Source organism: Actinomycetospora atypica (assembly GCF_042653685.1).
Taxonomy (GTDB): Bacteria; Actinomycetota; Actinomycetes; order Mycobacteriales; family Pseudonocardiaceae; genus Actinomycetospora; species Actinomycetospora atypica.
The window spans coordinates 1-41,797 of record NZ_JBHSIV010000040.1 but is presented as its reverse complement, the minus strand read 5'-3'; the positions used below and the strand labels follow the sequence as shown (position 1 = coordinate 41,797).

Genomic DNA, 41,797 nt, shown 5'->3' with positions numbered 1-41,797 from the left:
GGCGTTGGCCGTCGCGAGCGACACCGCGGCCGGGTCGGCCCGCAGGACGACGTCGGGGTCGAGCACGGCGAGCAGCGCGCCGAAGTCGCCGTCGCGGGAGGCGGCGAGGAACGCCGCCACCACCTCGCGCCGCCGGGCGAGGTCGTCGGCCCCGTCCGCGGCCGCGCCCCCGCGGACCCGTCGCCGCGCCCGGCTCGCGAGCTGGCGGGTGGCGGGGACGGAGCGCTCGACGATCGGGGCGATCTCGTCGAAGGGCAGCCCGAACACGTCGTGCAGGACGAAGGCCAGGCGCTCGGCCGGGGCGAGGGCGTCGAGCACCAGCAGCAGCGCCGGTCCCACCGCGTCGGCGGAGACGGCGAGCTCCTCGACGTCCGCGTCGTCGTGCAGCTCGTCGGAGGCCGGGTCCTCGGGGTGCGTGCGGCGGGTGCGGAGCAGGTTGAGCGCGAGCCGGGCGACGACCGTGGTCAGCCACGCGGGCAGGTCGACGATGGCGTCCGGGTCGTCCTGGCGGGCCAGGCGCAGCCACGCCTCCTGCACGACGTCCTCCGCCCCGTCCGGCCCGACGAGGCGCCGGGCGACGGCGAGCAGGTGGGGGCGGTGCCCGGTGAAACGGGCGGCGAGCGATCCGGTCGGGTCCATCGGTCACGTTCCTCCGCGCGTCGGTGTCACCACCCTGACCGACCGGCCCGGCGGAACGTGACCGGGCCGGCGGTCCGACCCCGAGGAGTCCTCATGACCACCACCGTCACGCCGCGAACTCCCGAGGCGCGCATGCCCAACCCCGCCGGGCTGGTCCCGGGCGCGGGCGAGGCGGTCGGCGCGCTGGCCGCGGCGGCCCACGCGGGCGGGCTCCCGCCGAGCCTGCTCGACCTCGTCCACCTGCGGGTGTCGCTGATCAACGGCTGCTCGTCGTGCGTCCTGGGCGGCACGCGGTCGGCCCGGGCGGCCGGGGAGACCGAGGACCGGCTCGCCACGGTCGGCGCCTGGCGGGAGGCCCCGTTCTTCACCGACGCCGAGCGCGCGGCCCTCGAGCTGGCCGAGCTGGTCACCCGGCTCGCTGACCGCGGCGACGCGGTCCCCGACGCGGCGTGGGACGAGGCGAGGAGCCACTTCGACGAGCGCGGGCTCGCCGCCCTGCTCCTCTGGATCGCCACCTCGAACCTGTTCAACCGGCTCAACGCGCCGGTCCGCCAGGTCGCGGGCACGGGGTGGGCGTAGCCCCTGTGAGCACTAATCCGCCCCTGGACACGGTGCGGGGCGCGGGAACGCGGCGCCAACCCCGCGCTGCCCTCGGTCTTGAACCGGGCGAGCTTGACGTAGAACACCGACCGGGACACCCCGGCCTCCCGGCACACCCGGGCGACGTTGACCTTCTCCCCGGCCGCGGCCCGCGCGACCGCGGCCACCAGCGCTGGATCCATCTCGAACCCTGTCCCGCCCACACCCGGACAGGCTGCTCACCACCGTGACCAGCCCACCCGCAGGGGCGTACTCAGTGTCCGCGATGTGCTGAGACATCAACTGTCCGGGAAGTCCTGAGCACAGACACCGCCCCTGGACACGGATTAGTGCTCACGTGCCTCCGGCACCTCAGGGCAACGGCGTCAGCAGCCGGTGGGGGGCGCGCAGGGCGACGCTGACCGGGTCGTCGCGCCGGGCCTCGTCGGGACCCTCGAGGGGCCGGACGACGAGGTCGAACGGCGCCGGCACCGTGCCGCACGTGGGGCAGGACCCGTCGGTCGCGGTGTCGGTGCCGCAGGCGGCGTGGGCGAAGCGGCGGACCGTGCCGCCCGCGTCGCGCTGCGCCGCCTCCCCGAAGGCCGCGAGCGCCCGGAGCGCCGGCCACAGCGGGTACGCCGCCTCGCACACGCGGTAGGACCCGTCGTCCTGGCGGAGCAGGCCGGCGGCGACCAGCCGGGCGAGGCGGTCGGCGAGCACGGCCCGCGGGACGTCGAGCCGGGCGACGAGGTCGGCGAAGCGGTGCACGCCGAAGAAGCAGTCGCGCAGCACGAGCATCGTCCAGCGGTCGCCGACCACCTCCAGCGCCCGGGCGATCGCGCAGTCCTGCTGCGGATAACCCTGGCCGAGAGGCATGCCCGACAGGATAGTTCAATGACCGAACCAGGCCGTGCTAGCGTCCCGGACCGTGCGGTCCCCTACGCGATCCGTGTCCCCCGGCGCCACCCTCACCGTCGCGGCCGCCGCGACCTTCCTCGCGCTCGTCGCCTTCACCACGCCGCTCGCGACGCTGCCCGCGACCTCCGCGGCGCTGGGCACCGGCCCCGAGGGCCAGGCCTGGATCCTCAGCTCGATGAGCATCGGGCTCGGCGTCGCGCTGCTGCCCTCCGGCGCGGTCGCCGACGACCTCGGCCGGCGCCGGGCGCTCGTGCTCGGGTGCGTGGTGCTCGCCCTGTCCTCGGTGGTGTGCGCCCTCGCACCGAGCACCGCGGTGCTGGTGGGCGCCCGGATCGCCGCCGGGATCGGGGCGGCCGCCCTCGTCGCGGCGAGCCTCGGGCTGATCGGCCACACGTTCCCCGCGGGCACCCCGGAGGCGCGCACCGCGAGCGGCGTCTGGGGCGCGGCGCTGGGCGGCGGGATCGCCGTCGGGCCGCTGCTCGCCACGGGCGCGGAACGGCTCGCCGGCTGGGCGGCGTCGTACTGGCTCGAGGCGGTCCTCGCGGCCGCGCTCGCGGTGGCGGCGGCGCTGCTGCTCGACGAGTCGAGGGCCGAGACGCCCCGCCCGCTCGACGTGCCGGGCGTGGTGCTCCTCGCCGCCGGGGTGGGCGTGCTGCTGACCGGGCTCGTCGAGGCCCGCAGCGGACCCTTCCGGACGATGCCCGTGACCCTCGTCGTCGGGGGCCTCGTCCTGCTGGCCGTGTGGCTGGTCGTGGAGCACCGGCGCGAGCACCCGATGGTCGACCCGGAGCTGTTCCGCTCCCCGCGGTTCCTCGCCGTCACGCTCGCCGCCCTGGCCACGGGCCTCGGGATCATCGCGGTCTCGTCGTTCATGCTGAGCGTCACCCAGCGCGCCCTGGGCGTCGCGGCGGTGCTCGCGGCCGTGATGCTCCTGGCCTGGTCGGGGACGAGCGTCGTCACGTCCCTGCTGGCCCGTCGGCTCCCGGCGTCGGTCAGCGGCCGGATACAGCTGGGCGTGGGCCTCGTCGTCATCGCCGGCGGGGAGGCGCTCCTGCTCGGCGCCGCCCCCGGCGACTCGGCGTGGACGTTCGTCCCGGGCCTGCTGGTGGCCGGCATCGCCAGCGGGGTGGTCAACGCCGCGCTCGGCCGCGAGGCCATCGCGAGCGTCCCGCCGGGGCGCGGTGCTATGGGCAGCGGCGCCAACAACACGGCGCGCTACGTCGGGTCGGCGATCGGGACGACGGTCGTCGCGGTGGTCGCGACCCGACCCGGCCTGCCGGCCGGCCCGGTCGGTCAGCTGGCCGGGTTCGACGACGCGGTGCTCGTCGGGGTCGCGTTCACCCTCGTCGGCGCCCTCGCGGTGTTCGCCTGCCGCCCTCGCACCCGACCGGCCGAGAAGGCAGACTCGGGGCATGGACAAGGCAGCGCTCGCCGAGACCCAGGGCCCCCTCAAGCAGCAGTACCGTGACGACCCCGAGTCGGCCGTCGTCGTCCTGAAGGCCGACGGCGACCTCGACGGCTCGGGCATCGCCTGCCGTGTGCAGACCGCGCAGGCGATGGTCGAGGCCGGGCTGCACCCGGCCACCGGCGGCACCGGGGAGCTCCTCTGCTCCGGCGACATGCTGCTCGAGGCCCTCGTCGCCTGCTCCGGGGTGACCCTGCGGGCGGTCGCGACGTCGATGGGCGTCGACGTCCGGGGCGGGACGATCCACGCCGAGGGCGACCTCGACTTCCGCGGCACCCTCGGGGTCGCGAAGGACGCCCCGGTCGGCTTCCGCGCGATCCGGCTCTCGTTCGACCTCGACACCGACGCGGACGCCGACACCCTCGCGACGCTGCACAAGCTCACCGAGCGGTACTGCGTCGTCTACCAGACGCTCGTCCGCTCGCCCGAGGTCACGCTGAACCTCGACACCCGCGAGACCGCGCAGGCCTGACCCGCGCCCCGACGGAGCGAACGGCACTCTCGCGCACATAGAAGCAGCGAGAGTGCCGTTCGCTTCGGCACCAGAGCCGTCCCGACGAGGCCCGCGGGCGTCAGTCGGTGTGGTAGGGGTCGTAGTGGATCTGCAGGAACGGGGTGCCGGCGTCGAGCATCGCCGAGACCGTCGAGCGCACCATGGGCGGTGAGCCCGCGACCACCACCTGGCGGTCGGCCCACGCGCCGTAGCGCGCGACGACCTCGGCGAGGGTGCCGGTCTCGGCGCCGTAGCGGCGACCGTCCTCCTCGACGACGGGGACCACCGTGAGCCAGGGGTTGTCCTGGGCCATGCGGCGCAGGGTGTCGATGTCGTAGAGCGAGCTCCACGTGCGGCCGCCGACGAACAGCGCGACCTTGCGGTCGGACCCGTCGACCATCAGCTGCTCGATGAGCGAGCGGGCCGGGGCGAGGCCCGTGCCACCCGCGACCATCAGCAAGTCGGCGCGCGAGCGCGGGTCGAGCGTCATCTGGCCCATGGGCGGGCCGATGCGCCAGACGTCGCCGACGCGGGCGTGCGACACGATCGCCCGGCTGACCCAGCCGCCCGGGACCGTGTGGACGTGGAACTCCATCACGCAGTCGGGCCCCGGCGCGTTGGCCGGCGTCAGCGAGCGCCACATGCGCGGGCGCTGGGGGGTCTCGACCGAGACGTACTGCCCGGCCAGGTAGGGCACCGGCTGGCTGGTCTGCACCCGCACGATCGCGAGGTCGGGGGCCACGCGGCGGTGCTCCATCACGCGGGCCATCCACACGGCGGGGCCGCGCTCGGCGTCCGCGGCGTCGCGCATCGCCTGGGAGACGACGCCGTAGGCGCCCACCCAGGCCTGCTCGACCTCGGGGGTCCAGAGCCGCGGGCCCGCGATCTCGCCGAGGGCGCCGAGCAGCGCCTGGCCGACGCGGTCGTAGTGCTCGCCGATGACGCCGAACTTGCGGTGGTCGCGGCCGAGCTGGCGCAGGAACACCGTCAGCTCGTCGGGCCGGTCGACCATCTGCACGACGTGGATGAGCGCGCGGAGCAGCCGGGTCCGCTGCAGCTCCATCGTCACCGGGAAGAGCTCGCGGGTCTCCGGCGCGATGCGGAAGAGCCACCCGTAGAAGAGCTGGGTGAGCTCGTCGGTGCGCGAGCTGACCGCCTCGAAGCTGGTGCGGATGATCGCCACCATGTCCGCGGCGTCGTTCGACGAGCCGGCGTCCCGCGGGGCGGGGAGGCCGGCGTCGGGCACGTGGTGCGAGCCCAGGGGGGAGGACATCGAGCTGGTGCGGGCGGGCTCGTAGGGCTCGGGGGCGGAGTGCCCGCCGGCGAAGCCGGTGCCCTGGTAGCCGCCGCCGGCGTAGTCGGTCCCGGCGTAGCCGCCGGTGGCGTGGCTCGCGGTGTCGTAGCCGCCGGAGTAGCCCCCGGAGGGCAAACCGCCGGAGGAGTAGCCCCCGGGGGAGTAGCCGCCCGCGCCGGGACCGCCGGTCTCGTAGCCACCGGTCTCGTACCCGCCCGGCTCGTAGCCGCCGGTCTCGTAGCCGCCCGGCTCGTACCCACCGGAGCGGTGGCCGCCGCCGAGGAGGCCCGGGTCCTGGCGGGACGCGGGCACACCGGCCGGCGGGAAGGCGGTCGTTCGCGACGACGGCGGGGGCGGGGGGACCGCGCCGCGGCCCAGCGGATGGCTCATGGAGGTCCCGTCGTCGCGGCGGTCGTCGGCGATGTCGAACACGGCGTCGTCGGGGTCGTAGGACCCGGAGCCGAAGGGGGCACGGCCCGGCGTCGCCGGGCCCGGGGGGTCGAGAGGTCCGGCGCCGGACGACCCGTAGGGGCCACCCGCCGGACCGCGGTCGAGTGCTGCTGCGCCCCACCCGGTGCGGTCACCGGTCGTCCAGGCGTCGTGGTGAGGACCCTCAGGTCCGGCGGAACCGTGACGCCCCGCGTCCGGACCGTTGTTCCTCGCTGCCGTCACGCCGGTCGACTCCTCATCTCGCGATGACTCGCTCGCCCCCCGCCGGGCCACCCTAGCGGTGGGCACTAGGACGCGACGCTACTCCGCGTTCGTGCCCGGTCGTCCTGGGTGGCGGGATGTGCGGTCAGCGTACGACCACGACCGGTGAGTGGTGATGACGCGGGCCACCATCGGGCGACGAGTCGATCGGCGTGTCATCCGTCGTCGGAACCCGACCGCTCAGTCGTCGGACGGCTCGGGGGTCTCCTCCCCGACGAGGGTCGACGGCTCGAGGTCGGGATCGGCGGTGGTCGGCAGGGTCGAACGCTCCGCGACCGGACGGGCCCTCGCGGTGGAGGTGGGGCGGTCGTCGTCGGTGTCCGGCGCGGTGGAGCGCGGGGTGGCCGACCGCGTGACCGTGGGGCGCCCGGTGGTGGTGCGCGGCGTCGAGGTCGTCCTCGGGGGCCGGGCGGTGCGGGTGGTGGTCGTGGCCCGGGGGGTCGTCGTCGAGGTCGGGGCCCGCCCCGACGAGGGACGGGCGGCGATCCCGGCCCGGACGCGGTCGTCGGGCCGGATGAGGTCCTCGCCCGCCACCGCGGGGTCGAGGTCGGCCGCGGTGGGCTCGACGGTCTCGTCGCTCGTCGTCGGGACCAGGGGGGAGGCGGGGTCGGCGAGAGCGGGGGAGGGGCTGGCGGGCAGCTGGCCCTCGGTCCCGGTGGGGGTGAGGCCGAGGGCGAGGCCCACGCCGCCGACGGACAGGGCGCCGAAGGCGGCCACCGCGGCGGGGACGGCGAGCGAGCGCCGGCGGCGGGTCCGCCGGGCCCGGGGCGCGGCCTCGTCGAGCAGGGCCGCCATCTCGTCGGCGCGCTCGCGCAGCTCGGCCGGGCGCACGCGACGGTCCCGCCGGGCGGTGCCCGCGCTGCTCCTGCGTCGGCTCACGCCACGTCCTCCCGCCGTCGGATCGTCACGCTCGGTCGGCGGGACGATTACTGCCGGTCGCCGGTGAGGGTGCCAGAGGGGACGGGGTCGGCGGGGGTCCACCCGTCACGGACCGCACGGACGAGTGACGCTCCGTGAGAGCGTGCCTCCCTCTCCCCAGTGGCGGGGGACCCCCTACAGTGGTCGACCGTTACTGGTCACGGCGAGGTGTCGACGTACCCGGGGTGGATCACGATTGCGCCGAACAGTCGATCGTGACACCCCGAAGAGCTGAAGATTTGGGTCCGAACGGCTAGATCCGCTCGTGGGTCCGGCGGGTGAGGATGGAAGAGCGGGCGCGCGGGGGTCCGGCTCGGGTCGTCGGCGGCATCGCCGGGCGGTCGTCATCGACAGCAGGACCTGTGAGCACACGGAGGTGGCATGGCGCGCGGGATGGCCACGATGGCCGTCGTCGGGACCACGGCCGAGGACGCGGCCGCAGGTCCGGCGACGCCGGTGAACGGGACCCCGGCGGTCGCCGCCCCACCCGCGACGGGAGCCGACGTCACCGTCCCCGAGTCGCGCGGACGTGCCGATGCGGGGGTCCCGACGACGCCGCTGGTCGCCCCGGTCGCCGGAGCGCCGGTGGACGCGGTCGCCGCGCCGACCCTCGCCGCCCCGACCGTGGCCACCGCCGCCGAGCGGCCCCGGCCGCGGCCTCAGCCGGTGGCCGAGCCCGCTCCGGCGGCGCCCGTCGTCGCGCCGGTCGACCCGGCCGAGGCCGAGGAGTTCCTGCGCCTCTTCCACACCGAGGCCGAGGAGCCCGGGGCCACGGCCGTGAAGGGGGTCGCCGCGCGCGCGGCCTCGTTCGAGGAGCGCCTGGCCGAGGTGCGCGACGAGATCGCCCGCACCGGGACCTACGTCCACACCTCCGCCGAGCTCACCTTCGGCGCCCGCGTGGCGTGGCGTCAGTCCGCGCGCTGCATCGGGCGGCTCTACTGGCGCAGCCTGCACCTGCGCGACCGCCGCCACGTCGTCGCGCCCGACGAGGTCGCCGCCGAGTGCGTGGGCCACGTCGACGAGGCCACGCGCCGCGGCCGCATCCGCTCGACGATCACCGTCTTCGCGCCCGACACCCCCACCTCGCCGGGCCCGCGCGTGTGGAACGAGCAGCTGATCCGCTACGCCGGCTACCGCACCGGCGGCCGGGTGCTCGGCGACCCGCGCTACGTCGGGTTCACCGACCACGCCCGCACCCTCGGCTGGGTGCCGCCGTCGCCGATGGGCCGCTTCGACGTGCTGCCCCTCGTGGTCTCCGGCGGCGGCTCCTTCGCCGCCCAGGGGCCGCAGATCTACGAGATCCCGCCGGAGAAGGTCCTCGAGGTCGACCTCGAGCACCCCGACCACCGCTGGTTCGCCGACCTCGGGCTGCGCTGGCACGCCCTGCCGGTCATCAGCAACATGCGCCTCGACATCGGCGGGGTGTCCTACCCGGCCGCGCCGTTCAACGGCTGGTACATGGCCACCGAGATCGGGGCCCGCAACCTCGCCGACGCCGAGCGCTACGACATGCTCGCCGAGGTCGCCGGGAAGATGGGCCTCGACACCTCGAACGACCGCACGATGTGGCGCGACCGGGCCGCGGTGGAGCTCACCCTCGCCGTGCAGCACTCCTTCGACGTCGCCGGCGTGTCCATGGCCGACCACCACGGCGAGTCGGCGCGCTTCCTGCGCCACCTCGAGCGCGAGGAGCAGTCCGGGCGCAAGTGCCCGGTCGACTGGAGCTGGATCGTCCCCCCGATCTCGGGCGGCCTCACCCCGGTGTTCCACCGCTACTACGACGAGCCGACCGACACCGGCCCGATGTTCCGGATGGACCCGGTCCAGGCGGCGCGGGGCCAGGGCTGTCCCATGTGAGTACTCGTGAGCACTTTCCGGGGCCATAGCCCCGGAAAGTGCTCACGGGCGGAGCACCAGCCAGCCCCCGTGGTCGTCGGACACCCGGTACGGCACGCCCGCCCGCTCGCCGAGCCCGACGAGGTCGTCGGCGGTGAAGCGGCGCAGGTGCCCGTACACCGGGTCGGGCACCTCCTCGTAGGGCACCGCCACCACCACGCGCCGGCGGGCCACGCGCACCGCCTCGTCGACGACCGCGGCGGACTCGCTCGCCGGCAGGTGCTCGAGCAGGTGGATCGCGGTGACGGTGTCGACCGCGTCGTCGGCCAGCGGGACGGCGCGGGCGTCGCAGGCGAGGGTGCGCAGCCGGTCGCGGGCCGCGGGGACCGCCCCGCCCCGGGCCACGGCCGCGAGCAGGGTCATGGTGCCCACCGTGTGGTCGGTCGCGACCACGTCGAGCCCGCGCTCGGTCATGAGCAGCGGCAGGAACCCGAAGCAGGAGCCGAGGTCGGCGACGGTGCTGCCGACGACCTCGTCGAGCGCCCGGGCGTGCACCGGGGCGAAGCCGGCGAGCGACGCCTCGGGCGGCCCGGCGACGGGCGCGGAGCCCGGGTGGCGCAGCACCGCGAGCGAGTTGGCGTAGAAGGTCGACCACGCCGTCAGCGGGTCGCCCACGGTGGAGCGCACGATCCCGGTCACCACCCGCTCGAACAGCGGCGCCGAGTCGACCACGGCGCCCAGCTCGGCGGCGACCACCGTCGAGACGTCGTCGTCGAGCTCGTCGGGCCGGAAGCGGTGCAGCACGAGCAGCCGGCCGCCGGGGCGGTGCACCTCGAAGTGGTCGGTGACGAGGTCGGGGGTGCGGGCCTCCACCAGCCGGACGGGGACGGCCGCCCGGTCGCGGTGGCAGACCACGACCGGGCCGTTCTCCCACCGGCCGGGGTGCGCCGGGGCGAGGGGGTCGATGCGCGCGGTGCCGGCGGCCGGCGGGGTCAGCGTCATGGCGTCGTCGTCACCTCAACGCCCGATCATCTCCGCGGCCATGTCGTGGCTGACCTCCGAGAGCCCGGTGAGGTCCCGCACGACGCGGATGCGGTCGACGAACTCCGCGTACCGCGGCAGGTCGCAGGCGCCCAGGCCCCAGGAGTAGCGGGGCTCCGGGGTCAGCCAGATCGTCTCCCGGGCCCGGCGTGAGATCTCGGCGAACGCCTCGATGTTCGGGTCGTTGCCGTTGCCCCGCCCGTCGCCCAGGACGATCACCGTGGAGCGCCGGTTGACCGCCGAGGCGTGGTCCTCGAGGAAGGTCCCGAAGGCCTCGCCGTAGTTCGAGTTCGCGTCGACGTCGAGCATGTCGCCGCCGAAGATCAGCCCGAGCGCGTCCTCGACCGTGTGGTCGGAGAAGAGGTCGGTGACCTCGACCAGCTCGCCGACGAACGCGAACGAGCGCACCTGCCCGAACATGTCCTGCAGCCCGTGGACCAGGTGCAGGGTGAACCGGGCGGTGGCGCGGACCGACAGCGACACGTCGGCGAGGATCACCAGCCGCGGCTTGTCCTCGGTGCGGCTCACGGTCACCGGGGTGAACGGGATGCCGTCGAAGCGCATGTTGCGCCGCATCGTCCGACCGGCGTCGATGCGGCCGCGCGGGGACTGCCGACGGCGGTGGGTCAGCGCGCCGTGGAGGGTCTTCGCGAGCCGGCGCAGCGAGTCCTCGAGCTGCTGGCGCTCGTGCTCCTGGGCGCGGTCGACCTCGGCTCGCCGGGCGTCCTCGTCGGCGTGCCCGCCGTCGATGACCCGCTGCTCGATCTCCATGAGCCGCTCGAGGTGGGCCTTGATGGCCGCCGGGAGGTTCTCGAGCATCCCGGCGAGCCGGCGGCGCAGCGCCATCGCGTCGGTCTCGTCGCCCTCGGTGTCGATGCCGTCCTCGACGCCCTGCAGCCACCCGAGCAGGGCCTCCTGCTGGGCGACGTTGAGGTCGGCGTCGACCTTCGTGCCCGACGCCGTCGCGATGTCACCGGGGAGTCCGCCGCCGTGCAGCCGGTCGGTCTCGATCTGGACCTTCTCGCCGGTGTTCGTCTGGTCGGTGGCGCCGTCCTTGGAGAAGACGATCTCGTCGGTCATCGCCGCGAGGTCGATCTTGTTGGCCTCCTGGTGCAGGTTGTACTGCTGGGCCATGTCGTCGGGATCGAAGTACTGCTTGATGTCGACCGGCTTGCCGTGGTCGTGGCCCTGCTCCGGGGTCTCCGACGGCTCCTCGGAGATCGTGAAGTTCTCCAGGGTCCCGTCGTCGGTGAGGTCCTCGTGGCCGTGCCCGTGACCGTGGCCGGTCTCCGACTTCCCGATCTTCACCAGCGCGAAGAACGCGTCGAAGATCTCGTCGAACGTCGCCTGGTCGCGGATGTCCTTGACCAGCGAGACCTGCAGCGCGGCCTTGAGCGTCGGGCGGTCGGCGAGCACGCCGGGCTCGCGGGCGCAGCGCATCGCGTCGAGGACCTCCGAGGTGGAGACCCGGACCTGGCGGATGCGCAGGAGCCGCACGAAGCGGTGGATCGTGGCCTCCATCGAGGCCTCCTTCCTGCTGGGCCGGACCCGGCCGGAGCGAACGGCACGTTCGCTGCTTCTCGGCGAGCGAGAGTGCCGTTCGCCCCGGCGTGGAGGTCCTAGAGGGCGCGCTTCTTGCCGAGTCCGAACGAGCGGCTGCCCTGCGAGGGGCTCACCGGCCGGGGCTTGACCCCGAGCTCCTCGGCGCGGCGCGCGGCCTCCTGGGCGTCCCGCCCGGGGGCGCCGTAGGTGCCGGCGTGCCGGCCCTCCCGGTCCTTCGCCGCGCGGATCGCCCGGCCGTCCGGGCCGTCGTCGGGATCGTCGAGGACGGCCGGCGCCGGGCCGGCCGAGCGGCCGTTGCTCGGGGCGTCGTTGCCGGAGGGGGTGTGGCTGTGGTCGCCGTCGTGGCCGTGCCCGTGGCCATGGCCGTGCCCGTGGGCGTCGTCGATCGTCGCGTTGGGGTCGACGAGGCCGGGCAGCGCGTTGAGCGCCTTGGTCACGTCCTTGTCGTACTTCACGACGACGCTGACGGTGTCGGCGAGGACCTGCGCGTTCAGTTCGTCGATCCCGAGCACCGCGAGCGTGCGTGCCCAGTCGATCGTCTCCGAGATCGACGGCGCCTTGCGCAGCTCGAGCTCGCGCAGCCCGCGGACGACCTCGACGAGCTCCCGCGCCGTGGCCTCGGGCAGTCCCGTGTCCTTGGAGCGGACGATCTCGAGCTCGCGCTCGGCCGTGGGGTAGTCGAGGAACAGGTGCAGGCAGCGCCGCTTGAGGGCGGCCGCCAGGTCGCGGGTGTTGTTGCTCGTCAGGATCACGTAGGGCTTGTCGTCCGCGACGAACGTGCCCACCTCGGGGACCGAGATCTGGAACTCGCCGAGGGTCTCGAGCAGCACCGCCTCGAGGGCCTCGTCCGCGCGGTCGACCTCGTCGATCAGCAGGACCACCGGCTCCTCGGAGCGGATCGCCTGCAGCAGCGGGCGCGCCGCGAGGAAGCGCTCGGAGAAGAACACCGAGTCCTGGGCGCCGATGCGGTCGACGGCGGTGGGGATGTCGGGGGCGTCCTCGACGACCTGCCCGATCTTCTCCCGCAGGATCTGGGTGTAGAGCAGCTGCTTGCCGTAGTCCCACTCGTAGAGGGCCTTGGTCTCGTCCTGGCCCTCGTAGCACTGCAGGCGCAGGAACCGCCGGCCGGTCGCGGCCGCGAGCATCTTCGCCAGCTCGGTCTTGCCGACCCCGGCGGGTCCCTCGAGCAGGAGCGGCTTCTCCAGCCGCGTGAGCAGGAAGACGGTGGTGGCCAGGCGCCGGTCGGCGATGTAGCCCTGGGCCGAGAGCGCCTCGACGACGTCGTCGACGGAGGAGAAGGGGCCGCTCGAATCGGTCGCGGGCTGCTCGGACGTGCTGGTCACGCGGTGGTCCTTCCGGCGGTCGTGCGGTACGGGGGTGACGCGCCGGTGCCCGGCGGGACCCTGAGAGTCCCACCGGGCACCGGGTACTGCTCAGCTGAGCAGGTCGTCCAGGTCGCCGTTGAGGCAGTGGTCGACCACGGGGCGCACCGTGGTGAAGGTGCACTCCTTCGGGTTGCCCGGGGTGCAGGCGTCGCCGAGGACGTGGTTGGTGATGCGGTCCACGTCGGCGTCGTTGCCCGTGATGGTCTTCTCGTTCTCGTAGAACTTCGTCGGGCCCTGGCCCAGACGGTTCTTCGAGTACGAGTCCTGGGTGACGTCGGTGAACTTCTCCGGGATGCCCACGTCGCGGAGCAGGCGGATGGAGGCGGCGAGCGCGGCCTCCGCGGCCTGGACGTCGGTCATGTGCGTGGTGTCCACGCCCATGGCCGTCGCGATCTTCGCGAAGCGCTTGTAGGCGACCGGCATGTTGAACGCCCACACGCGGGGGAGCGCGATGGCGTTGTTCAGGCCGTGGTGGGTGTCGTAGAAGGCCGACACCGCGTGCGAGATCGAGTGGATGATCCCGAGGCCACCGGAGTTGAACGCCTGGGCGGCGATGTACTGCGCGTACATCATGCCCTCGCGGCCCGGGAGGTCCTGGCCGTTCCACACCGCGGCCCGGAGGTTCTCCGCGGTGAGCTCGATGGCGCGCAGGGCGTTGCCGAGGCTCGGCTCGAAGTTCAGGCGCGAGACGTAGGGCTCACTGGCGTGCGCGAGGACGTCGAAGCCGCACTGGGCGGTGAAGTCGATCGGGCAGTCGAAGTAGAGCACCGGGTCGTCGATGGCCAGCGTGGCCACCGAGTTGTCGTCGAACGCGACGTACTTGTGGGGGTTGTTGGGGTCCGTCGTCGTGTCGGTGATGACGTAGGCCCAGGAGGTCTCGGAGCCGGTGCCGGCCGTCGTCGAGACCGCGATGTGCGGCGGGTTCTTCGGGTTCTCGGACTGGTTGAAGCCCTCGAACTCGTTGACGTTGCGGCCGTCGTGCGCCACCGAGATACGGGCGCCCTTGCAGGCGTCGTGGCTCGAGCCGCCGCCGATGGAGACGAAGCTGTCACAGGTGTTCTCCTGGTACAGCTTCACCGCGTCCATGACGTTGTAGTCCTTGGGGTTCGACTCGACCTGGTCGTAGATGACCGTCTCGATGCCGTGCCACTTCATGGACTCGCTGATCTTGTGCACGATGTCGGTGCCGCGCAGGCCCGAGGTCATGATCAGCGTCTTCTTGAAGCCCATCTTGAGGGCCTCGGGACCGATGAGCTCGTGCGAGCCGGGCCCGAGCAGTGCCCGCGGGAAGGGGTGGAACTCCTTGATCGGGAACGGCTTGAGCAGCTCGTCGACCTGCATGTGGATCCTCTCGTCGTCGGGCGGACCCGCGTGGGAGCGGAGTCTGTCGTCCGGCGCGGACGCTAGGCGTGTGCCAGGTCACGGGTAAGTGCTGGACCGTGATCCCGTTCACGGAGCGGGGCGATCACCTGAACCTTCGGAGGGTTTCGGGTGCTGCCCTTCGTGCGGCGCTCGTCCTCCCGTGCAGGTGCCACAGGTTGGCGACAGCGGGGAGGGTTCGTCCGGACCTCGTCGGGAACTCGCCGGGATGGACACCACCGACCTCTCCGGACGCACCGCGGTGGTCACCGGCGCGAGTCGCGGCCTGGGTCGGGAGATCGCGGCCGGCCTCGTCGCGGCGGGCGCCGACGTGGTGGGGATCGCGCGGCCCGGGTCGGCGGTGCCCGAGGGCGTACGGGCCCTCCCGCTCGACCTCGCCGACGTCGACGGGATCGCCGCCGCGGTGGCCGACGTCGGCGACGTGGACGTCCTGGTCAACGCGGCGGCGGTGATGAGCGCACGGCGCTCGAAGACGCTGGAGATCTCGCTGGCCGACTGGCGCGACGTCCGGGCCGTCGACCTCGACGCGCCGTTCGCGCTGGTGCAGGCGTTCGTGCCGGGCATGGCCGCGCGGCGCTTCGGCCGGGTGGTCAACGTGTCGGCGTGCCTGGGGCGGATGAGCGGACCGGGGACCGCCGGGGGCCTCGCGCCCTACCGGGTGGCGAAGGCCGGCCTGAACGCGCTCACCCGCAACCTGGCCCACGAGCTCGGGATGGGCCGCAAGGGCGTGCTCGTCGACGCCACCTGCCCGGGGCACTGCCGCACCGACATGGGCGGCCCCGACGCGCCGCGCTCGATCGAGGAGGGCGCGGACACGGCCCTGTGGCTCGCCGGGCGCTCGGCGACGCTGAACGACCCGCCGCTGACCGGGCGGCTGTGGGAGGACCGCACCGAGGTGCCGTGGTGAGCACCTGTGAGCAGTAATCCGTGCCGGGGCACGGATTACTGCTCACCGGCCCGAAGGGCACCTCTGGCCAGGTCGAGCGCCCGCTCCGGCGGCACCCCGAGCTCCCGCATCCGCGCGGCGAACGCCCGGGCCGCCTCCCGGGCCTCGTCGGGACGGTCCTCGGACTCCACCACGAACGTCCCCAGCCGACCGCGGGTCTCCACCACGCCCGCCGCCTCGAGCTCGCGGTAGGCCCGCGCGACGGTGTTCGCGGCGAGCCCGAGGTCGACGGCCAGACGGCGCACGGCCGGCAGGCGGGTGTGCGCGGGCAGCTGCCCCGAGCGGACGAGCGCGGTCACCGACGCCCGGACCTGCTCGTAGGGCGCGACGGCCGACGACGCGTCGACGTCGATGAGGGAGGTCGGGTCCACCGACGGGGGAGTCATGGGGCGATCATCCGAAGCCGCGCCCGAGGTCGTCGAACGCCTCCTCCACCAGCGCGCCGAGCGTGCCCGCGTCGGCGCCCGGGGTGCTCAGCCACACCGTGAACACGCCGCGCATGGCGGCGACGACCACGCGGGCGAACACCTGCGGACGCAGCCCCGCGACCGGGCACCGCCAGCGGCGGGCGGCGTCGGCGGCGACGGTGCGCTCCCACGCCTCGTAGCGGACGGCGGCCCGCGCGGCCACCTCCGGCACCGTCTCGATCAGCGCGAGGCGGCGCAGCAGCACCGGGACGTCGGCGGGTGCGTAGGCGTTGACCTCGAGGAATGCCCGTCGCGCGGCGGTCACCGGGTCGACGTCCTCGGGCACCGCGGCGAGCGCGGAGACCAGGCCGGCCAGGGCGTCGTCGAGCTGCCCGAGGACGACGTCGAGCTTCGTCGGGAAGTACCGGAAGAACGTGCGGCGCCCGACGCCGCCGGCCGCGGCGAGGTCGTCGACCGTGACCGCGTCGAAGCCCCGCACGGTGAACAGCTCCAGCGCGACCGCCTCGAGACGGCGGGCCCGCAGGGTGCGAGTGGCAGACGTCACGACGAGGAGTGTCCCCCATCGAGGGACGCACCTCCTCGCGCGTAGCAAACGAGACGGCGGTCACGCCCTGCCCGATCGGTCGGCGTCGGCCCGTCCTCGCGGTCGTGGGAATGGCACCGAGTGCCACGTAGCGTCCTCCTCGCCCGAGGTCGCCCAACCCAGGAGGTTCGCCATGGCGGAGCCGAAGACCGACCAGGAGACCCCGCTCGTCGAGGAGACCCTCGTCGAGGAGGTCTCGATCGACGGCATGTGCGGCGTCTACTGATGACCGCGGCACCGATCGAGGACGCTGCGGCGTCCTCGGTCGGCGCCTTCGATCCCGCCCGCCCCCACCGGCTCTCGGAGTCGGTCTCGGTGCGGCCGGAGTCGTTCGGCGCCCTCGTCTACGACTTCCACACCCGGCGTCTGTCCTTCCTGAAGACCCGGCCGCTCGTCCACGTCGTCCAGGCCCTCGGCGACCACGACGACGTCCACGGCGCGCTCGCCGCCGCCGGCATCGACGACGCGGACCGCGACCAGTACCTGCGGGCCCTCGCCGGGCTGGCGCAGTCGGGCACGATCAAGCCCCGGTAGGGAGCCACCACATGAAGCTCGTCGAGCACTTCACCCACGGCCTGAACTCCCCGATCTGCCTGACCTGGGAGCTCACCTACGCGTGCAACCTGTCCTGCGTCCACTGCCTGTCCAGCTCCGGGCGGCGCGACCCGAACGAGCTGTCGACGGACGAGGCCAAGGCCGTTATCGACGAGCTCCAGCGCATGCAGGTCTTCTACGTCAACATCGGCGGCGGTGAGCCGACCGTGCGCAGCGACTTCTGGGAGCTGCTGGACTACGCGATCGCCCACGACGTCGGCGTCAAGTTCTCCACCAACGGCGTCAAGCTCGACAAGGCCCGGGCGGAGCAGCTGGCGAAGACCGACTACGTCGACGTCCAGATCTCCCTCGACGGCGCGACGGCGGAGGTCAACGACCACGTCCGCGGGCCGGGGTCCTACGACACCGCGATCCGCGCCATGGAGAACCTCCACGAGGCCGGCTTCGGCGCGTTCAAGATCAGCGTCGTCATGACGCGGCAGAACGTCGACCAGCTCGACGCGTTCAAGGAGATCGCCGACCGCTACGGCGCCCAGCTGCGCATCACGCGGCTGCGGCCGAGCGGGCGCGGCGCCGACACGTGGGACGAGCTGCACCCCACCCAGGCGCAGCAGAAGCAGCTCTACGACTGGCTGGTCGCGCACGGCGAGGACGTCCTGACCGGCGACTCGTTCTTCCACCTCTCGGCCTACGGCCAGGAGCTGCCGGGCCTCAACCTCTGCGGCGCCGGGCGCGTGGTGTGCCTGATCGACCCGGTCGGCGACGTCTACGCCTGCCCGTTCGCGATCCACGACCAGTTCCTCGCCGGCAACGTCCGCTCCGAGGGCGGGTTCCAGACCGTCTGGCAGGACTCCGAGCTGTTCGCCGAGCTGCGCGGGCCGCAGTCGGGTGGGGCGTGCACCAAGTGCTCGCACTACGACGCCTGCCAGGGCGGCTGCATGGCGGCGAAGTTCTTCACCGGCCTGCCGCTCGACGGACCCGACCCGGAGTGCGTCCTCGGCAACGGCGAGGTGGCGCTGGCGAAGCTGGAGATGGACACGGTCATCCCCAAGCCCTCGCTCGACCACTCGCACAAGAAGAGCCCGCGGTCGAAGAGCGAGCCGGTGCCGCTGACCCTCTCGGTCCGCCGGCCCGACAAGGCGTGCGACCCCGACCCCCTCGCCGAGGAGGGTCGCCGGCTCCCGGCCGGCATCAGGGTGAACTAGCAGGCTCCCCCGGTGCCGTGGCCCCGATCCGGGGCGCCGGGGTGATTCGACGACGGCCCGGTCCCCCTCTCCCGAGGGGGACCGGGCTCTCGTGCGTACGGGGGAGGACGAGGTGCTGACGGACCCGACCGTGCTCGGCGGCCGCACGCTGCCGTCGCGGGTGCTGTTCGGGCCGCACGTGACGAACCTGGCGACGTCGCGGTCGTTCGGGCCCGGCGACGTCGAGCACCTCCGCGCCCGGGCCGCGGGCGGCGCGGGGATCGTCGTCACCGAGATCGCGTCGGTGACCCCCGGCGACCGTCCCCACGAGTACGCGCCGCTGGCCCCGACCTGCGTCGACGGCTGGGCCGCGATCGCCGCGGCGTGCGCGCCGCACGGCACGCTCGTGCTCGCCGGGCTCGGCCACGCCGGCTCGCAGTCGACCTCCCGCGAGCTCCTGCGGGCCCCGTCGGCCGTCCCCGACCCGGCGACCCGCACCGTCCCGCGTCCGCTGTCCGTCGCGGAGATCGGCGGGCTGGTCGGGGCCTTCGCGACGAGCGCCCGCGCGGCCGTCGACGCCGGGTGCGGCGGCGTCGAGGTGAACGCGGGGCAGCACTCGCTCCTGCGCCAGTTCTGCTCGGGTCTCACCAACCACCGCGGCGACGCGTACGGCGAGGACCGCGCGCTGCTGCTCGTCGAGGTGCTCACCGCCGTCCGCGCCGCGGTGCCCGAGGCGTGGGTGGGGCTGCGGCTCACGGTCGACGAGCTCGCGCCCTGGGCGGGGATCACGCTGCCCGAGGCCCTGACGACGGTGGAGCGCGTCGCCGACCTGGTCGACCACGTCGTCCCGGTCCGCGGGTCGGCGATGTCGGTGGGTGCGACGAGGCCCGACGGCCACACCGCGCCGGGGTTCCTGGCCGCGGAGTGCGCCAACGTGCGGGCGGCGGTCGACGGGCGGGCGGCGGTGGTGCTCGCGGGCAGCGTGGTCGACCCCCGGCAGGCCGAGCGCGCCCTGACCGACGGGACCGCCGACCTCGTCGAGATGACCCGCGCGCAGCTGGCCGACCCGGGCCTCGTCGGGAAGGTCCGGGCCGGGCGCGCGCCGCGGCCGTGCGTGCTGACCAACCAGGAGTGCCGGGCCCGGGACGTCCGCAACCCGCGGGTGGGCTGCACCGTGGAGCCGGACGTGGGGGAGCCGGACGTGGGGGAGCCGGACGTGGGGGAGCCGGACGTGGGGGAGCCGGCCGTGGCGGCGGCGGTTGTGACGTCCAGTGTCAGCATGGCCGCAGTGCGGACACCGGAGGTGACCGTCCTCGGGGCGGGACCGGCCGGGCTGGAGGCCGCGCGGACCCTCGCACTCGGCGGCCGCGCGGTGCGCCTCGTCGAGCGCGCCGCCGAGCCCGGCGGGCTCCTGCGGGCGATCGCGACGCTCCCCGGGCGCGAGCGCTTCGCCCTCCTCGCCGACCACCTCGTCGACGAGGTCCTGCGCCTCGGCGTGTCCGTGCAGCTCGGAGCCCTTCCCGACGATGCCCCGGGTCCCGTCCTCGTCGCCACCGGCGGCCGCGACGCCGACCGCGCCGGCCTGCCGATCGCCGCCGTCGTGCAGGGGCTCGCCCTTCCCGAGGGACCGGTCGTGATCGACGACCCGCTCGGTGACGGGGCCGCGGTCGCGCTCGCCGAGCACCTGGCGCCGCACCGCCCCGTCGCCCTCGTGACCGGCGACCCGGTCGCGGGCAAGCTGCTCGCCCGCACCGGCGACCTCGTCGACGCGAACGTCCGGCTGCAGCGGGCGGGGGTCGAGCGCGTGCTCGAGCACCGCGTCGTGGCGGTGCACGCCGACCACGTGGTGGCGCAGGACGTCGTCACCGGGGTGCGCCGGACAGTCGCGGGCACGCTCGTCGACGCCGGGCCGCGGCTCCCCGGGTCGGCGACGGGGACGCGCCTCGGGGACGCCCTGGCCCCGCGGACGGTCGCGGACGCGATCCGCGAGGGCCGCCGCGCGGCGCGGGAGCTGCTGCGTGCTGGGTGACCCGGTCCGAATCGGCACGAGGACCGTCCGGAACCGGATCGTCTTCCCCGCGCACCTGACCAACGCCGCGGACGCGGGGCTCCCGAGCGCGCAGCACGCCGCCTACTACGCCGCGCGGGCCGCCGGGGGCGCCGGGCTCGTGATCGTCGAGGAGCAGTCGGCCGACCCCGACGACCGCCCCTACGAGAAGGCGGTCCGCGGCACCGACCCGGCCGTCGTCGGGCGCTACCGGGCGATCACCGACGCCGTGCACGCGCACGGCGCACTCGTCCTGGCCCAGATCGGGCACAACGGGGCGCAGTCGTCGTCGCTGTACTCCCGGCGCCCGGTCGAGGCGCCCACCGCGGTCCCCGACCCGATGTTCCGCGAGGTCCCCGTCGCGCTCGACGAGACCGGCATCGCGCGGATCGTCGCGGGGTTCGCGCTCGTCGCCCGGCACTGCGTCGCCGGCGGGTTCGACGGGGTGGAGATCCAGGGCTCGCAGGCCTCGCTGGTGCGCCAGTTCCTCTCCCCGCTGACGAACGACGGCCGCGACGGCGTCGCCTTCCTGCGCCGGGTGCTCGCGGCGGTGCGCGCCGAGGTCGGCGACGGCATCGTCGGGGTCCGGCTGCAGGGCGACGAGGGCCTGCCCGGCGGGCTGACCGCCGCCGACGCGGCGCGGGTGGCCGCGGAGATCGTCGACGACGTCGACGTGCTCAACACCGCGGTGGGCGTCGCGACGGCGACCCTGCCGCTGATCGAGCCGCCGATGGGTGTCCCGGCGGGCTACGCCGAGGGTGTGCCGGACGCGGTGCGGGCGGCCGTGAGCGGACGGGTCCCGGTGATCGGGGTCGGGCGCTACACCACCCCCGACCAGGCTCGACACGCCGTGAGCTCCGGCGCGTGCGACCTCGTCGGGGTGGTGCGCGGGCAGATCGCCGACCCCGGGTTCGCCGCGAAGGCGCTCGCCGGGGAGCGGGTGCGGCGCTGCATCGGCTGCAACCAGGAGTGCATCGCGGCGGTCGGGCTGAACCGCCGGCTCGGCTGCGTGGTGAACCCGGACGCCGGGCGGGAAGTGCTGCTCCCGGTGCCGCTGATCGTCCGACGCCGGACGGTCCTCGTGATCGGCGGCGGACCGGCCGGGTTGGCCGCCGCGGCGGAGGCGGCCGAGCGCGGGCACGAGGTGCACCTGGTGGAGCGCTCCGACCGGCTCGGCGGGCAGCTCGCCCACGCCGCGGCGGCCCCCGAGCGCCGCGAGCTCGCGCACCTCGTCGCCGACCTGGCCCACCGGTGCAAGCAGGCGGGCGTGCAGGTGTGGCTCCGCCACGTGAGCACTTTCCGGGCCTATGGCCCCGGAAAGTGCTCACAGGCTTCGCACACGATCGTCGCCACCGGCGCCCGCCCCGCTCCGCCCGCCGGCACCGTCGACGTCACCGACGTGCTCACCGGCGCGGCCACGCCGACCGGGCGGGTGCTCGTCGTCGACGAGGACGGCGGGCCCGCGGCGCCGAGCGTGGCCGAGCTGCTCGCGCAGCGCGGGGCCCGGGTCACGCTGATGACCTCCGGGATGGTCGCCGCGGAGGGGCTCGGGCCGCTGCTCGAGCGCGAGCGGTGGCGCCGCCGCGCGGCCGCGCTCGGCATAGTCCTGCGGACCGACCGGGTGCTGCTCGACGGGCAGGTCCTGCACCACCCGACGGGCACGCTCGAACCCCTCGACGCCGACGTCGTGGTGCACGCCGGACCCCGGGTGCCGGCCGAGATCGACGTACCGGGCGTCCGGGTCGGCGACGTCCTCGCCCCGCGCGACGCCGCGGCCGCGATCCGGGAGGGCACGGACGCGGCCCGGGCGATCTGACAGGGTCGGCGACCGTGCAGATCAGCAGCGCCCGCTCCGCAGACTGCGACGGGATCGATCTGCTGCTCGTGCCCGTCGGGGCGATCGAGCAGCACGGCCCGCACCTGCCGCTCGGCACCGACACCACCGTCGCGACGACCGTCGCCGGGCGCCTCGGGCTGCCCGTGACCCCGCCGATCGCGTTCGGCGCCTCCGGTGAGCACGAGGGCTTCCCGGGCACGGTCTCGATCGGCACCGAGACTCTGGCCGCGGTGCTGGTGGAGACCGGCCGGTCGGCCTGCCGCTGGGCCCGGCGGCTCTGCTTCGTCAACGGCCACGGCGGCAACGTCCCCGCCCTGGTCAGCGCGGTGACGCTGCTCCGTCACGAGGGACGCGACGTCGCCTGGCACTCCTGCGGGCTGCCGGGCGCCGACCTGCACGCGGGACGGCACGAGACGTCGCTGATGCTCGCGCTCGCGCCCGACGACGTGCGGCCCGACCTCGCCGAGCCCGGCAACACCGCCCCGCTGGCCGAGCTGATGCCGGCCATCCGGGCCGGGTCGGTGCGCGACGTCAGCCCCAACGGCGTGCTCGGCGACCCCGCGGGCGCGAGTGCCGGCGAGGGCGCCGAGACGGTCGCGGTGCTGGCGGCGGCCCTGCGCGACGCGATCGCCGACTGGACCGTCACCGGGCACGGGCGGCTGGGCTGACCGGCTCGAGCGCCCGGCGGAACTCCGCGACGTCGACGAACGCCTCGAACCGCACGACGAGCCCGTCGCGCACGCGGAACACGTGGACCTCGGACGCGTCGAAGGTCCGGCCCGTCGCGTGCGCCCGGCCCCGCGACCGCCCGACCTGCACCACCGCGTCGCCCGCGGCGAACAGGTCGACGACCTCGACCTCCGGGTCGACGTGGCCGAGCAGGGCACCGAGGAACGCCTGCACCCCCGCCGGGCCCTCGTAGGTCCCGGCCCAGGGGAGCTCGCCCGCCTGGTACACCCGCACCTCGGGGTGCAGCACCGCCCCGATCGCCGCCGTGTCGCGCGCCGCGAACCCCGCGTAGAGGCGCCGCACCACCGCCAGGTCGTCCCTGCTGGACATCCGTGTCCTCCGTCCCGAAAACTGCCCGTGTGTCTCAGGCAGCGTCGGCGGTGCCGCTCCTCGGGAGCGAGCCCGCGGCGGGTTCCGGGGAGGAAGTGCCCCGCGCGTTCGGGAAACCCGGGCGCCCGGCCGACGACGTCGTGCTGCGCCGCCGGGAGATCTTCGAGGCGGTCGCCCCGCTGATCCCCGACGACGGCGCCCGGCGCCTGACGATGGCCCGCGCCGCCCGGGCCGCGGGCCTGTCGGTCGGCGGGCTCTACCACCGCTTCGACTCCAAGCGCGCGCTGCTGCTCTACGGCCTCGCCCCGGAGAACCTCGGGCGCGCCTGCGCCGACTTCACCGCGACCTGGGGCCACCTCGCCGAGTCCGACCCGGTCCAGCTCGTGTCCCGCGCCCTCGACGGGTTCTCCGGGGCCGTCGACCGCTGGGTCCGCCCGTCGGTCGACGCCGCCGGCCAGCTCGGTGTCGACGTCCTGCAGGGCGCGCTGAGCGAGGCGATGACCACGGAGCTCGTCGGGATGGTGCGGTCGGTGCGGCGGATGCGCCCGGACCTTCCCGACGACCGCGCGGCCGCGCTCGAGCGCTCGCTGCGGCGCGTGTGCACCGCCCACGTGCTCGATCCCACCGCCCGCGACGGAGAGCTGCGCGAGCAGCTGCGGGTGACGGTCGTCGGGGCGCTCTACTCGTAGAAGTAGGGCCCGCGGGTCTTGACCGTGCCCATGCCGGCCTTCCCCGTCACGACGATCGTCGGGCGGCCGGGTGCCGCGGGGGCGCTGTGGCGGTTCTTCACGCTGCCCCAGCTGCTGGAGACGCCGTCGGTGTCGACCGACCAGTCGTCGGGGACGATCAGCACCAGCGAGCCCATGCTGCCGTGGACCTCGATGTGCACGCGGTCGTGCGGGCAGACGGCCTCGCGGAAGTCGAGCTTCACGTCCGACATCGACGTCACCGCGACGATCCGCGGCGGCACCTCCCAGACCCCCACCCGCTTCTCGGTGGCCATCGACGCGTTCAGCGTCAGCGGCGGGACCTCGGACGCCGGGACGACCTCGGCGGTCGAGGACGTGGAGGTCCAGGGCAGCCGGACCCCGGGCAGGTCGACGACGACGGTCTCGAGCTCGCCGTAGGTGCGCGAGGCGTAGACCGTCGCGAGGCGCTCGTCGACCTCGGAGAGGTCGAGGCGGCCCTCCCCGTGGGCCTCGTGCAGGACCCGGGCGACGGCCTCGCGGTCGGCGTCACCCGCCCGCATGTCCTTCAGGGGTGGCTGCTCGGCGGCCATGTCACCACCCTAGCGGCGCCCCGGGCGATCGTCCGGAACCGTCGATCGCTCCGGCGCGCACCTAGACTCCCGCCTCGCCATGACGACCCCACGGTTGCCCGACGGCTGGACCGTCCGCCCCGACCCCCGCACGTGGCGCGTCGACGGCGGGGCGACGTGGATCGGGGGCTCCCCGCCGCGGGTGCTGCGGCTCTCCGCGGCCGCGCGCCGCCACCTCGTCGGGCCCGAGCTCGTCGTTGCCGACGCGACCACCGCGGCCCTCGCCCGGCTGCTCTCCGACGCCGGGGTGGCGCACCCCGTGCCCTCCCCGGTCGACGCGCCCGGACCGGCCGACGTCACCGTCGTCGTGCCGGTGAAGGACCGCACCGACGAGCTCGACCGCCTGCTCGCGGCCGTGCGCGCGACCGCGCCGGGCGTGGGGATCGTCGTGGTCGACGACGGCTCGGCCGACCCCGCCGCCACGGAAGCGGTCGTCGAACGCCACGGGGGGCGGGTCGTCCGGCACCGGACGAGCCGGGGGCCGTCGGCCGGGCGCAACACCGGTGCCCGGGCCGGCGCGGCGCCCGTGATCGCGTTCCTCGACTCCGACGTCGTGCCGGAGCAGGGGTGGCTGGAGACGCTGCTGGGGCACCTCGGCGACCCGGCGGTCGGGGTGGTCGCCCCGCGGATCGCGGCGTGGTCGCACGGCGGGCCGGAGAACGCTGTGACGCGCTACGAGCGGCGGCGCTCCTCGCTCGACCTGGGAGAACGGCCGGCCCCGGTGACGGCCCGCTCGCGGGTGGCCTACGTGCCCAGCGCGGCGCTCGTCGTGCGGCGCGAGGCGTTCGGCGACGGGTTCCGCGAGGACATGCCGGTGGCCGAGGACGTCGACCTCGTCTGGCGGATCGCCGCGGCCGGCTGGCGGCTGCGCTACGAGCCGGCCGCGCGCGTGGCCCACGAGCACCGGGCGGCGGTCCGGGCGTGGCTGGGCCGCAAGGCGTTCTACGGCACGGGCGCGGCGCCCCTGGCCCGGCAGCACCCGCGACGCGTGCCCCCGGTCGCGCTCGCGCCGTGGACGGCGGGCGCGGTGACGCTGCTCGGGGTCCAGCGGCGGTGGTCGACGGCCGCGGCGGGCGTGGTGACCCTGGTCGCGACGGCCCGGCTGGCGCGGGGGCTGCGGAAGCCGGGGGAGCCGTGGGCGGTGTGGCGTCAGCGATGGCACATCGCTGACATCCAGCGTCAGCGACGTGCCATCGCTGACACCCTGACGGGGCCCGCGCCGCTCGCCGCCGTCCTCGCGCCCTGGGGACTCGGCGGCGCCCTGTGGCAGGCCGCGGGTGCGCTGACCCGGCACTGGTGGCCCGCGGCCGCACTCGGTGCGATCGTGAGCCGGCGGGTGCGCCGCGCCCTGCTCCTCGCCGCCGTCGCCGAGGGGCTGGCCGACTGGCTCCGGTTCCGCGACCCCGGGGCCGGCCCGCTCGACGCGCTCGCGCACCTCGCCGCCCACCGCGCCGACGACGTCGCCTACGGGGCCGGCCTGTGGTGGGGCGCGTGGCGGCACCGCACCCTCGCGCCGCTGCTGCCGGACCTCTCCGGGAAGGGACCCGATGCCTGACGTCCTCGCCGTCGCCGTGGGGCGCCCCGTCGAGATCGACGGGCCACGCGACCGGCGCACGCTCACCGCCAGCGCGAAGCACGTCGTCGAGGGCCCGGTCGCGGTGCACCCGGAGAACCTCGAGGGCGACCGGCAGGCCGACCTCGAGAACCACGGCGGGCCCGACAAGGCCGTCTACGCCTACGCCGACGAGGACGTCTCCTGGTGGGCCGCCGAGCTCGGCCGTGCCGTCGACCGGCAGACGTTCGGGCAGAACCTGACGACCGCGGGGGTCGACCTGCGGGACGCGGTGGTGGGGGAGCGGTGGCGGATCGGCACCGCGGAGTTCGAGGTGTCCCAGCCGCGCATCCCGTGCTTCAAGCTCGGCCTGCACTCCGGCGACCCGACGATGCCCCGCCGCTTCGTCGCCGCGGTGCGCCCGGGGGCGTACCTGCGGGTGGTGCGCACCGGGCACGTCACGGCCGGCGACGCGCTCGAGGTGCTCGAGCGGCCCGGGCACGGGGTCACCCTCGCCGAGGTGTTCACGATCTTCCACCACGAGCGGCACCGGGCGGCGACGTTGCTCGGGGTGCCGCAGCTGGCGCCGATGTACCACCGGTGGGCCCGCGAGCGGGTCGGCCGCGCCGAGCGTGGCGCCTGACTGACGTCCGGTGTCAGCGATGTGCCATCGCTGGCACCCCGGCGGAGCCGCCGTGAGATCGGGATGTGGACACACCTCTCCGATCGGGCAGGTACGTCCGCTGCCCGGACCGCCGGACTTCAGCCGGTGAATGTTTGCCGACGAGTCACTTCGGGCGCCGACACGGCGCACCTGCGGAGCAGGGACGGCCCGGGAGCCCGCATCGTCGGAATGATCCGCCCAACGGACGGCGGTAGCGGTCGGAGGGGCGGCGTGCCACCCCCGGCCGGGCGTTGCGTCTAAGCGATCACGGGGGTGTGATGTGGCGGCTGACACGCTGACGGGCGTGACGGCGGCGTCGTGCGCGGCCGGATCGTTCTCGGCCGCTCCGGCGGACACCACCACCACCACCACGACGTGCTCGCTCCCGGATCTCCCGCGCCAGCGGGCGGGGGCTTGTGTGAGGAGTGAATCCATGGCACGCATCCGGACCACCGTCGACGGCCTCACCTACGAGGACGACGTCGAGCCCCGCATGCTGCTCGTGCAGTACCTGAGGGAACGCCTGGGCAAGACCGGCACGGTGATCGGCTGCGACACCAGCAACTGCGGTGCCTGCACCGTGCACCTCGACGGTCTCTCGGTGAAGTCCTGCTCCGTGCTGGCCGTCCAGGCCAACGGCAGCGAGGTCCTCACCATCGAGGGCCTCGAGCGTGACGGCCAGCTGCACCCGGTGCAGCAGGCGTTCCACGACAACCACGCCCTGCAGTGCGGCTACTGCACGCCGGGCATGATCATGCAGTCGATCGACCTGCTCGGGGACAACCCCGACCCCAGCGAGCACGAGGTCCGCGAGGGCATCGAGGGCAACCTCTGCCGCTGCACCGGCTACCAGAACATCGTGGCCGCGATCCAGGACGCGGCGCAGAAGATGAAGCCGGGCGCCGGCGCGTCGCAGACCGCCACGTCGTCGGTCGCCGGGGGAGGTGCCTGATGACCACCACCGAGAACCCCGCGACCGCGGCCCCGGAGATCGGGCGCGACCGCCGCCGCAAGGAGGACCGCCGCCTGATCACCGGGCGGACCCGCTGGGTGGACAACCAGTCCCTCACCGGTCTCCTGCACGTCTCCGTGGTGCGCAGCCCGTTCGCGCACGCCGAGGTCGGCAGCATCGACACGAGCGCCGCCAAGCAGGTCCCGGGCGTCGTCGCGGTCTACACCGCCGCCGACCTGGGTGCCGACGCCGTGCAGCTGCCCTGCGCGTGGCCGATCACCAAGGACATGAAGTCCCCGCAGCGCCCGGCCCTGGCCGGCTCGCGGGTGAACTTCGCCGGCGAGGGCGTCGCCGTCGTCGTCGCGCGCACCGCGGCGATCGCCAAGGACGCGGCCGAGCTCGTCGAGGTCGACTACACCGAGCTCGAGCCGGTGCTGGACATGGAGGAGGCCCTCAAGGAGGGCGCCACCCTCGTCCACCCGGAGCTCGGCACCAACGAGAACGCCCAGTGGGTGTTCGACTCGGGCGAGGCCGGCTCGGGCGGGTCGGCCACCGAGGCGATCTCGAAGGCCGAGTCCGACTCGGACCAGATCGTCGTGAAGCGCCGCTTCCGCCAGCAGCGCCTCGTGCCGGTCTTCATGGAGCCGCGCTCCACGGTGGTCGACCCGTCCGGCGAGCAGCTGGTCATGTGGTCCTCCACCCAGGTGCCGCACATCCTCAAGACGATGCTGGCGCTGACCCTCGGGCTCCCCGAGCACAAGCTCCGCGTCATCGCCCCCGACGTGGGCGGCGGCTTCGGCGGCAAGATCGCCGTGGCGCCGGAGGAGGTCATGACGCTGCTGGTGGCCCAGAAGCTGGGCAAGCCGGTGAAGTGGACCGAGACCCGCTCGGAGTCCCTGCTCACCGCGCACCACGGCCGGGACCAGATCCAGGACCTGACCGTCAGCGTGACCAAGGACGGGAAGATCACCGGCCTGGACGTCAAGCTCCTGGCCGACATGGGCGCCTACCTCGGGCTCGTCGGCCCGGGTGTCCCGATCCTGGGCGCGTTCATGTTCAACGCGATCTACAAGATCCCGGCCTACCGGTTCGACTGCACCAACGTCTTCACCACCAAGACGCTCACCGACGCCTACCGCGGCGCCGGCCGGCCGGAGGCCACCTTCGGCATCGAGCGGATGATGGACGAGGTCGCGCTCGAGCTCGGCATGGAGCCGATGGAGTTCCGCAAGAAGAACTGGATCCAGCACGAGGAGTTCCCGTTCACCACGGTCAGCACGCTGACCTACGACACGGGCAACTACGAGGCGGCCACCGACAAGGCCATGTCGATGTTCGACTACGACGGCCTGCGTCGCGAGCAGCAGGAGCGCCGCGACCGCGGTGACGTCAAGCAGCTCGGCATCGGCATCTCGACCTTCACCGAGATGTGCGGCCTCGCCCCGTCCCGCGTGCTCGGCTCGCTCGACTACGGCGCCGGCGGCTGGGAGACCGCGTCCATCCGGATGCTGCCCACCGGCAAGGCCGAGGTCGTCGTCGGCGTCAGCGCCCACGGCCAGGGCCACGAGACCGCGTTCTCGCAGATCATCGCGGACAAGCTCGGCATCCCCTTCGACGACGTCGAGATCCTCCACGGCGACACCCAGTCGTCCTACCGGGGCCTCGACACCTACGGCTCGCGCTCGCTGGTCGTCGGTGGCGTCGCCATGGTCAAGGCGGCCGAGAAGGTCGTCGAGAAGGCCCGTCCGATCGCGGCGCACATGCTCGAGGCCTCCGAGGACGACCTCGAGTTCACCGCCGGCCGCTTCGCGGTCAAGGGCACCGACAAGGGCGTGGGCATCGCGGACGTGGCCCTGGCCGTGTTCGCCGCCCACGACATGCCCGAGGGCGTCGAGCCCGACATCGACGCGCACGCCACGTTCGACCCGGAGAACTTCTCCTACCCGCACGGCACGCACCTGTGCGCGGTCGAGGTCGACACCGAGACGGGCTTCGTGCAGCTGCACAAGTACGTCTGCGTGGACGACGTCGGCACGGTGATCAACCCGCTGATCGTCGAGGGCCAGATCCACGGCGGCCTGGCGCAGGGCATCGCCCAGGCGCTGTTCGAGGAGGCCGCGTACGACGAGTCCGGGACGCTGCTCTCGGGCACGCTGGTCGACTACACGCTGCCCTCGGCGGCCGACCTGATCCACTTCGACACCGCGAACACCACGACGCCCTCGACGACCAACCCGTTGGGCTCGAAGGGCGTGGGCGAGGCCGGCACGATCGCCTCCACCCCCGCCGTGGTGAACGCCGTCCTCGACGCCGTGCGCCAGTACGGGGTCAAGGACATCGACATGCCGACCACGCCGTACCGCGTGTGGACGGCGATCAACTCGTCCACGGGGACCGCCGGTCGCTCCGACGAGGCGGACGTCGCCTCGCCCGGCGCCGGCCTCGGTTCCACGGCCGGCGACATCTCGCGCGGCGACACCCAGGGAGGGCACCTGTGATCCCGGCATCGTTCGACTACGTCCGGCCGACGACGGTCGAGGAGGCCGTCACGGCGCTCCGCGAGGGCGGTGACGACGCGAAGATCATGGCCGGTGGCCAGAGCTTCATCCCCGTCCTGCGGCTGCGCATGGGTGACCCGTCGCTCGTCGTCGACCTCGGCGGCATCCCCGAGCTCCGCGGGGTGCGCGAGGACGGCGACCAGATCGTGGTCGGCGCCATGACGACCCACCACGACGTCACCCGCGACGACCTGCTGAACCAGCACGTGAAGCTGATCAGCGAGGCCACGAAGACGGTCGCGGACTTCCAGGTCCGCCACCGCGGGACCCTCGGCGGCGCCCTGGCGCACGCCGACCCGGCGGGCGACCTCGCGGCGCCCACGCTCGCGCTCGACGCCGAGCTCGTCATCCAGGGCGAGAACGGCGAGCGTCGCGTGGGGGCGGCCGACTTCTTCGAGGACTACTTCACGACGGCCATCGGCCCCGGGGAGATCCTCACCGCGATCCGCTTCCCGAAGTTCACGGGCTGGGGCGCGCGGTACGAGAAGTTCAACCGCGTCGCGCAGGCCTGGTCCATCGTCGCGGTGGCCGCCGCGGTCAAGGTCGAGGGCGGCACCATCACCGACGCCCGCATCGGCCTGACCAACATGGCGGGCACGCCGGTCCGCGCCCGGGGTGTGGAGTCGGCGCTCGTCGGGCAGACGATGAGTGAGGAGACGGTCCGCGCCGCCGCGCAGGCCGCCGCCGAGGGCACCAGCCCCACGTCGGACGCCGACGCCGGCTCGGACTACCGCGAGCACCTCGCCAGGGTGCTCACCGGCCGCGCGGTGCTCGCCGCCGCCGGCTGACGTCCCCAGCGGACAGCACGACAGTTCACGCAGCACCGTGAGGCCCGTCCCCTACCTGCGGGGACGGGCCTCGCGCATGTGTCCGCCCAGTGCTTGGAGGAAAGCCAGTGCAACTCGAGAACTCGTTCACCGTCCCGGTCCACATCGACACCGTGTACGACGCCATGAACGACCCGGAGAAGGTCACCCCCTGCTTCCCGGGCGCCGCCCTGACCGGCCAGGACGGTGACGACTTCACCGGCACCGTCAAGGTCAAGCTCGGCCCGATCTCCATGACCTACAAGGGCAAGGGCACCTTCGTCGAGCGCGACAAGGCCAACCACAAGGTCGTCGTGGACGCCCAGGGCCGCGACTCCCGCGGCAACGGCACCGCCTCGGCCAAGGCGACGCTGACGATGGTCGACGCCGGCAACGGCCAGACGAAGGTCACCGTCCTCACCGAGATGCAGGTGACCGGCAAGCCGGCGCAGTTCGGCCGCGGCGTCATGGCCGACGTGGGCGACAAGATCCTCGGCCAGTTCGCGTCCTGCCTCGCCGACGAGTTCGCCGACGCGCCCGCGCCGGAGGCCCAGCCGGCCTCGGCGTCGCAGTCGAACGGCACCGCCGCGCCGGTGTCCTCGGGCGCCGAGCCCGTGTCGCCCGCGGCCACGCCGGTCTCGCAGCCCGCCGCCCCGACCCCGGTCGCGTCCGGGTCCGGCGCCCCGGAGGCCGCCCCCATGGCGTCCACCGTCGCGGAGGCGCGCCAGAGCTCCGACAGCGCCGCCAAGCCCGGTGCCTCGCCCGCGAGCGGGGCCGGCCCCCGTCCGGTGCAGTCGGCGCCGAAGCCCAAGCGCCAGCAGGCCGAGGCCATCGACCTGCTCGAGGCGTCCTCGGGCGCGCTGCAGAAGCGGCTGCTCCCGGTGGCCGGCGGCGTCGGCGTCCTGGCCCTGATCCTGCTGATCATCCGCCTCGCCCGGCGCTGATCCCCTCCGTCCGCAGGGCACCCCCACTCCCGTGGGGGTGCCCTGCGGACGTTCCGGCAAGAATGCCGGGCATGACCGCGTCGCCATCCCCCGTCGCTCCGCTCACCCCGGGAGGGCCGCTCGCAGGACTGCGGGTACTGGAGATGGGCACGATCATCGCGGGGCCGTTCGCGGCCCGGATCCTCGGTGACTACGGCGCCGACGTCGTCAAGATCGAGCCACCCGGGCGGCCCGACCCCCTGCGCGAGTGGGGACAGGGCGCCTACCGCGGCCAGCACTTCATGTGGACCGTCATCGGGCGCAACAAGCGCTGCATCACCCTCGACCCGCGCACCGAGCGCGGCCGGGAGCTGTTCCTGCGGCTCGTCGAGCGGACCGACGTCATCGTCGAGAACTTCCGGCCCGGCACCCTCGAGCGGTGGGACCTGGCCTACGACGTCCTCTCCGGGGTGAACCCCGGGCTGGTCCTCGGGCGGGTCTCCGGCTACGGGCAGACCGGGCCGTACGCCTCGAAGCCGGGCTACGCCTCCGTCGCCGAGGCCGTGAGCGGCCTGCGCGGGATCAACGGCTACCCCGACCAGCCGCCGCCGCGCACCGCGGTCTCCCTGGGCGACTCGCTCGCCGGCATGGTCGCGGTCCAGGGCGTGCTCGCCGCGCTCTACTCCCGGTCGGTCACCGGGAAGGGCCAGGTGGTCGACATCGCGATCACCGAGGCCTGCCTGTCGGTGCTCGAGTCGGCCATCCCCGAGTACGACAAGCTCGGGAAGGTCCGCCGGCCCGGCGGCACCCGGCTCGACGGGATCGCGCCCTCGAACATCTACCGGTCGTCCGACGGGCTCTGGATGGTGGTCGCGGCCAACCAGGACAGCGTCTTCCGGCGGCTCTGCGCCGCGATGGGCCGCCCCGAGCTCGCGACCGACGAGCGCTTCGTCGACCACGTCGCGCGGGGCCGGAACCAGGACGAGATCGACGGCATCGTCGCCGCCTGGGTGGCCGCGCGGGCCGCCGAGGAGGTCCGCGCGGTGCTCGACGAGGCCGGGGTCATCGTCGGGCCGATCAACACGGTGGCCGAGGTGGTCACCGACGAGCAGTTCCTGGCCCGCGACATGATCGTCCCGCACCACGACGAACGCCTCGACGAGGACGTCCTCGGCCCCGGCGTCGTCCCCACCTTCGCCGGCACCCCTGCCCGGGTACGCCGCGCGGGCCCGGCCCTCGGGGCCGACAACCACGAGGTCTACGCCGAGCTCGGGCTCTCCGCCGCCCAGGTCGACGAGCTCGTCACCGAGGGGACGATCTGATGCGCATCGGCCACGCCCAGCGCCTCGGCGACGGCGCCCTGACCGGCACCACGGTGCTCCTGCCCGGGCCCGACGGGGCCGTGGCCGGCGTCGACGTCCGCGGCGGCGGCCCCGGTACCCGCGAGACCGACGCCCTCGACCCCCGCACGCTCGTCGACCGCGTGCACGCCGTCGTGCTCTCCGGCGGCTCGGCCTACGGACTCGCGGCCGCCACCGGCGTGATGGACGCCCTGGGCGACGCGGGGATCGGGTTCCGCGTGGGCGGCCCGGGGGAGGTGGTCCCGATCGTGCCGGCGGCCGTCGTGTTCGACCTCGGGCGCGGCGGCGACTTCCGGGCGCGGCCCGACGCCGCCCTGGGGGCCGAGGCGTACGCGGCGGCCGCCGACGGGCCGGGCCCCGCGGGCGTCGTCGGGGCGGGCACCGGGGCGGTCGTCGGCGGGCTCAAGGGCGGGGTCGGTACGGCCACCGCGGCGACCGACGCGGGCCGGGTGACCGCCCTCGTCGTCGTGAACGCCGCCGGCTCGGCCGTCGACCCGCGCACCGGGGAGCTGTGGGCGGCCCGGCACCTGACCGACGACGACCGGCGTCCGCCGGAGCTTCCCGACGACCGCGCGGCGCTGCTCGGGCGCCTGCGCTCGGCCGCCGCGCCCCCGACGCTGAACACGACGATCGGGGTGGTCTGGACCGACGCGACGCTCACCGTGGCGCAGTGCTCGAAGCTCGCCGCCGTCGGGCACGACGGGCTGGCCCGGGCGGTCCGGCCGGTGCACGGCATGACCGACGGCGACACCCTCTTCGGGCTCGCCGAGTGCGAACGCCCCGCGCCCGACCTCGCCGGGCTCCAGGCGCTGCTCACGGTGGGGGCGGACGTGGTGACCCGTGCGGTCGCCGACGCCGTGCTCGCCGCGGAGTCGGTGGCGGGGTTCCGGAGCTACCGGGACGTGGTGGACGCGGAGCGCAGCGGAGCCGGACCCGAGGGCCCGGTGGGCGGATGAGGTTGCGCGTCGCCACCTGGAACCTCTGGTACCGCTTCGGCGACCCCGACCGGCGCCGGCCCGCGATCCTCGCGGCGCTGCGCGAGCTCGACGCCGACGTGATCGCGCTGCAGGAGGTGTGGTCCTCCGACGACACCGACCTCGGCACCGAGCTCGCGGCCGACCTCGGGATGCACGCCGCGTTCGGTGCCTCGCCCGACCCCTCGGGGTGGTCGCGGCGGCTCGAGGGCCCGCCGTACGGCATCGGCAACGCGGTGCTCGCCCGGTGGCCGGTCCGCGACGCGCACACCGAGGGCCTGCCCGCCGGGCTCGAGCCGTGGTCGCGGGTGCTGCACCAGGTCGTCGTCGACACCCCGGCCGGGTCGTGCCCCGTCTGGTCGGTGCACCTGGACTCGTCGCTGATCGGGTCGGCGAGCCGGATCGAGCAGGTCCGCGTGATCGCCCGGCGCGTGGTCGAGGCCCCGCCGGCCGACCTGCCCCCGGTGGTGATGGGCGACTTCAACGCCCAGGCCGACTCCGACGAGATGCGCCTGATCGAGGGCCACCTCACCGCTCCCGCCGAGCCGGGCCTGCTGCTCGTGAACACCCGGCGCTGGGCCGCCGACCCCGACGAGGCGACCTGGGGCCCGGACAACCCCTACGTCGCTCCCAGCGGCTCCCCGCCCGCGCGCATCGACCACGTGCTCCTCGGGGCGGGCCGGGGGCGGGTGCCCGTGCGGATCGGGCGCGTCGCGCGGTTCGGCCACGGCCCCGTCGACGGGGTCTGGCCCTCCGACCACGCGGGGATCGTCGTCGACCTCAAGGTGCCTACGGCTGGTGAGCAGAAAGGGGGGTCATGACCCCCCGAAGTGCTCACGAGGGCTACGCCCACACGTGGACCCGCCACGCCGCCGGCCCCGCGCTGATCCTCCCGGACGGCTGCCTCGACGTGATCGTGCGGCCCGACGGCGAGGCGGTGGTCGCGGGACCCGACGCGGTGGCCCGCGAGCACGTCGGCGACGGCCGGTACTCCGGGGTCCGGTTCTCCCACGGGCTCGGCCCGCTGGTGCTGGGCGTGCCCGCCGACGAGCTGACCGACCGGGTGGTGCCGCTCGCGGACGTCGTCGGGCCCGTGGGCGACGTCGGGACCTGGCTGCGCGGGCGGCTGCGCGACCTTCCCGACGACCGCTGGGCCCGGTTCGTGTTCGAGGCGTCCGATCGCGGGGTGCCGGTGGCCGCGATCGCCGACCGGCTCGACCTGTCCGCCCGCACGCTGCGCCGCCGCTGCCTCACCCGCTTCGGCTACGGCCCCCAGCACCTGGGCCGCGTCCTGCGGCTGCAGCGCGCCGTGACCCGTCGTCGGGACGGCCGGGCGTGGGGCGACGTGGCCGCGGACTCCGGCTACGTCGACCAGCAGCACCTCGCCCGCGAGGTCCGGGCGCTCACCGGCCGGACGCCCTCCGCGCTCGTCGCACCGAGTGGGCCTCGAGGGCGGTCGCGACAGCAGTGAGCGCCCACTCGGTCGGAGGTCACAGTGCGGCGAAGAGGTCCACGCTGATCCCGTCCGGGTCGAGGACCGTCGCGTAGCGCTGGCCCCAGAAGGCGTCGAACGGGTCGAGGTGGCTGCGGTACCCGGCGCCGGTGAGCCGGGCGTGGGCGGCGTCGACCTCGGCGGGGGAGGAGCACTCGAACGCGAGCCCGATCCGCCCGTCGCCCGCCGGCGGGGTGAAGCCGGGGTCGAACGACGCGATCGTCGCCTCCGAGTCGAGCATCAGCCGCAGGCCGCCGAAGGGGATCTCGACGTGACCCTCGGGCTCGTCGGGAACGTCGAGTCCGAGGGCGCGGTAGAAGGCGAGCGAGGCGGCCATGTCGCTGACGACGAGGCCCAGGGCGGCGGGACGGGGCTCCATGGCCCGCACGGTAGGCCGGGCCCGGCCGACCGGTCGTGGATCCATCGGCCACTCACGCCGGGGTCTGCGCCACCACCTCGGCGACGGCGTCGCGGAACCGCGGGTGGGCGGGCTGCCATCCGAGCTCCCGGTGGGACCGGGAGGCGTCGATGCGGAAGGAGGTGACGAGGCTGCGCACCAGCACCGGCCCGAGGAACAGCGAGATCAGCGCGGGCGGCGCGGTCCCGGTGCGGGGCAGGCCGAGGGCGTCGGTGGTGAGGTCGGTCAGCTCGCGCAGGCGCAGCGGCTCGTCGTCGGCGATCGCGTAGGCGCTGCGCGGCGGCGCGGTGGTCAACGCCGCCAGGTAGGCCTGCGCGAGGTCGTCCACGTGGACCGCGCTCCACCAGTTGCCGCCGCGGCCGATGCAGCGCAGCCGCCCGGCGCGGGCCTGGTCGACGAAGGCCTGCGCGAACAGCCCGCCCGGCCCGTAGACGAAGCCGGGCGAGACCCGGACGACGTCGAGGTCGGCCATGGCGTCGAGCAGGCGGGCCTGCCGGGCGTGCCCGATGCCCATCGGCGACGGCGTCAGCGGCGTCTCCTCGGTGATCCACTCCTCGCCGCGGTCGCCCCAGTCGAAGCAGCCCCCGGTGTAGACCAGGCGCTTCCTGCCCGCCCGGCACGCCGTGGCCAGCTCGGAGGTCATCAGCGCGTCGGCCGCGAAGATCTCCTCGGCGCGCCGGCGGGTGAGGCGCCCGCCGACCGCCTTCTGGGCGGCGTGGACCACCGCGTCGACCTCGTCGACGAGCGGGACGTAGGTGGCCGGCTCGGTCATGTCGCCCCGGCGCAGGTCGGCCCCGGCGGCCCGCCGCGCCCGGGCCGGGTCGCGGACCAGGCCGACGACCTCGTGACCGGCGGCCAGCGCCGCGGCCGCCACGGCACCGCCGACGAAGCCGCTGGCGCCGGTGACCAGGATGCGCATGATGGTGTCCCCCGAACCGATTGTCAGTCGGGCTGACGATAGCGGACAGGAGCTGCGCCGTGGGCGATCTGCCCGAATCCCTCGCGGGTCGCACGGCGTTCCTGCTGCGGCTCGCCACGGCGCGCGCCGAGGAGATGGGCGAGGCGGCGCTGCGGGACGAGGGGATCAGCGGGCGCGAGTACGGGGTCCTCGAGCTGCTCGCCCACCGCTCGCCCCGCAGCCAGATCGACCTGGGGCGGGAGCTGCACGTCGACCGCACCACCGGTGCTTCGCTGCTCGCGGGGCTCGAGGCGCGCGGGCTCGTGCGCCGCACCGTGGACCCCGCGAACCGGCGCGCCAACCTCGTCACGCTCACCGCCGCCGGCGAGGCGCTCCGGGCCCGGGCGTCGGACGTCCTCGCCGCCTGCGACGACCGCTTCCAGGCCCGCCTGTCGGGCGAGGAGCGCGCCGCGATGCGCCGGATGCTGCGCTCCCTGCTCGACGAGGGCGTGGGAGGCTGACCGGTGTGCCGGGGTCGAGCGTCCGCCGCGTCTCCCTGGAGTTCCGCGAACCACTGTGCCCCGACAACCTCTGGGGCCACCTCGTCGCGACCGCGGTGCCGGGCGTCGAGGAGTGGCGCGACGGCGCCTACCGGCGCACGGTGCGGCTCCCCGGCGGCCCCGGGGTGCTGGTGCTGCCCCCGCCCGCGGGCGGGGTGGTGCCCGCCGAGCTGCACCTGGGCCGTCCCGACGACGAGGCCGCGGCGGTCGCGCTCGCGCGTCGCGTCCTCGACCTCGACGCCGACCCCGCGGCCGTCGACGGCACGCTGCGCGCCGACCCCGTGCTGCGCCCGCTCGTCGACGCCGCGCCCGGGCGGCGCGTCCCGGGCAGCCCCTCCGCGGACGAGTTCGCCGTGCGGGCGGTCCTCGGCCAGCAGGTGTCGACGGCGGCCGCGCGCACCCACGCCGCCCGGCTCGTCCGCGGCTTCGGCGCCCCGCTCCCGGCGGACCTGGCCGGTGGCACGCTCACCCACCTCTTCCCGACCCCGCACCAGCTGACCGCGCTCACCGACGACGACCTCGGCATGCCGGCGAGCCGCAAGCGCACCCTGCGCGGGCTCGTCGCGGCGCTCGCTGACGGCAGCGTCGACCTCGCCGCCGCCGACGCCCGCGCCCAGCTCGGCGCCCTGCGCGGGATCGGGCCCTGGACCGTCGACTCGGTCGCCATGCGCGCGCTCGGCGACCCCGACGCGTTCCTGCCCTCCGACCTCGGCATCCGCGTCGCGGCGAGGGAGCTGGGGCTGCCGGAGCGCGACCGCGACCTCGTCGCCGCGGCCGAGGCGTGGCGGCCCTACCGCGCCTACGCGACGCAGTACCTGTGGGCCGCCCTCGACCACGCGGTCAACACCATGCCCGGCTGAGGGTCAGAAGAGCATCGCGTCGGCGGCCTCGAGGTCGAGCAGGGTCCGCTTCACCGCCAGGCCCCCGGCGTAGCCGGTGAGGGACCCGTCGGCGCCCACCACGCGGTGGCACGGGACGACGACCGCCACCGGGTTGCGGGCCATGGCGCCGCCGACGCGGCGCGAGTCGGTCACCGGCAGGCCGACTCTCCGCGCCAGGTCCCCGTAGGTGATCGTCGCTCCCCAGCCCACGTCGTCGAGGCCGTGCAGCACCCGCCGGTGGGCCGCGGGGAGCCCGGTGAGGTCGACGGGCACGGTGAACGCCCGCAGCGTCCCGGCGAGGTAGGCGTCGATCTCCCGGCGGGCGAGGTCGAGCACCGCGCGTGACCCCGCTCCGGACGGCCCCGCTCCGGACGACACCGCGGGCTCCGTGAAGCCGACCAGCGTCAGCCCGTCGTCGGAGGCGTCGAGGTACAGCGGGCCGATCCCCGTCTCGTGCACGACCGTCATGTCCGGGAGAACACCCCGCCCCGCCCGTCCGTTGCGCTCACCCGAGCCGGGTCACCACGTCGGCCGCCAGCGTGCGCAGCCGGTCGCACGTGACGTCCGCCGGGCCCGGGCTCTCCATCGTCAGCCGGACCGTCTGCCGCTGCGCCGGATCGGGCGGGCCGACCGGTCCACGGTCGAGGTAGGCCTGGCAGCCCGGGGAGAATTGTCCCGCGTAGGGCTGCACCACGGCGGGCGTGGTGCCGATCGTGGTGCGTCCGCCGCCGGGGGCGGGGCTCTGCGGATCGACGACCACGAAGTCGATCCACGCCGCGGTCCCGCCGGGCTCGGGGAGGCCGACCAGGCAGCGCCACCCGGCGAACCCGGGGTAGCGCGGGGGATCGATCAGGCCCAGCAGGCCGGACGGGTCGCCGAGTGCCGCGCAGGCGTCGACGCCGGCGAGCCCCCCGGAGGCGTTCCAGCCGGGAGAGTAGGTGATCCCGCCGGTGGCGAGCCGCCGGAGCCCGGCCCGGGCGCCCTGCTCCGCGACGTCGCAGTCGGCCACCCACGACCCGCCGGCGTCGCCGCGCCCGGAGAACACCGCGAGCGTCCCGTCGGCGAGCGCCACGACCCGGCGGCAGACGTCGTCGACCGGGGCGGGCCGCAGGACGGTCGCCGTCCCCGCCGGCTCCGGGGGCTCGACCGGGGCGTAGGTGGTCGCCGCGGTCGAGTCGAAGGCCGCGTCGAGAGCCTGCAGGTGGCCGTCCGGGGCGCGGCCCCGCAACCGGCACGACCCGATCCCGTCACCGCGGACGGGCACGGGCTCGACCTCCCTCGCGAACAGGCCGGGGTCGAGCAGGGAACAGGGGTTCGCGGCGCGGGCGTCGCCCTCCAGGCGCAGGGCGCCGAGCGGGGTGACCGGGATCAGCGGCGGGGCCCCGGCCGCACAGCCGGTGAGCAGCGCGACCAGGACGAGGAGCAGGCCCACCCGTGACACCCGCACATCGTCGGGGACCGCGGGGCCGGGCCGCCAGGGTGCCGGGCCGGTCAGCCGCCCGCGAAGGGCGGCAGCACGTCGACGGTCGCGCCGTCGGCGAGCGCCTCGTCCCGGGCGTGCACCGCGGTGCCGTCCAGCAGGAACGACGCGGCGGCCAGCACCCGGGCGAGGGCCTCGCCGTGGTCGGCGGCGATCGCCGTCACGAGGTCGTCGATCGTGGTGCCCGCCGGCGTCGTCAGGCGCTCCGTGGCGGTGCCCGCCGCGGCCTTGGCCCCGGCGAAGTAGCGGACCGTCACGGTGACGGTCCTCGTGTCGGTACTGGTCATGTCGGTACTGGTCACGGCTAGCCCCCGATCGCGCTCATGGGACGGTCGGGCTGCAGGAACCCGGGGTCGTCGATGCCGTGGCCGGCCTTCTTGCCCCACATCGCCACCCGCCAGGCGGTCGCGATCTCCTCGTCGGAGCCGCCGCCGCGCAGGAGACCGCGCAGGTCGTTCTCCGAGCGGGCGAACAGGCAGGTGCGCACCTGGCCGTCGGCGGTGAGCCGCGTGCGGTCGCAGTTGCCGCAGAACGGCCGGGTGACCGAGGCGATGACCCCGACGCGCGCCGGGCCGCCCCCGGGGCGCTCCCAGCCGTCGACGAGGAAGCGCTCGGCGGGGGCGCCACCGCGCTCGGCCGGGTCGGGCCGCAGCGGGAACCGCGTCTGCAGCGAGGCGAGGATCTGGTCGGCGGTGACCATGCGGTCGCGCTGCCACGAGTGCCCGGCGTCGAGCGGCATCTGCTCGATGATCCGCAGCTCGAAGCCCTCCTCGAGGGCCCAGGCCAGCAGGTCGGGCGCCTCGTCGTCGTTCAGGCCCGGCATCAGCACCGTGTTGATCTTGATGGGGGTCATGCCCTCGTCGCGGGCGGCGGCGAGGCCGGCGAGGACGTCGGCGAGCCGGTCGCGGCGCGTGATCTCGGCGAAGCGCTCCGGGCGCAGCGTGTCGAGCGAGACGTTGACCCGGTCGAGCCCGGCGGCGGCGAGGCCCTTCGCGCGGCGCACCAGGCCGAGACCGTTGGTGGTCACCGAGGTCTCGGGGCGCGGCTCGAGCGCGGTGGTCGCGGCCACGATGTCCTCGAGGCCGCGGCGCAGCAGCGGCTCGCCGCCGGTGAAGCGGATCTCGCGGACGCCGAGGCGCTCGACGGCGACGCGCACCAGCCGGACGACCTCCTCGTCGGTCAGTGCCTCCTCCGTCGGCATCCACTCCAGGCCCTCGGCGGGCATGCAGTAGGTGCAGCGCAGGTTGCACCGGTCGGTCAGCGAGACCCGCAGGTCGGTGGCGACGCGGCCGAAGCGGTCGGTCAGCCGGGAGTCGTCGGGGCGGTCGGCGGCGGTGTCGGACGTCCCCGGGACGGTGGGGACGCCGAGGTCGAGGATCGTCATCACCGCCACGATAACCACGTCGCGGCGGTGCACGTGAGCGTGATCTCCGCAGGTCCCGACGATGATCCGTAGGTGCGGAGACCGGTCGGCGGCGTCGACGCAGGTGCGGGTCGACAGGGTTCCGGACCGTGCGAACGGGCAGGCCCGGCTCCCCGGCGGGCCTCACCGGGACGCCGCGGGGCTCACCCGGCCGGGTGACACGCCGAACGTCGTCCGCGTCCCCGGCGGCGGCCCGTCCGGTCATTACCGTCCGGGAAATGGCCGCCGCGGGGACTCTCGACGCGCCGCCGACGCGTCCCGTGCGGCGGCCCCGCCGCCGGCGCGCGGCGGTCCTCGGCGCGGTCGTCGTCCTGGCGGTCCTCGCCGCGGGCGGTCTGGCGGTCCTCGGAGGCGACGCCCCGCCGCGCCCCGCCACCGTGCCCGTGACGCGGGGGAGCGTGGTCGCCGACGTCCGCTCCGAGGGCACCGTGGTGAGCGCCGACTCCTCGTCGGTCTCCTTCACCACCGACGGCGTGGTCGCGGCCGTCGACGCCCGGGTCGGCGTGGCGGTGCGCACGGGCGGCCCGCTCGACCGGCTCGACGACGGCACCCCCCGGCCCCGCGTCGCGGCCGCGCCCGCTGCCGTGACCGCCGACGAGCGCGCCCGCGACGCCGCCGGTCGGGTCCCGGTGCCCGACCCCGTCGCGATCGCCCGGCTCGACGCGTCCCTCGCGGC

Annotated in this window: 43 protein-coding genes and 1 pseudogene; 25 read left to right on the top strand and 19 right to left on the bottom strand. The window is 75.0% G+C overall.

Translation table 11 applies throughout. The features are described from left to right. Nucleotides 1–639: sigma-70 family RNA polymerase sigma factor (locus ACFPBZ_RS25500; protein ID WP_378038926.1), on the bottom strand; the 639-nt coding region annotated here is incomplete at its 3' end. Nucleotides 640–732: 93 nt separating this feature from the next. Between ACFPBZ_RS25500 and ACFPBZ_RS25495 the strand changes: the two genes are divergently transcribed. Next, nucleotides 733–1,218: a carboxymuconolactone decarboxylase family protein gene (locus ACFPBZ_RS25495; protein WP_378038925.1), complete on the top strand. Its 486-nt coding sequence runs from the start codon at nt 733–735 to the stop codon at nt 1,216–1,218. 20 nt (nt 1,219–1,238) lie between these two features. On the opposite strand, the pseudogene ACFPBZ_RS25490 reads toward ACFPBZ_RS25495, so the two are convergent. Together ACFPBZ_RS25490 and ACFPBZ_RS25485 are read right to left on the bottom strand one after the other, a co-directional pair. After that, nucleotides 1,239–1,421, bottom strand: a pseudogene (locus tag ACFPBZ_RS25490) (helix-turn-helix domain-containing protein); the annotation flags it as partial. Nucleotides 1,422–1,590: 169 nt separating this feature from the next. Further along, entirely contained in the window at nt 1,591–2,094 is a 504-nt protein-coding gene (locus ACFPBZ_RS25485; protein ID WP_378038924.1) for a winged helix-turn-helix transcriptional regulator, read from the bottom strand. Nucleotides 2,095–2,167: 73 nt separating this feature from the next. On the opposite strand from ACFPBZ_RS25485, the gene ACFPBZ_RS25480 reads away from it, so the two are divergent. Further along, nucleotides 2,168–3,604 (top strand): MFS transporter, encoded by a 1,437-nt coding sequence (locus tag ACFPBZ_RS25480; protein ID WP_378038923.1) that lies wholly within the window; start codon nt 2,168–2,170, stop codon nt 3,602–3,604. Next, a complete protein-coding gene (locus tag ACFPBZ_RS25475) occupies nt 3,549–4,073 on the top strand; it encodes an OsmC family protein (RefSeq protein WP_378038922.1) in 525 nt (174 codons plus the stop codon). Before ACFPBZ_RS25480 ends, ACFPBZ_RS25475 begins: the two co-directional genes overlap by 56 nt. A 100-nt stretch (nt 4,074–4,173) precedes the next feature. Here ACFPBZ_RS25475 and ACFPBZ_RS25470 read toward each other — a convergent pair whose 3' ends face one another. Next, entirely contained in the window at nt 4,174–5,820 is a 1,647-nt protein-coding gene (locus tag ACFPBZ_RS25470; RefSeq protein ID WP_378038921.1) for a globin domain-containing protein, read from the bottom strand. 459 nt (nt 5,821–6,279) lie between these two features. Further along, nucleotides 6,280–6,978 (bottom strand): hypothetical protein, encoded by a 699-nt coding sequence (locus ACFPBZ_RS25465; protein ID WP_378038920.1) that lies wholly within the window; start codon nt 6,976–6,978, stop codon nt 6,280–6,282. A gap of 420 nt (nt 6,979–7,398) precedes the next feature. Between ACFPBZ_RS25465 and ACFPBZ_RS25460 the strand changes: the two genes are divergently transcribed. Then, a complete protein-coding gene (locus ACFPBZ_RS25460; protein WP_378038919.1) occupies nt 7,399–8,874 on the top strand; it encodes a nitric oxide synthase oxygenase in 1,476 nt (491 codons plus the stop codon). A gap of 42 nt (nt 8,875–8,916) precedes the next feature. Here ACFPBZ_RS25460 and mftM read toward each other — a convergent pair whose 3' ends face one another. The 4 genes from mftM to mdo form a co-directional block, all read right to left on the bottom strand. After that, nucleotides 8,917–9,855: a mycofactocin oligosaccharide methyltransferase MftM gene (mftM, locus tag ACFPBZ_RS25455; protein ID WP_378038918.1), complete on the bottom strand. Its 939-nt coding sequence runs from the start codon at nt 9,853–9,855 to the stop codon at nt 8,917–8,919. A 15-nt stretch (nt 9,856–9,870) separates the two neighbouring features. Beyond that, complete coding sequence (locus ACFPBZ_RS25450) at nt 9,871–11,415, bottom strand: VWA domain-containing protein (RefSeq protein WP_378038917.1); 1,545 nt, start codon at nt 11,413–11,415, stop codon at nt 9,871–9,873. 98 nt (nt 11,416–11,513) lie between these two features. Next, nucleotides 11,514–12,800 carry an AAA family ATPase gene (locus ACFPBZ_RS25445; RefSeq protein ID WP_378038916.1) on the bottom strand — a complete coding sequence of 429 codons (1,287 nt, stop codon included), beginning with the start codon at nt 12,798–12,800 and terminating at the stop codon, nt 11,514–11,516. A gap of 90 nt (nt 12,801–12,890) precedes the next feature. Continuing rightward, nucleotides 12,891–14,183, bottom strand: a complete 1,293-nt coding sequence (mdo, locus tag ACFPBZ_RS25440) for an NDMA-dependent methanol dehydrogenase (RefSeq protein ID WP_378038915.1) — start codon at nt 14,181–14,183, stop codon at nt 12,891–12,893. Between the two features lie 247 nt (nt 14,184–14,430). Between mdo and ACFPBZ_RS25435 the strand changes: the two genes are divergently transcribed. Further along, nucleotides 14,431–15,129 carry an SDR family NAD(P)-dependent oxidoreductase gene (locus ACFPBZ_RS25435; protein WP_378038914.1) on the top strand — a complete coding sequence of 233 codons (699 nt, stop codon included), beginning with the start codon at nt 14,431–14,433 and terminating at the stop codon, nt 15,127–15,129. 35 nt (nt 15,130–15,164) lie between these two features. On the opposite strand, the gene ACFPBZ_RS25430 is transcribed toward ACFPBZ_RS25435, so the two are convergent. Together ACFPBZ_RS25430 and ACFPBZ_RS25425 are read right to left on the bottom strand one after the other, a co-directional pair. Continuing rightward, a complete protein-coding gene (locus tag ACFPBZ_RS25430; protein WP_378038913.1) occupies nt 15,165–15,554 on the bottom strand; it encodes a GntR family transcriptional regulator in 390 nt (129 codons plus the stop codon). 7 nt (nt 15,555–15,561) lie between these two features. After that, entirely contained in the window at nt 15,562–16,140 is a 579-nt protein-coding gene (locus tag ACFPBZ_RS25425; RefSeq protein WP_378038912.1) for an acyl-CoA-like ligand-binding transcription factor, read from the bottom strand. A 172-nt stretch (nt 16,141–16,312) separates the two neighbouring features. On the opposite strand from ACFPBZ_RS25425, the gene mftA reads away from it, so the two are divergent. From mftA to mftE, 6 genes are all read left to right on the top strand, one after another. Continuing rightward, nucleotides 16,313–16,405 carry a mycofactocin precursor MftA gene (gene mftA, locus ACFPBZ_RS25420; RefSeq protein ID WP_378038911.1) on the top strand — a complete coding sequence of 31 codons (93 nt, stop codon included), beginning with the start codon at nt 16,313–16,315 and terminating at the stop codon, nt 16,403–16,405. Further along, nucleotides 16,405–16,713, top strand: coding sequence for a mycofactocin biosynthesis chaperone MftB (gene mftB / locus ACFPBZ_RS25415; RefSeq protein ID WP_378038910.1), 309 nt, complete (start codon nt 16,405–16,407; stop codon nt 16,711–16,713). Before mftA ends, mftB begins: the two co-directional genes overlap by 1 nt. An 11-nt stretch (nt 16,714–16,724) precedes the next feature. Continuing rightward, nucleotides 16,725–17,939 (top strand): mycofactocin radical SAM maturase, encoded by a 1,215-nt coding sequence (mftC, locus tag ACFPBZ_RS25410; protein ID WP_378038909.1) that lies wholly within the window; start codon nt 16,725–16,727, stop codon nt 17,937–17,939. A 112-nt stretch (nt 17,940–18,051) separates the two neighbouring features. After that, complete coding sequence (locus tag ACFPBZ_RS25405; protein WP_378038908.1) at nt 18,052–19,947, top strand: oxidoreductase; 1,896 nt, start codon at nt 18,052–18,054, stop codon at nt 19,945–19,947. Next, nucleotides 19,937–21,781 carry an FAD-dependent oxidoreductase gene (locus ACFPBZ_RS25400; RefSeq protein WP_378038907.1) on the top strand — a complete coding sequence of 615 codons (1,845 nt, stop codon included), beginning with the start codon at nt 19,937–19,939 and terminating at the stop codon, nt 21,779–21,781. Before ACFPBZ_RS25405 ends, ACFPBZ_RS25400 begins: the two co-directional genes overlap by 11 nt. A 14-nt stretch (nt 21,782–21,795) precedes the next feature. Next, nucleotides 21,796–22,470 carry a mycofactocin biosynthesis peptidyl-dipeptidase MftE gene (mftE, locus tag ACFPBZ_RS25395; RefSeq protein ID WP_378038906.1) on the top strand — a complete coding sequence of 225 codons (675 nt, stop codon included), beginning with the start codon at nt 21,796–21,798 and terminating at the stop codon, nt 22,468–22,470. Here mftE and ACFPBZ_RS25390 read toward each other — a convergent pair. Beyond that, nucleotides 22,445–22,861: a nuclear transport factor 2 family protein gene (locus ACFPBZ_RS25390; RefSeq protein ID WP_378038905.1), complete on the bottom strand. Its 417-nt coding sequence runs from the start codon at nt 22,859–22,861 to the stop codon at nt 22,445–22,447. The two genes, mftE and ACFPBZ_RS25390, sit on opposite strands and share 26 nt — an antisense overlap. A 95-nt stretch (nt 22,862–22,956) precedes the next feature. On the opposite strand from ACFPBZ_RS25390, the gene ACFPBZ_RS25385 reads away from it, so the two are divergent. Further along, nucleotides 22,957–23,550 carry a TetR/AcrR family transcriptional regulator gene (locus ACFPBZ_RS25385; protein ID WP_378038904.1) on the top strand — a complete coding sequence of 198 codons (594 nt, stop codon included), beginning with the start codon at nt 22,957–22,959 and terminating at the stop codon, nt 23,548–23,550. Here ACFPBZ_RS25385 and ACFPBZ_RS25380 read toward each other — a convergent pair. Beyond that, nucleotides 23,541–24,140 (bottom strand): DUF1707 SHOCT-like domain-containing protein, encoded by a 600-nt coding sequence (locus ACFPBZ_RS25380; protein ID WP_378038903.1) that lies wholly within the window; start codon nt 24,138–24,140, stop codon nt 23,541–23,543. The two genes, ACFPBZ_RS25385 and ACFPBZ_RS25380, sit on opposite strands and share 10 nt — an antisense overlap. Nucleotides 24,141–24,219: 79 nt before the next feature. Here ACFPBZ_RS25380 and mftF point away from each other — a divergent pair, with 79 nt between their 5' ends. From mftF to ACFPBZ_RS25330, 10 genes are all read left to right on the top strand, one after another. Further along, nucleotides 24,220–25,734 (top strand): mycofactocin biosynthesis glycosyltransferase MftF, encoded by a 1,515-nt coding sequence (gene mftF / locus ACFPBZ_RS25375; RefSeq protein ID WP_378038902.1) that lies wholly within the window; start codon nt 24,220–24,222, stop codon nt 25,732–25,734. Continuing rightward, nucleotides 25,727–26,374, top strand: coding sequence for an MOSC domain-containing protein (locus ACFPBZ_RS25370; RefSeq protein ID WP_378038901.1), 648 nt, complete (start codon nt 25,727–25,729; stop codon nt 26,372–26,374). The genes mftF and ACFPBZ_RS25370 overlap by 8 nt, the downstream gene beginning before the upstream one ends. A 454-nt stretch (nt 26,375–26,828) precedes the next feature. Beyond that, nucleotides 26,829–27,347 (top strand): (2Fe-2S)-binding protein, encoded by a 519-nt coding sequence (locus tag ACFPBZ_RS25365; protein WP_378038900.1) that lies wholly within the window; start codon nt 26,829–26,831, stop codon nt 27,345–27,347. Then, nucleotides 27,347–29,845 carry a xanthine dehydrogenase family protein molybdopterin-binding subunit gene (locus ACFPBZ_RS25360; RefSeq protein ID WP_378038899.1) on the top strand — a complete coding sequence of 833 codons (2,499 nt, stop codon included), beginning with the start codon at nt 27,347–27,349 and terminating at the stop codon, nt 29,843–29,845. The genes ACFPBZ_RS25365 and ACFPBZ_RS25360 overlap by 1 nt, the downstream gene beginning before the upstream one ends. Continuing rightward, nucleotides 29,842–30,693: an FAD binding domain-containing protein gene (locus ACFPBZ_RS25355; RefSeq protein ID WP_378038898.1), complete on the top strand. Its 852-nt coding sequence runs from the start codon at nt 29,842–29,844 to the stop codon at nt 30,691–30,693. The genes ACFPBZ_RS25360 and ACFPBZ_RS25355 overlap by 4 nt, the downstream gene beginning before the upstream one ends. Before the next feature lie 107 nt (nt 30,694–30,800). Continuing rightward, nucleotides 30,801–31,655: an SRPBCC family protein gene (locus ACFPBZ_RS25350; RefSeq protein ID WP_378038897.1), complete on the top strand. Its 855-nt coding sequence runs from the start codon at nt 30,801–30,803 to the stop codon at nt 31,653–31,655. Between the two features lie 71 nt (nt 31,656–31,726). Beyond that, nucleotides 31,727–32,956 carry a CaiB/BaiF CoA transferase family protein gene (locus ACFPBZ_RS25345; RefSeq protein WP_378038896.1) on the top strand — a complete coding sequence of 410 codons (1,230 nt, stop codon included), beginning with the start codon at nt 31,727–31,729 and terminating at the stop codon, nt 32,954–32,956. Beyond that, entirely contained in the window at nt 32,956–33,951 is a 996-nt protein-coding gene (locus ACFPBZ_RS25340) for a P1 family peptidase (protein ID WP_378038895.1), read from the top strand. Before ACFPBZ_RS25345 ends, ACFPBZ_RS25340 begins: the two co-directional genes overlap by 1 nt. Then, nucleotides 33,948–34,790, top strand: a complete 843-nt coding sequence (locus ACFPBZ_RS25335) for an endonuclease/exonuclease/phosphatase family protein (protein ID WP_378038894.1) — start codon at nt 33,948–33,950, stop codon at nt 34,788–34,790. Before ACFPBZ_RS25340 ends, ACFPBZ_RS25335 begins: the two co-directional genes overlap by 4 nt. Then, the gene (locus ACFPBZ_RS25330; protein WP_378038893.1) at nt 34,787–35,440 is read left to right on the top strand and encodes a helix-turn-helix domain-containing protein; all 654 of its coding nucleotides are present in this window, start codon (nt 34,787–34,789) and stop codon (nt 35,438–35,440) included. Before ACFPBZ_RS25335 ends, ACFPBZ_RS25330 begins: the two co-directional genes overlap by 4 nt. 19 nt (nt 35,441–35,459) lie before the next feature. Here ACFPBZ_RS25330 and ACFPBZ_RS25325 read toward each other — a convergent pair whose 3' ends face one another. Next, entirely contained in the window at nt 35,460–35,840 is a 381-nt protein-coding gene (locus ACFPBZ_RS25325; RefSeq protein ID WP_378038892.1) for a VOC family protein, read from the bottom strand. A gap of 52 nt (nt 35,841–35,892) precedes the next feature. Then, on the bottom strand, nt 35,893–36,798 hold the full coding sequence (locus ACFPBZ_RS25320; RefSeq protein WP_378038891.1) for an NAD-dependent epimerase/dehydratase family protein: 906 nt from the start codon (nt 36,796–36,798) through the stop codon (nt 35,893–35,895). Between the two features lie 59 nt (nt 36,799–36,857). Here ACFPBZ_RS25320 and ACFPBZ_RS25315 point away from each other — a divergent pair, with 59 nt between their 5' ends. Continuing rightward, nucleotides 36,858–37,298 (top strand): MarR family winged helix-turn-helix transcriptional regulator, encoded by a 441-nt coding sequence (locus tag ACFPBZ_RS25315; protein WP_378038890.1) that lies wholly within the window; start codon nt 36,858–36,860, stop codon nt 37,296–37,298. Nucleotides 37,299–37,303: 5 nt separating this feature from the next. Next, nucleotides 37,304–38,197, top strand: coding sequence for a DNA-3-methyladenine glycosylase family protein (locus ACFPBZ_RS25310; protein WP_378038889.1), 894 nt, complete (start codon nt 37,304–37,306; stop codon nt 38,195–38,197). A gap of 3 nt (nt 38,198–38,200) precedes the next feature. On the opposite strand, the gene ACFPBZ_RS25305 is transcribed toward ACFPBZ_RS25310, so the two are convergent. The 4 genes from ACFPBZ_RS25305 to moaA are packed head-to-tail and all read right to left on the bottom strand — an operon-like array spanning nt 38,201 to nt 41,082. Then, the gene (locus tag ACFPBZ_RS25305) at nt 38,201–38,686 is read right to left on the bottom strand and encodes a methylated-DNA--[protein]-cysteine S-methyltransferase (protein WP_378038888.1); all 486 of its coding nucleotides are present in this window, start codon (nt 38,684–38,686) and stop codon (nt 38,201–38,203) included. 37 nt (nt 38,687–38,723) lie between these two features. Continuing rightward, nucleotides 38,724–39,659 carry a hypothetical protein gene (locus ACFPBZ_RS25300; RefSeq protein WP_378038887.1) on the bottom strand — a complete coding sequence of 312 codons (936 nt, stop codon included), beginning with the start codon at nt 39,657–39,659 and terminating at the stop codon, nt 38,724–38,726. Between the two features lie 50 nt (nt 39,660–39,709). Further along, nucleotides 39,710–39,985, bottom strand: coding sequence for a MoaD/ThiS family protein (locus ACFPBZ_RS25295; protein WP_378038886.1), 276 nt, complete (start codon nt 39,983–39,985; stop codon nt 39,710–39,712). A 17-nt stretch (nt 39,986–40,002) separates the two neighbouring features. Then, complete coding sequence (gene moaA, locus ACFPBZ_RS25290; RefSeq protein ID WP_378038885.1) at nt 40,003–41,082, bottom strand: GTP 3',8-cyclase MoaA; 1,080 nt, start codon at nt 41,080–41,082, stop codon at nt 40,003–40,005. 257 nt (nt 41,083–41,339) lie between these two features. Between moaA and ACFPBZ_RS25285 the strand changes: the two genes are divergently transcribed. Continuing rightward, nucleotides 41,340–41,797: hypothetical protein (locus ACFPBZ_RS25285; protein WP_378038884.1), on the top strand; the 458-nt coding region annotated here is incomplete at its 3' end.

Bases quoted from the DNA above. Each gene is read 5' to 3' on its own strand.
- ACFPBZ_RS25335 (WP_378038894.1), top strand. From the start codon at position 33,948: ATGAGGTTGCGCGTCGCCACCTGGAACCTCTGGTACCGCTTCGGCGAC.
- ACFPBZ_RS25475 (WP_378038922.1), top strand. From the start codon at position 3,549: ATGGACAAGGCAGCGCTCGCCGAGACCCAGGGCCCCCTCAAGCAGCAG.
- ACFPBZ_RS25370 (WP_378038901.1), top strand. From the start codon at position 25,727: ATGCCTGACGTCCTCGCCGTCGCCGTGGGGCGCCCCGTCGAGATCGAC.
- ACFPBZ_RS25435 (WP_378038914.1), top strand. From the start codon at position 14,431: ATGGACACCACCGACCTCTCCGGACGCACCGCGGTGGTCACCGGCGCG.
- moaA (WP_378038885.1), bottom strand. From the start codon at position 41,082: ATGACGATCCTCGACCTCGGCGTCCCCACCGTCCCGGGGACGTCCGAC.
- ACFPBZ_RS25495 (WP_378038925.1), top strand. From the start codon at position 733: ATGACCACCACCGTCACGCCGCGAACTCCCGAGGCGCGCATGCCCAAC.
- ACFPBZ_RS25340 (WP_378038895.1), top strand. From the start codon at position 32,956: ATGCGCATCGGCCACGCCCAGCGCCTCGGCGACGGCGCCCTGACCGGC.
- ACFPBZ_RS25485 (WP_378038924.1), bottom strand. From the start codon at position 2,094: ATGCCTCTCGGCCAGGGTTATCCGCAGCAGGACTGCGCGATCGCCCGG.
- ACFPBZ_RS25360 (WP_378038899.1), top strand. From the start codon at position 27,347: ATGACCACCACCGAGAACCCCGCGACCGCGGCCCCGGAGATCGGGCGC.
- ACFPBZ_RS25305 (WP_378038888.1), bottom strand. From the start codon at position 38,686: ATGACGGTCGTGCACGAGACGGGGATCGGCCCGCTGTACCTCGACGCC.
- ACFPBZ_RS25320 (WP_378038891.1), bottom strand. From the start codon at position 36,798: ATGCGCATCCTGGTCACCGGCGCCAGCGGCTTCGTCGGCGGTGCCGTG.
- mftA (WP_378038911.1), top strand. From the start codon at position 16,313: ATGGCGGAGCCGAAGACCGACCAGGAGACCCCGCTCGTCGAGGAGACC.
- ACFPBZ_RS25450 (WP_378038917.1), bottom strand. From the start codon at position 11,415: ATGGAGGCCACGATCCACCGCTTCGTGCGGCTCCTGCGCATCCGCCAG.
- mftM (WP_378038918.1), bottom strand. From the start codon at position 9,855: ATGACGCTGACCCCGCCGGCCGCCGGCACCGCGCGCATCGACCCCCTC.
- mftB (WP_378038910.1), top strand. From the start codon at position 16,405: ATGACCGCGGCACCGATCGAGGACGCTGCGGCGTCCTCGGTCGGCGCC.
- ACFPBZ_RS25390 (WP_378038905.1), bottom strand. From the start codon at position 22,861: ATGTCCAGCAGGGACGACCTGGCGGTGGTGCGGCGCCTCTACGCGGGG.
- ACFPBZ_RS25380 (WP_378038903.1), bottom strand. From the start codon at position 24,140: ATGGCCGCCGAGCAGCCACCCCTGAAGGACATGCGGGCGGGTGACGCC.
- ACFPBZ_RS25460 (WP_378038919.1), top strand. From the start codon at position 7,399: ATGGCGCGCGGGATGGCCACGATGGCCGTCGTCGGGACCACGGCCGAG.
- ACFPBZ_RS25345 (WP_378038896.1), top strand. From the start codon at position 31,727: ATGACCGCGTCGCCATCCCCCGTCGCTCCGCTCACCCCGGGAGGGCCG.
- mftC (WP_378038909.1), top strand. From the start codon at position 16,725: ATGAAGCTCGTCGAGCACTTCACCCACGGCCTGAACTCCCCGATCTGC.
- mdo (WP_378038915.1), bottom strand. From the start codon at position 14,183: ATGCAGGTCGACGAGCTGCTCAAGCCGTTCCCGATCAAGGAGTTCCAC.
- ACFPBZ_RS25430 (WP_378038913.1), bottom strand. From the start codon at position 15,554: ATGACTCCCCCGTCGGTGGACCCGACCTCCCTCATCGACGTCGACGCG.
- mftF (WP_378038902.1), top strand. From the start codon at position 24,220: ATGACGACCCCACGGTTGCCCGACGGCTGGACCGTCCGCCCCGACCCC.
- ACFPBZ_RS25330 (WP_378038893.1), top strand. From the start codon at position 34,787: ATGACCCCCCGAAGTGCTCACGAGGGCTACGCCCACACGTGGACCCGC.
- ACFPBZ_RS25325 (WP_378038892.1), bottom strand. From the start codon at position 35,840: ATGGAGCCCCGTCCCGCCGCCCTGGGCCTCGTCGTCAGCGACATGGCC.
- ACFPBZ_RS25365 (WP_378038900.1), top strand. From the start codon at position 26,829: ATGGCACGCATCCGGACCACCGTCGACGGCCTCACCTACGAGGACGAC.
- ACFPBZ_RS25295 (WP_378038886.1), bottom strand. From the start codon at position 39,985: ATGACCAGTACCGACACGAGGACCGTCACCGTGACGGTCCGCTACTTC.